This is a genomic window from Hyphomicrobium sp. (assembly GCF_003987855.1).
Classification (GTDB): Bacteria; Pseudomonadota; Alphaproteobacteria; order Rhizobiales; family Hyphomicrobiaceae; genus Hyphomicrobium_B.
In genome coordinates, this window is record NZ_RXIZ01000001.1 from 148,604 (window position 1) to 203,529 (window position 54,926).

61 protein-coding genes and 1 riboswitch (2 of these 62 running past the window's edge) are annotated in these 54,926 nt (G+C 60.5%); of the genes, 27 read left to right on the forward strand and 34 right to left on the reverse strand.

All coding sequences use genetic code 11. From position 1 onward, the window contains the following. The 7 genes from tgt to EKK30_RS00705 all read right to left on the reverse strand — a co-directional run. On the reverse strand, window positions 1–737 hold the 5' portion of the coding sequence (tgt, locus tag EKK30_RS00675; RefSeq protein WP_290978706.1) for a tRNA guanosine(34) transglycosylase Tgt. 454 nt of this gene lie to the left of the window's left edge; only the first 737 of its 1,191 coding nucleotides appear in the window; its start codon is at window positions 735–737; the stop codon falls past the left edge of the window. 8 nt (window positions 738–745) lie between these two features. Continuing rightward, on the reverse strand, window positions 746–1,918 hold the full coding sequence (locus tag EKK30_RS00680) for an alpha/beta hydrolase (RefSeq protein ID WP_290978708.1): 1,173 nt from the start codon (window positions 1,916–1,918) through the stop codon (window positions 746–748). Window positions 1,919–2,006: 88 nt separating this feature from the next. Further along, window positions 2,007–3,113 (reverse strand): tRNA preQ1(34) S-adenosylmethionine ribosyltransferase-isomerase QueA, encoded by a 1,107-nt coding sequence (queA, locus tag EKK30_RS00685; protein WP_290978711.1) that lies wholly within the window; start codon window positions 3,111–3,113, stop codon window positions 2,007–2,009. 119 nt (window positions 3,114–3,232) lie between these two features. Continuing rightward, window positions 3,233–3,637: a DUF423 domain-containing protein gene (locus tag EKK30_RS00690; protein ID WP_290978714.1), complete on the reverse strand. Its 405-nt coding sequence runs from the start codon at window positions 3,635–3,637 to the stop codon at window positions 3,233–3,235. After that, window positions 3,637–4,113, reverse strand: a complete 477-nt coding sequence (locus EKK30_RS00695; protein ID WP_290978717.1) for a peptidylprolyl isomerase — start codon at window positions 4,111–4,113, stop codon at window positions 3,637–3,639. Before EKK30_RS00695 ends, EKK30_RS00690 begins: the two co-directional genes overlap by 1 nt. A gap of 143 nt (window positions 4,114–4,256) precedes the next feature. Beyond that, on the reverse strand, window positions 4,257–4,796 hold the full coding sequence (locus EKK30_RS00700; RefSeq protein ID WP_290978720.1) for a peptidylprolyl isomerase: 540 nt from the start codon (window positions 4,794–4,796) through the stop codon (window positions 4,257–4,259). 158 nt (window positions 4,797–4,954) lie between these two features. Continuing rightward, window positions 4,955–6,769, reverse strand: a complete 1,815-nt coding sequence (locus EKK30_RS00705; protein WP_290978723.1) for a hypothetical protein — start codon at window positions 6,767–6,769, stop codon at window positions 4,955–4,957. Between the two features lie 233 nt (window positions 6,770–7,002). Between EKK30_RS00705 and EKK30_RS00710 the strand changes: the two genes are divergently transcribed. Continuing rightward, window positions 7,003–7,473, forward strand: a complete 471-nt coding sequence (locus EKK30_RS00710; protein WP_290978727.1) for a hypothetical protein — start codon at window positions 7,003–7,005, stop codon at window positions 7,471–7,473. Between the two features lie 49 nt (window positions 7,474–7,522). Here the strand turns inward: EKK30_RS00710 and coaD are convergent, their stop codons facing one another. Continuing rightward, window positions 7,523–8,026 carry a pantetheine-phosphate adenylyltransferase gene (coaD, locus tag EKK30_RS00715; RefSeq protein WP_290978730.1) on the reverse strand — a complete coding sequence of 168 codons (504 nt, stop codon included), beginning with the start codon at window positions 8,024–8,026 and terminating at the stop codon, window positions 7,523–7,525. Window positions 8,027–8,163: 137 nt separating this feature from the next. Next, window positions 8,164–8,538, reverse strand: coding sequence for a c-type cytochrome (locus EKK30_RS00720; RefSeq protein WP_290978733.1), 375 nt, complete (start codon window positions 8,536–8,538; stop codon window positions 8,164–8,166). 424 nt (window positions 8,539–8,962) lie between these two features. Between EKK30_RS00720 and gyrA the strand changes: the two genes are divergently transcribed. Both gyrA and EKK30_RS00730 read left to right on the forward strand, forming a co-directional pair. Further along, the gene (gene gyrA / locus EKK30_RS00725; RefSeq protein WP_290978736.1) at window positions 8,963–11,713 is read left to right on the forward strand and encodes a DNA gyrase subunit A; all 2,751 of its coding nucleotides are present in this window, start codon (window positions 8,963–8,965) and stop codon (window positions 11,711–11,713) included. Window positions 11,714–11,918: 205 nt separating this feature from the next. Next, window positions 11,919–12,233, forward strand: coding sequence for a GIY-YIG nuclease family protein (locus tag EKK30_RS00730; protein ID WP_290978739.1), 315 nt, complete (start codon window positions 11,919–11,921; stop codon window positions 12,231–12,233). Window positions 12,234–12,299: 66 nt separating this feature from the next. On the opposite strand, the gene EKK30_RS00735 is transcribed toward EKK30_RS00730, so the two are convergent. Beyond that, window positions 12,300–13,055 carry a Crp/Fnr family transcriptional regulator gene (locus EKK30_RS00735; RefSeq protein ID WP_290978742.1) on the reverse strand — a complete coding sequence of 252 codons (756 nt, stop codon included), beginning with the start codon at window positions 13,053–13,055 and terminating at the stop codon, window positions 12,300–12,302. 262 nt (window positions 13,056–13,317) lie between these two features. On the opposite strand from EKK30_RS00735, the gene EKK30_RS00740 reads away from it, so the two are divergent. Then, on the forward strand, window positions 13,318–14,004 hold the full coding sequence (locus EKK30_RS00740; protein WP_290978745.1) for an OmpW family outer membrane protein: 687 nt from the start codon (window positions 13,318–13,320) through the stop codon (window positions 14,002–14,004). Here EKK30_RS00740 and EKK30_RS00745 read toward each other — a convergent pair. Next, window positions 13,957–14,967 carry a phosphatase PAP2 family protein gene (locus EKK30_RS00745; protein WP_290978748.1) on the reverse strand — a complete coding sequence of 337 codons (1,011 nt, stop codon included), beginning with the start codon at window positions 14,965–14,967 and terminating at the stop codon, window positions 13,957–13,959. The two genes, EKK30_RS00740 and EKK30_RS00745, sit on opposite strands and share 48 nt — an antisense overlap. Before the next feature lie 206 nt (window positions 14,968–15,173). Between EKK30_RS00745 and EKK30_RS00750 the strand changes: the two genes are divergently transcribed. After that, window positions 15,174–16,148 carry a cation diffusion facilitator family transporter gene (locus EKK30_RS00750; protein ID WP_290978750.1) on the forward strand — a complete coding sequence of 325 codons (975 nt, stop codon included), beginning with the start codon at window positions 15,174–15,176 and terminating at the stop codon, window positions 16,146–16,148. A 74-nt stretch (window positions 16,149–16,222) separates the two neighbouring features. Here the strand turns inward: EKK30_RS00750 and EKK30_RS00755 are convergent, their stop codons facing one another. Beyond that, window positions 16,223–16,735: a single-stranded DNA-binding protein gene (locus EKK30_RS00755; protein WP_290978753.1), complete on the reverse strand. Its 513-nt coding sequence runs from the start codon at window positions 16,733–16,735 to the stop codon at window positions 16,223–16,225. Window positions 16,736–17,099: 364 nt separating this feature from the next. On the opposite strand from EKK30_RS00755, the gene EKK30_RS00760 reads away from it, so the two are divergent. The 3 genes from EKK30_RS00760 to EKK30_RS00770 all read left to right on the forward strand — a co-directional run bounded on the left by EKK30_RS00760 (window position 17,100) and on the right by EKK30_RS00770 (window position 19,526). Beyond that, window positions 17,100–17,468, forward strand: a complete 369-nt coding sequence (locus tag EKK30_RS00760) for a YkgJ family cysteine cluster protein (RefSeq protein ID WP_290978756.1) — start codon at window positions 17,100–17,102, stop codon at window positions 17,466–17,468. Window positions 17,469–17,597: 129 nt separating this feature from the next. Further along, window positions 17,598–18,479 carry a hypothetical protein gene (locus tag EKK30_RS00765; protein ID WP_290978759.1) on the forward strand — a complete coding sequence of 294 codons (882 nt, stop codon included), beginning with the start codon at window positions 17,598–17,600 and terminating at the stop codon, window positions 18,477–18,479. A gap of 654 nt (window positions 18,480–19,133) precedes the next feature. Continuing rightward, on the forward strand, window positions 19,134–19,526 hold the full coding sequence (locus EKK30_RS00770; protein WP_290978762.1) for a GFA family protein: 393 nt from the start codon (window positions 19,134–19,136) through the stop codon (window positions 19,524–19,526). A 75-nt stretch (window positions 19,527–19,601) separates the two neighbouring features. On the opposite strand, the gene EKK30_RS00775 is transcribed toward EKK30_RS00770, so the two are convergent. Beyond that, window positions 19,602–20,216, reverse strand: a complete 615-nt coding sequence (locus EKK30_RS00775) for a hypothetical protein (RefSeq protein ID WP_290978763.1) — start codon at window positions 20,214–20,216, stop codon at window positions 19,602–19,604. A gap of 178 nt (window positions 20,217–20,394) precedes the next feature. After that, window positions 20,395–22,218, reverse strand: coding sequence for an ice-binding family protein (locus EKK30_RS00780; protein WP_290978765.1), 1,824 nt, complete (start codon window positions 22,216–22,218; stop codon window positions 20,395–20,397). Between the two features lie 546 nt (window positions 22,219–22,764). Here EKK30_RS00780 and ybaL point away from each other — a divergent pair. The 4 genes from ybaL to EKK30_RS00800 all read left to right on the forward strand — a co-directional run bounded on the left by ybaL (window position 22,765) and on the right by EKK30_RS00800 (window position 28,296). After that, window positions 22,765–24,492 (forward strand): YbaL family putative K(+) efflux transporter, encoded by a 1,728-nt coding sequence (ybaL, locus tag EKK30_RS00785; protein WP_290978768.1) that lies wholly within the window; start codon window positions 22,765–22,767, stop codon window positions 24,490–24,492. Between the two features lie 115 nt (window positions 24,493–24,607). Then, window positions 24,608–27,571: an excinuclease ABC subunit UvrA gene (uvrA, locus tag EKK30_RS00790; protein ID WP_290978771.1), complete on the forward strand. Its 2,964-nt coding sequence runs from the start codon at window positions 24,608–24,610 to the stop codon at window positions 27,569–27,571. Window positions 27,572–27,737: 166 nt separating this feature from the next. After that, the gene (locus EKK30_RS00795) at window positions 27,738–28,118 is read left to right on the forward strand and encodes a hypothetical protein (protein WP_290978774.1); all 381 of its coding nucleotides are present in this window, start codon (window positions 27,738–27,740) and stop codon (window positions 28,116–28,118) included. A gap of 13 nt (window positions 28,119–28,131) precedes the next feature. Continuing rightward, window positions 28,132–28,296: a hypothetical protein gene (locus EKK30_RS00800; protein ID WP_290978777.1), complete on the forward strand. Its 165-nt coding sequence runs from the start codon at window positions 28,132–28,134 to the stop codon at window positions 28,294–28,296. A 12-nt stretch (window positions 28,297–28,308) separates the two neighbouring features. Here the strand turns inward: EKK30_RS00800 and EKK30_RS00805 are convergent, their stop codons facing one another. Continuing rightward, the gene (locus tag EKK30_RS00805) at window positions 28,309–30,189 is read right to left on the reverse strand and encodes a hypothetical protein (protein WP_290978780.1); all 1,881 of its coding nucleotides are present in this window, start codon (window positions 30,187–30,189) and stop codon (window positions 28,309–28,311) included. Window positions 30,190–30,642: 453 nt separating this feature from the next. On the opposite strand from EKK30_RS00805, the gene EKK30_RS00810 reads away from it, so the two are divergent. The 3 genes from EKK30_RS00810 to EKK30_RS00820 all read left to right on the forward strand — a co-directional run bounded on the left by EKK30_RS00810 (window position 30,643) and on the right by EKK30_RS00820 (window position 32,352). Then, the gene (locus EKK30_RS00810) at window positions 30,643–30,939 is read left to right on the forward strand and encodes a hypothetical protein (protein WP_290978783.1); all 297 of its coding nucleotides are present in this window, start codon (window positions 30,643–30,645) and stop codon (window positions 30,937–30,939) included. Window positions 30,940–31,272: 333 nt separating this feature from the next. Continuing rightward, window positions 31,273–31,845 carry a hypothetical protein gene (locus EKK30_RS00815; RefSeq protein ID WP_290978786.1) on the forward strand — a complete coding sequence of 191 codons (573 nt, stop codon included), beginning with the start codon at window positions 31,273–31,275 and terminating at the stop codon, window positions 31,843–31,845. A 21-nt stretch (window positions 31,846–31,866) separates the two neighbouring features. Next, window positions 31,867–32,352: a cupin domain-containing protein gene (locus EKK30_RS00820; protein WP_290978789.1), complete on the forward strand. Its 486-nt coding sequence runs from the start codon at window positions 31,867–31,869 to the stop codon at window positions 32,350–32,352. A gap of 21 nt (window positions 32,353–32,373) precedes the next feature. On the opposite strand, the gene EKK30_RS00825 is transcribed toward EKK30_RS00820, so the two are convergent. The 8 genes from EKK30_RS00825 to EKK30_RS00860 all read right to left on the reverse strand — a co-directional run bounded on the left by EKK30_RS00825 (window position 32,374) and on the right by EKK30_RS00860 (window position 37,078). Continuing rightward, window positions 32,374–32,661: a hypothetical protein gene (locus EKK30_RS00825; RefSeq protein ID WP_290978792.1), complete on the reverse strand. Its 288-nt coding sequence runs from the start codon at window positions 32,659–32,661 to the stop codon at window positions 32,374–32,376. 85 nt (window positions 32,662–32,746) lie between these two features. Further along, window positions 32,747–33,466, reverse strand: a complete 720-nt coding sequence (gene arsH, locus EKK30_RS00830) for an arsenical resistance protein ArsH (RefSeq protein WP_290978795.1) — start codon at window positions 33,464–33,466, stop codon at window positions 32,747–32,749. After that, on the reverse strand, window positions 33,466–33,879 hold the full coding sequence (arsC, locus tag EKK30_RS00835) for an arsenate reductase (glutaredoxin) (RefSeq protein WP_290978798.1): 414 nt from the start codon (window positions 33,877–33,879) through the stop codon (window positions 33,466–33,468). Before arsC ends, arsH begins: the two co-directional genes overlap by 1 nt. Window positions 33,880–33,881: 2 nt before the next feature. Beyond that, on the reverse strand, window positions 33,882–34,580 hold the full coding sequence (locus EKK30_RS00840; RefSeq protein ID WP_290978801.1) for an aquaporin: 699 nt from the start codon (window positions 34,578–34,580) through the stop codon (window positions 33,882–33,884). Further along, a complete protein-coding gene (locus tag EKK30_RS00845; protein WP_290978804.1) occupies window positions 34,580–35,098 on the reverse strand; it encodes an arsenate reductase ArsC in 519 nt (172 codons plus the stop codon). Before EKK30_RS00845 ends, EKK30_RS00840 begins: the two co-directional genes overlap by 1 nt. After that, entirely contained in the window at window positions 35,095–35,442 is a 348-nt protein-coding gene (locus tag EKK30_RS00850) for a metalloregulator ArsR/SmtB family transcription factor (protein ID WP_290978807.1), read from the reverse strand. Before EKK30_RS00850 ends, EKK30_RS00845 begins: the two co-directional genes overlap by 4 nt. Window positions 35,443–35,606: 164 nt before the next feature. Then, window positions 35,607–35,921 carry a hypothetical protein gene (locus EKK30_RS00855; protein ID WP_290978810.1) on the reverse strand — a complete coding sequence of 105 codons (315 nt, stop codon included), beginning with the start codon at window positions 35,919–35,921 and terminating at the stop codon, window positions 35,607–35,609. Between the two features lie 713 nt (window positions 35,922–36,634). Beyond that, a complete protein-coding gene (locus EKK30_RS00860) occupies window positions 36,635–37,078 on the reverse strand; it encodes an SRPBCC family protein (protein WP_290979065.1) in 444 nt (147 codons plus the stop codon). Window positions 37,079–37,307: 229 nt separating this feature from the next. Between EKK30_RS00860 and EKK30_RS00865 the strand changes: the two genes are divergently transcribed. Next, window positions 37,308–37,937, forward strand: coding sequence for an HAD hydrolase-like protein (locus EKK30_RS00865; protein WP_290978813.1), 630 nt, complete (start codon window positions 37,308–37,310; stop codon window positions 37,935–37,937). A gap of 84 nt (window positions 37,938–38,021) precedes the next feature. Here the strand turns inward: EKK30_RS00865 and EKK30_RS00870 are convergent, their stop codons facing one another. Continuing rightward, a complete protein-coding gene (locus EKK30_RS00870) occupies window positions 38,022–38,327 on the reverse strand; it encodes a hypothetical protein (RefSeq protein WP_290978816.1) in 306 nt (101 codons plus the stop codon). Between the two features lie 362 nt (window positions 38,328–38,689). Next, a complete protein-coding gene (locus EKK30_RS00875; RefSeq protein WP_290978819.1) occupies window positions 38,690–40,579 on the reverse strand; it encodes a PAS domain-containing methyl-accepting chemotaxis protein in 1,890 nt (629 codons plus the stop codon). A gap of 342 nt (window positions 40,580–40,921) precedes the next feature. On the opposite strand from EKK30_RS00875, the gene EKK30_RS00880 reads away from it, so the two are divergent. Continuing rightward, window positions 40,922–41,341: a hypothetical protein gene (locus tag EKK30_RS00880; protein WP_290978822.1), complete on the forward strand. Its 420-nt coding sequence runs from the start codon at window positions 40,922–40,924 to the stop codon at window positions 41,339–41,341. Window positions 41,342–41,406: 65 nt separating this feature from the next. Here EKK30_RS00880 and EKK30_RS00885 read toward each other — a convergent pair whose 3' ends face one another. Then, complete coding sequence (locus tag EKK30_RS00885) at window positions 41,407–41,697, reverse strand: hypothetical protein (protein WP_290978825.1); 291 nt, start codon at window positions 41,695–41,697, stop codon at window positions 41,407–41,409. A 261-nt stretch (window positions 41,698–41,958) separates the two neighbouring features. Between EKK30_RS00885 and EKK30_RS00890 the strand changes: the two genes are divergently transcribed. Beyond that, window positions 41,959–43,125 (forward strand): serine hydrolase, encoded by a 1,167-nt coding sequence (locus EKK30_RS00890; RefSeq protein WP_290978828.1) that lies wholly within the window; start codon window positions 41,959–41,961, stop codon window positions 43,123–43,125. Between the two features lie 18 nt (window positions 43,126–43,143). On the opposite strand, the gene crcB is transcribed toward EKK30_RS00890, so the two are convergent. Then, window positions 43,144–43,575 (reverse strand): fluoride efflux transporter CrcB, encoded by a 432-nt coding sequence (gene crcB, locus EKK30_RS00895; RefSeq protein WP_290978831.1) that lies wholly within the window; start codon window positions 43,573–43,575, stop codon window positions 43,144–43,146. Between the two features lie 189 nt (window positions 43,576–43,764). After that, window positions 43,765–43,827: riboswitch (Fluoride riboswitch) on the reverse strand. Window positions 43,828–43,924: 97 nt separating this feature from the next. On the opposite strand from crcB, the gene EKK30_RS00900 reads away from it, so the two are divergent. Further along, complete coding sequence (locus EKK30_RS00900; RefSeq protein WP_290978834.1) at window positions 43,925–44,122, forward strand: hypothetical protein; 198 nt, start codon at window positions 43,925–43,927, stop codon at window positions 44,120–44,122. Window positions 44,123–44,128: 6 nt separating this feature from the next. Here the strand turns inward: EKK30_RS00900 and EKK30_RS00905 are convergent, their stop codons facing one another. Continuing rightward, complete coding sequence (locus EKK30_RS00905; protein WP_290978837.1) at window positions 44,129–44,416, reverse strand: hypothetical protein; 288 nt, start codon at window positions 44,414–44,416, stop codon at window positions 44,129–44,131. 254 nt (window positions 44,417–44,670) lie between these two features. Here EKK30_RS00905 and EKK30_RS00910 point away from each other — a divergent pair, with 254 nt between their 5' ends. Beyond that, the gene (locus EKK30_RS00910; RefSeq protein WP_290978841.1) at window positions 44,671–45,027 is read left to right on the forward strand and encodes a polymer-forming cytoskeletal protein; all 357 of its coding nucleotides are present in this window, start codon (window positions 44,671–44,673) and stop codon (window positions 45,025–45,027) included. Between the two features lie 240 nt (window positions 45,028–45,267). Beyond that, window positions 45,268–46,113 carry an SDR family oxidoreductase gene (locus EKK30_RS00915; protein ID WP_290978843.1) on the forward strand — a complete coding sequence of 282 codons (846 nt, stop codon included), beginning with the start codon at window positions 45,268–45,270 and terminating at the stop codon, window positions 46,111–46,113. Between the two features lie 80 nt (window positions 46,114–46,193). Here the strand turns inward: EKK30_RS00915 and EKK30_RS00920 are convergent, their stop codons facing one another. Further along, window positions 46,194–46,457, reverse strand: coding sequence for a hypothetical protein (locus tag EKK30_RS00920; RefSeq protein WP_290978846.1), 264 nt, complete (start codon window positions 46,455–46,457; stop codon window positions 46,194–46,196). Between the two features lie 212 nt (window positions 46,458–46,669). Then, window positions 46,670–47,917, reverse strand: coding sequence for a diguanylate cyclase (locus tag EKK30_RS00925; RefSeq protein ID WP_290978849.1), 1,248 nt, complete (start codon window positions 47,915–47,917; stop codon window positions 46,670–46,672). 421 nt (window positions 47,918–48,338) lie between these two features. On the opposite strand from EKK30_RS00925, the gene EKK30_RS00930 reads away from it, so the two are divergent. Beyond that, a complete protein-coding gene (locus EKK30_RS00930) occupies window positions 48,339–48,470 on the forward strand; it encodes a hypothetical protein (RefSeq protein WP_290978852.1) in 132 nt (43 codons plus the stop codon). Between the two features lie 365 nt (window positions 48,471–48,835). Here the strand turns inward: EKK30_RS00930 and EKK30_RS00935 are convergent, their stop codons facing one another. Continuing rightward, window positions 48,836–49,897 (reverse strand): energy transducer TonB, encoded by a 1,062-nt coding sequence (locus EKK30_RS00935; RefSeq protein ID WP_290978855.1) that lies wholly within the window; start codon window positions 49,895–49,897, stop codon window positions 48,836–48,838. A 209-nt stretch (window positions 49,898–50,106) separates the two neighbouring features. Here EKK30_RS00935 and EKK30_RS00940 point away from each other — a divergent pair, with 209 nt between their 5' ends. Continuing rightward, window positions 50,107–50,928, forward strand: a complete 822-nt coding sequence (locus EKK30_RS00940; protein WP_290978858.1) for a DUF72 domain-containing protein — start codon at window positions 50,107–50,109, stop codon at window positions 50,926–50,928. Window positions 50,929–50,940: 12 nt separating this feature from the next. Here the strand turns inward: EKK30_RS00940 and EKK30_RS00945 are convergent, their stop codons facing one another. After that, window positions 50,941–51,183, reverse strand: a complete 243-nt coding sequence (locus tag EKK30_RS00945; RefSeq protein ID WP_290978861.1) for a hypothetical protein — start codon at window positions 51,181–51,183, stop codon at window positions 50,941–50,943. Window positions 51,184–51,456: 273 nt separating this feature from the next. On the opposite strand from EKK30_RS00945, the gene EKK30_RS00950 reads away from it, so the two are divergent. Further along, window positions 51,457–51,744, forward strand: coding sequence for a hypothetical protein (locus tag EKK30_RS00950; RefSeq protein WP_290978864.1), 288 nt, complete (start codon window positions 51,457–51,459; stop codon window positions 51,742–51,744). A gap of 76 nt (window positions 51,745–51,820) precedes the next feature. Here EKK30_RS00950 and EKK30_RS00955 read toward each other — a convergent pair whose 3' ends face one another. After that, window positions 51,821–52,240, reverse strand: a complete 420-nt coding sequence (locus EKK30_RS00955; RefSeq protein ID WP_290978867.1) for a hypothetical protein — start codon at window positions 52,238–52,240, stop codon at window positions 51,821–51,823. A 285-nt stretch (window positions 52,241–52,525) separates the two neighbouring features. Between EKK30_RS00955 and EKK30_RS00960 the strand changes: the two genes are divergently transcribed. After that, window positions 52,526–52,963 (forward strand): hypothetical protein, encoded by a 438-nt coding sequence (locus tag EKK30_RS00960; protein ID WP_290978870.1) that lies wholly within the window; start codon window positions 52,526–52,528, stop codon window positions 52,961–52,963. Here the strand turns inward: EKK30_RS00960 and EKK30_RS00965 are convergent. Beyond that, complete coding sequence (locus EKK30_RS00965) at window positions 52,925–53,269, reverse strand: hypothetical protein (protein WP_290978873.1); 345 nt, start codon at window positions 53,267–53,269, stop codon at window positions 52,925–52,927. The genes EKK30_RS00960 and EKK30_RS00965 overlap by 39 nt on opposite strands. Window positions 53,270–53,452: 183 nt before the next feature. Between EKK30_RS00965 and EKK30_RS00970 the strand changes: the two genes are divergently transcribed. Next, a complete protein-coding gene (locus EKK30_RS00970; RefSeq protein ID WP_290978876.1) occupies window positions 53,453–53,863 on the forward strand; it encodes a thioesterase family protein in 411 nt (136 codons plus the stop codon). A 77-nt stretch (window positions 53,864–53,940) separates the two neighbouring features. Then, on the forward strand, window positions 53,941–54,926 hold the 5' portion of the coding sequence (locus EKK30_RS00975; RefSeq protein ID WP_290978879.1) for a DUF1134 domain-containing protein. 175 nt of this gene lie beyond the right edge of the window; 986 of the gene's 1,161 nt are visible here — the first part of the coding sequence; the start codon lies at window positions 53,941–53,943; its stop codon lies beyond the right edge, outside the window.

A 54,926-nucleotide genomic window follows, 5' to 3' on the forward strand; every position in this document is an offset into this window, starting at 1 on the left:
GCCTCGTGACCTTCGCCGACCGCAAGACCGCCGACCGCGTACCCCGGAAAATCCATCGCCACGAGCCTGTCCGCCGACCGATGCCGAAGCTCGATATCCGTACCGCCCTGCACGATCGCAAACAGCGCCTGTCCCGGACCCGCGCCGCCTGACGAAAGTTGCATCTCGAAGGCGCGCTTGGAACGCTCGGCCCAGCGCAACGACAGTTCCATCGCCCGCTCGACTTCCTTGCGCTCGGCCGGCAATTCGATGCACTCGTCGAACTGCATCTGGATGTCGGAACCGAGCAGGCATTGAATTTCGATCGAGCGCTCGGGCGACAGCATGTGCCGCGACCCATCGAGATGCGATTGAAACGCGACGCCCTCTTCCGTGATCTTGCGGATCTTGCCGAGACTCATCACCTGGAAGCCGCCCGAGTCCGTCAGGATCGGCTTCTCCCATCGCATGAACGTGTGCAGACCGCCGAGTTTCGCGACGCGCTCCGCGCCGGGACGCAGCATCAGGTGATAGGTATTGCCGAGCAGGATATCCGCGCCAGCATCGCGGACCTGCTCAGGGTAGAGCGCTTTCACCGTCGCGACCGTGCCGACCGGCATGAAGGCCGGCGTCCGGATCACGCCGCGCGGTGTCGCGATCTCGCCGAGCCGTGCTTTGCCATCCTGACCATGGAGGCGAAAGGCGAACGCGTCGGCCGCCGAATGCGACGGCGAAGTTGCGAGTGTCTCAGCGCTCATGATGCGTTCTATTTTCCGATCTTCTCGACGACGGCTTTGCCCGACTCGACGATCAGGCGCGTGACGTTGGGGGCCGCATCGCTATAGACGAGATCAGCTGTCGGCGCGCCCGTGGTGATGAAGGAATGAATATCCTTCGCCACCGTCTCCGCTGCCGACCATTGAATGTTATGGCCGATGTCACTCTCCTGCGCGCCGGACTGGGGCAGCGGCCGCTTGCCGTATTCCTTCCAGTAGAACGTCAGGCCCGACTTCGCCGCAGCATCCTTCAGGGAGTTTTTGATCTCTTCCTGATCCTTGGCGAGATAGATGCTGTCCTGCGTCGCCCACATCACCAGCGCCGGCACGGCGAGAGACTTGAGCCGTTCCGTGTTGTCCTGAGCCAGCAAGCCTTTCGTCGCGCCGATCCACGTGCCGAGGCGAACCTTCGCCGTCTCCGGCGTATAGGGCGCCAGGAATGAAGGTTGCGCGGCGGGATCGAGCGTCCAGTTCGCGGCGATCCACTCCATCGCTTTCGGATCGGCATCGAGCGGCGTTAGTTCATACACACCGGCGGGGTAGGAATAATGCTTGGCTTCGAGCGCAGGTTTCCACGCCCCCTCAATCGTCTGTTTCAGCACGAAGTCTCCGAGCGCCGCGTTGCCGACGCTCTTCGCGCCGGTCGCATCGAGAACGGCGTGCCCGACCATCTCAGGATGCGTGAGCGCGATCTCCTGCACCACGAACGAACCCATCGAGTGACCGGCCAAATCCGCTTTGCCGATGCCTTTCGCCTTCATGAAGGCAATCACATCGCTGGCATGATCGGAAATCCGATAGCAAGTCTCGGGAGCCGCCGCACACGTCTTGGCGTCAGGCATGCTGCTCTGGCCGTGGCCGCGCAAATCGACGGCGATGATGTGCAGGCTCGGATCGATCTTGTGGAGCGCGTCCATCGTCAGCGACCAGGAACGCACGCTGTCGGTCAAACCATGGATCAGCAGCACCGGCTTGCCATCCGCCGGTCCGACTTCGATGTAGGCCATTTCGATGCCGGTCGAGAGCTTCTCTTTGCATCGCGGTCCATCCACAGACGTGCAGGCCGTTCCCGCCCTGGAGGCCGTACCCGATGTCAGCAAGGCAATTGCTGTTGCAATGCCCACGCAGAACTGCCGGACGGTAGACGCGATACGAGATGTCATGAAAGCCTCACACGGCTAAGAGGAAACGGCTGAGCGCCACCGCCGACCATAGCAAGCGTGCCGAGTATTGAGAAGTTGCGGCTTGTCGTCATTCGGACTGGTCTGCCCGCGCAAGGAGACTTGCATCTCCGTAAGAGTAGAACCGGTATCCGTTACGGATCGCATGCCCGTAAGCCGCGCGCATGGTGCCCAGTCCGGAGAACGCAGCGACCAGCATGAAAAGCGTCGAGCGCGGAAGATGGAAGTTCGTCATCAGCAGATCGATCGCCTTGAAGCGATAACCGGGCGTTATGAAGATCGCCGTTTCTCCCGACCACGGCACGAGGGTGCCGTCTTCCCGCGCTGCACTTTCGAGCAAGCGCAGCGACGTCGTGCCGACCGCCACGATCCGCCCGCCTCGCGCCCGGACCGCATTCAGCGCGTCCGCCGTTTCGCGCGAAACCGCGCCCCACTCCGAATGCATTTTATGCGCGTCGGTATCCTCCGCCTTCACCGGCAGAAAGGTACCCGCGCCGACATGCAGCGTCACGAAATGCCGAGAGATGCCGCGCGCATCGAGCGCCGCGAACAGCTCGGGCGTAAAATGCAGCCCGGCGGTCGGCGCCGCCACCGCGCCCTCCTTCTCGGCATAGATGGTTTGATAGCTATCGCGATCGCGTGCATCGGGCTCGCGCTTGAGCGCGATATAGGGCGGCAGCGGCATTGCGCCGACTGCCGATATCGCTTCATCGAGAGCCGCACCGGACAAATCGAACGCCAGCTCGACTTCTCCGGCTTCACCCTTTGCGGCCACCGTCGCATCGAGCGCGCCCTGCAGGCACACGTCTTCGGAATGTCCGAAGTGCACGCGATCTCCGGCTTCGAGGCGTTTCGCCGGACGTGCGAAAGCGCGCCACGTATTGTCCGAAACTCGCTTCGTCAGATTGAAGTCGACGTGCGCCCGAGTCTCTCCTCGCATGCGAACGCCGGACAGTGCTGCCGGTATGACCTTCGTGTCGTTGAAAACCAGCGCATCTCCCGGACGCAGGAGATCCGGTAAATCTCGAACCTGCTTGTCGTCCAGATCGGCATCGTCACGCGCGCAGCCGCCTTTTACCGGATGCACGACGAGGAGGCGCGCGGTATCGCGCGGCTCGGCGGGGTAAAGCGCAATCGCGCTGTCGGGTAAGACGAAATCGAAAAGATCGGTACGCATTTGCGTCGGCTTAGACGATCATCACCCGTATAGGAAGGCGGCGAATGCCCCACCCTTAACGCCGCGATCCGCGGCGCTCGCATCCCGGCACAAACCCGAGAGGATTGCTCCTCGAAGCGTCAATTCCCGCCACGGCTCACGAACCCGGCCACCGCGACCAGCAACCAGCTCAAGATCATGCCCGATCCGCCGATCGGCGCGAGAAATTGCAGCGAGGCGATATCGGTGAAGGTGTGAAACGCGATCTCTCCCGAAAAGAGCGTCGCAGAAAACAGCATCAGCAGCCCGACAGCGCTCCAAAGCCCAGACCGCGCGCTTCGCAGCGCCAGCGAATAGATCGCGACCGCAGCCACGGCGTGAATCGTCAGGATCGTCGCCGCCGTCGCAAGTGCAGGACTGTCCACTTTGTGAGCGGCAACGGCCGATAACGCCACGCCCGCGGCTCCGGCCAACCCGGCCCAAACGGGAATGAGAAAAGGCGCACCCGAAAGCGCGCCTCCCTTTTCGTCGCGCGGCGCTGGCATCAGGCCGCGTCCGCCGCGACCTGGACCTTGATCATCTTGTCCGGGCTCTTTGGCGGCTCGCCCTTGTTGATCTTGTCGACGTTCTCCATGCCTTCGATGACCTTGCCCCAGACGGTATATTGCTTGTCGAGGAAGCGCGCGTCGTCGAAGCAAATGAAGAACTGGCTGTTGGCCGAATTCGGACTGGACGCCCGCGCCATCGAGCAGACGCCGCGAACGTGCGGCTCGGCATTGAACTCCGCCGGCAGGTTGCCGTGCGAGGAACCGCCCGTGCCCCGACCGTCAGGGCAGCCCGTCTGCGCCATGAAACCGTCGATCACGCGATGAAAGACGATGCCGTCGTAGAAGCCTTCGCGGGCCAGTTGCTTGATGCGCTCCACATGCTTTGGCGCAAGATCCGGACGCAATTCGATGACGACGGGCCCCTTGCTCGTCTCGATGAGCAGCGTGTTCTCGGGATCTTTGTAGTCGGCCATATCGGAAATTTCCTTTCTTGTTGCTCCCTCTCCCCTTCGGGAGAGGGCTAGGGCGAGGGGTCGCTTTTCTTCTTTCGACCGCCCCGTTACCGGCGCTTGCAGCGCCCGCCTCTCCCCCCGGGGGAGAGGCGCGATCAGTTAGATTATTGCACGTAGACTTTCTTCATAACGTCGGGATCGGCGACGGTTCCCGAGCCGGGCTCTCCACGCTTGATCATGTCGACGTATTGCATGCCGTCGACCACTTCACCGAAGATCGTGTACTGGTTCTTGAGACCGGCGCAGCCGATGCTGTTGAAGCAGATGAAGAACTGGCTGTTCGCCGAATTGGGATCGGAGGTCCGCGCCATCGCGACGGTGCCGCGCTTGAATTCCTCGTTGGAGAATTCCGCCGGCAGATCGGGCAGCTTCGAGCCGCCTGTGCCCGTGCCGGTCGGATCGCCCGTTTGCGCCATGAAGTCGTCGATCACGCGATGGAACTTGATGCCGTTGTAGAAGCCCTGGTTGGCCAGCGTCTTGATCTGCTCGACCGTCTTCGGCGCAAGGTCCGGACGAAGCTGAATGACGACCTTGCCGTTTTTCAGCTCGATCACGAGCTTGTCGCCGTCTGCCCGCGCAGGCAGGCTTGCAAACACGCTCACGGCCAACAGGGACGCGAAAACAAACGATAGAAGTCGAACCATGGCGCTCCTCGCGAATTGACGATCTTTATCGGCCGTGCCGGGCTTATCCCGGCCGCCTGACGGTGCGGCGGGCAGTGTTGCCGCCCTTATGGCGATTTGACGGCCCGACCGCAAGGTTCGAGCCACGACGTGCCGCGCCCGGGCGCCCCATCGCGTGGCTACGGGCCGGTTCTGGCGTCCGGCTCGAAAATTCCCGACTTATGGACGCCATCCATCAGCCGGCCGACTTCATCGTCGTTGATGTTCCAGAGCCGCCACCAGTCCGCAAAGCTTTGCAGGGTCGCGCCGGGATAAAGCCTCTGCATTCGGCGCCACGCGTCGGCGGCGTCCGGCTTCATGCCAAGCTGACCATAGATCGGAATGATCTCGAGATAGACATAGAACATGTCTTGGATGCCCTGCTTCGCGATCTCAAGGGCCCGCCGGTAGTTGCCAGCGAGATAGAGCGCCGTATAGACCGTTGAATTGTACCATCCGATCGAAGCGTCGGGATTTATCCTGTTGGCTTTTTCGGCAAGCGCTACTCCGCGATCGTGATCTCCGGCCGCGGAGATCATGCATCCCAGCGTGGACATGATCTCGGCATCGTATGGCGCAAGATCGAGGGCCTGTGCGGCCTCCGCTCCGAAACGGTCGAGTTGCTTCGTGAAGAAGTAAGCTGACGCAGCAATCATGCGCGCCCGCGCGTCCGCTGGATCAAGTTCCACGGCCTTGGCCGCCTGTCGGGCGATCTCATCTGCCGGCACAGGCTTTTCATCGAGACGAAAGACCCAGCCCATTACGGCGATCCATGCGAGTTCGCGCCGCGCCCGTGAATTCTCGGGGTCGAGCGCGACCGCCTTATTCAGGAAATTACGCGCCGTCTGGAAAATCTCGGGCGTCCAGTTCCATTGCACAATCTCGCGAGCCCGGAGGACAAGGTCATATGATTGAATCTGTTCAGGGCTCTTGCGGAGTGCGGACTTGGCCTCGCTGCTTTCAATTGCGCCGTAGCTGCCGGCAACCTTGCCGACGATCTGGTTGACGACTTCGTCCTGCACGACGAGCAAGTCCGCCATCTCCCGATCATACTTCTCAGCCCAGACGTGCGAGCCCGTTTTGGCATCGATCAGCTGCGTGGTAATGCGCACGTTGTCACCGACGCGCCGCGCGCTTCCCTGCAGCACGTAGCGGACCTTGAGGTCGCGTCCGATCTTCTGCACGTCGACGGGCTGCCCTTTGAATTGAAACGTCGAGTTCCTGGCGATCACGCGCAGATCGCGGGAGCGCGCCAGCTCCGTCTGGATGTCCTCCGTCAAGCCATCGCTGAAGTAGTCTTCCTTCGGATCGCCGCTCAAGTTCGTGAACGGCAGCACCGCCATCGCCGGGACGCTCGCGATATCGGCGGGACCGCCGGCCTCGCCCGCCACAGGCTTCGGCGCAGAGGACCGAACAGCCCACCAGCCAGCTGCAGCAATCAAGAGGAAAAAAACTGCGAACGCGGAAAGCGCGACTGGCGATCTCTTGGCTCGTGCAAACCGACCGGATACTCTCTCGGCATGCGCCTCGGCCCCTGCGGCGTGCGCCTGGCCGTCCGCATTTTGCGGCTCCGCGGCGTTCGGTGGAGCTTCCGTCCGCCGGAATTCAATGGAAGGCGTATACGTGCCTTTCGGCAACTCGACACGTATCGGATCGCCCTGCCCGGCGCCGTCGTAGTATTCGCGCAACCGGTCACGCACCCGTCCGGCCTCGACACGCACGACCGGGTCGATGTTGGCATCGAACGTCCCGGGACGATCGAAAACCTCGCACGCAATGGTGTAGCCCTTCAGGCGGTCGCCGCGCCCGGCGAGGGTCTCGTCGATGATGTACTCAAGAAACCGTGACCGCCGCCGCGATTGCTGGAACGATGTGCTTCTTAAGATGCGCTCAAGCTGTTCGCGAACAGCGGCCTGCTCGGACTCATTCCAGCAACGAGGCGGAATATCCGTCACGCGAACGCTCCTGAAAGCGCCTGATCGGCCTCACCCCGTTGTCCGGATGGGCCCTCTGACACCGTAACATACTTCCCCGAAACGCGGCGTTTCTGCAGCTTCCGGACCTAGGGCCGCGGTGAGCGCTCCTCACGACATGAAATCAAGAATGACAGTTCCGATTGCCGGACGCGCTTGCCGCGTGGACGGCGCATACTAAGCAATTTTTTCAAATCAAGGATGGAGGATCAAATATGAACGGCGTTCTGATCAACTCGTCTTTTCTCATCTCGTCGGTTCTCATTTCCGCTCTGGCCTCCCACCCCCGTGCCGCTGCAGCCGAGCAGACCGGCGTCATCGTCTGCATGACGGATAAGTGGGACGAGAGGGAAATCTCCAAGGGTCACAAGGTCGCCGAATACGCCGGGCGCTGCATCACAGTTCCGACCGACACCGCTCGCGAAACCATCGTCGCTGACTGCGTCGGCAAGTACGAGTACATGCCCGACGGCAGCTGGAAGGGTGTCGGCACCGGGGTCGACCACTTCAAGAGCGGCGAGACCCGTACCTTCTCTTGGGACGAAGGTTCTGACCTCAAAGAATACCGCTACACCAACACCGGCGGCACCGGAAAATTCCAGAATGCGAAGGGCGGCGGCACATACTTCTACGTGCCAATCACCGAGACCGTTTTCTCGGGCACGTATAAGGAAACATCCGAATAGTTCTGCAGCGGGTCATCCAGCGGCAGTCGGGCCTCAGCCGGCTGCCCGCTCAAGCTTTTTTGCCAGGCTTCGCCTTGAGCCGCTTCAGCACGCCTGCCGATACGAATGGCGAGGGATCGCCGCCCATAGAAGCCACCGCGCGCACGAGGTTTGCAGCGATGTGGCGGACCGCGGGCGATGCCGCCACGTAAACGGTTTGAATCTCCGGCGCCATCTCGCCGTTCATTCCGGCCATTTGCATTTCGTAATCGAAGTCGGTGCCGTCCCGCAGGCCACGCACGATGATCGACGCTTTGTTGGCGCGCGCCGCTTCGACCGCAAGACCCGAGAACGTCACGACGGCAATGTCCGTCTTGGTTTGCGCCGCTATCGGCCCGACTTCGTCTTCGAGCATCGCCACGCGCTCGGCCTCGTCGAACATCGGCGCCTTACCCGGATTGATCCCGATACCGATGACGAGCCTGTCCAGAAGACCAGCCGCGCGACGAATAACGTCCGTGTGCCCGAGCGTCACGGGATCGAACGAGCCGGAATAAAAGCCGATGCGGGTCATGTACGGTCACCATTGAGATCGCCTCTCAATAGCGCCCGCGCCAAGCCTTGCCCATAGGGGGCAGACAAGCTTTCACCAACACGATGAACAAACCGGTCATCCTCGCACTTGCGGCGAGGATGACATCGGAAATCTCATCAATTCGGGTTCGTCTTAAGGAAGTCGATAATCTGCTTGCGGGTGTTCGCATCACCCACCCCGGAAAACGGCTTCATGTTGTTGTTCGGGATAAGGCCGTTCGGGTTGGCTATAAACTTGTCGAGGGACGCCTCGTCCCAGGTGATGCCCGACGATTTCACTGCGCCGGAATAGTTGAAACCTTCCGCCGTGCCAGCCTTCCGGCCGATGATGCCATGCAAATTCGGGCCAAGGCGATTATCGCCCTCTTTCCAGGAATGGCAGGTCCGGCAGTTGTTGTTGAACGCCTCCTGTCCGCCCTCGCCCTCAGCCAAGGCTGCCTGCACGAAAAACGGTGAAGCGGCGATTGCCAGTCCAGCGATGAGCTTGCGCATTTACATCTCCTCCGGGCCGGCTCGATGGCCCATTTTCTCAGTTCAAGTCCTCTGGTTCGAACGTCGGTAAGAGGGGCGATGTTCCTGCTTGAGGGGCAGGGTTCAACCAGGGTTGAGGCGGCGTGAACGCGCTGAACGATGCCCATTTCCGGATACGGCCAAGGCCCTGGCGGCCGTGGTTAAGACTCGCGGCAGATGCGTTTTTGCGATCCCTGTCGAGCGGCGTTCCAGCGAGGTCGAAACTCTACGCCAGCCGAAGCCATAACATCATGAAAAATCACAATATTTATTATTTCTGTGGGGCCGTGGCACGTCGACGCGCACGTGGCATTCGCATTCCGTTTTTGCTAAAGTATAAGCACTGGATTCCTACCGGCCGCCGACGCTTGTCGCCCCGCCGATCTCATCCCGGAAAGAGCAGACTTTGACCGACAACAACGACGAAGAAAATTCGGCCGGCCGCGAACCGAGCGACATCCGCCCGATCTCGATTTCGGACGAGATGCGCCGCTCTTATCTCGATTACGCGATGAGCGTCATCATCAGCCGCGCGCTGCCCGACGTACGCGACGGCCTGAAGCCCGTGCATCGCCGCATTCTCTTCGCCATGAACGAGCTCGGGCTCGACTGGAACAAGAAGTACGTCAAATCGGCGCGCATCGTCGGCGAGGTGATGGGCAAGTATCACCCGCACGGCAACCTCGCGATCTACGACGCCCTCGTTCGCCTCGCGCAGGAATTCTCGATGCGCGTGCCCCTCGTCGATGGCCAGGGCAACTTCGGCTCGATCGACGGCGACCCGCCCGCCGCCGAGCGTTATACCGAATCCCGCCTCGCCAAGGTCGCGAGCTTCCTGCTCGACGATCTCGACAACGACACGGTCGATTATCGCGATAACTACGACGGCACGATCCAAGAGCCTTCCGTGTTGCCGGCGAAGTTCCCGAACCTGCTCGTCAACGGCGCAGGCGGCATTGCAGTCGGCATGGCGACCAACATTCCACCGCACAATCTGGGCGAAGTCATCGACGCCTGCATCGCCGATCTCGACAATCCCGAAATCGGCATCGACGAGCTGACCCAGATCATCCAAGGGCCCGACTTCCCGACGGCCGGCATCATTCTCGGCCGCGGCGGCATCCTCTCCGCCTATCACAAGGGCCGGGGCTCGATCATCATGCGCGCCCGTGTCAAGATCGAGAATATCCGCAAAGACCGCGAAGCGCTGATCGTCACCGAGATCCCCTACCAGGTCAACAAGCGCACGCTGATCGAGAAGATCGCCGACTTGGTTCGCGACAAGAAGATCGAGGGCATCTCCGACCTTTGGGATGAATCGAACCGCGAAGGCATTCGCATCGTCATTGAGTTGAAGCGGGACGCCGTAGCCGACGTCGTCCTCAACAATCTCTACCGCTATTCCGACCTGCAGACGACGTTCGGCGCCAACATGCTGGCGATCAACGGCGGCCGCCCGGAGAGCCTCAATCTCAAGGATTTCATTTCCGCCTTCACGACCTTCCGCCAGGAGGTCGTAACCCGGCGCATCAAGCATCTTCTCAACAAGGCCCGTGATCGCGCCCACGTCCTCGTCGGCCTGGCGATCGCCGTCGCCAACATCGACGAAGTCATCAAGCTCATCCGCTACTCGGCTTCTCCCGCCGAAGCCAAGGAGCAATTGATGGCGCGCGACTGGCCTGCAAAAGACATGACCCCGCTGATCGAGCTCATCGCCGACCCGCGTCACAAGGTTTCTGCGGAAGGCACGTATCGTCTTTCGGAAGAGCAGGCGAAATCGATCCTCGAGCTTCGTCTGGCCCGCCTCACCGCTCTCGGCCGGGATGAAATCTCCGAAGAGTTGAACAAGATCGCGACCGAGATCAAAGAGTATCTCGCCATCCTCGCCTCGCGGGCGCGCGTCGTCGATATCGTCAAGGGCGAACTGCAGGCCATCAAGAACGAGTTCGCGACACCGCGCAAAACCGAGATCGTCGACATCGAAGGCGAGGTTGAGGACGAAGACCTCATCCAGCGCGAAGACTGCGTCGTGACGGTCAGCCACAAGGGCTACATCAAGCGCGTGCCGCTCGCCGCCTATCGTGCCCAGCGCCGCGGCGGCAAGGGCCGGTCCGGCATGTCGACGCGCGACGAGGATTTCGTCACGCAGCTCTTCGTGACCTCCACCCATACGCCGGTGCTGTTCTTCTCTTCGCGCGGCATGTGTTACCGCATGAAGGTTTGGCGCTTGCCGCCCGCCTCTCCGCAGTCGCCCGGCAAGGCTCTCGTCAATCTGTTGCCGCTTGAAGAAGGTGAGGCCATCACCTCGATCCTGCCGCTGCCGGAGGATTCTTCCACCTGGGGCGATCTCGAACTCATCTTCGCGACGCGCTCGGGCAACGTCCGCCGCAACGCGCTTGCCGATTTCGAGAACATCAACCGCAACGGCAAGATCGCGATGAAACTCGACGAGGGCGACCGCATCGTCCAGGTTGCGATCGCGACGCCCAACCAGGACGTCCTGCTCACGAGCGCGGAGGGCCAGTGCATCCGCTTCCTGATCGGCGACGAGATCCGCCTGTTCAAAGGCCGCGACTCCACCGGCGTTCGCGGCATCCGGCTCGACGACAAGGACGAGGTGATCTCGATGGCGATCCTCGACCACTTCGATGCGTCCGCTGAAGAGCGCGCCGCGTACCTCAAGCAGGCGAGCGCCCTGCGACGCTCGGAAGACGCCGAAGAGGCAGAGGTCGCGCCGGTCGAGGCGGAAGGTGAAGAGGTCAGCGCCGATGCAGTGACGCTAACGCCCGAGCGCTTCGGCGAGATGCAGACGGCCGAGCAATTCGTGTTGACGGTCTCGAGCAGGGGCTTCGGCAAGCGCTCATCGTCGTACGAGTTCCGTACGTCGGGTCGCGGCGGCAAAGGCATCGTCGCGATGGTGGCGAATGATAGAAACGGCCGCTTGCTCGCCTCCTTCCCCATCGGCGAGAACGACCAGATCATGCTCGTGACCGACGGCGGCCAGCTCATTCGCTGCCCCGTGCACGACATCCGCATCGCCGGCCGCAACACGCAGGGCGTGCGCATCTTCAAAACCGATGCCGACGAGAAGGTCGTCTCGGTCGAGCGCATCACCGAAGAGGAAGCGGAAGAGTCCTCAGAAACCACCGTCGAGTAAGCCGCCAACAATTGTCATCCTCGGGCTTGTCCCGAGGATCCATCTCCCACCGTCTCCCTGGCCCAATGGATCCTCGGCCTGAAGCCGAGGATGACAGCTTAAATAAGCAGCGTCGCGTCTGCGGAGGCCCCCATCGCTCGGGCGATGTCCACAAAATGGCATCCTCGGGCTTGTCCCGAGGATCCATCCTGCTCATTCTGCGTCGATGGATCGAGGGATCAACCGCAGCTATTGGGTCTACATCTTAGCGAGCAAACCACATGGAACACTCTACGTCGGCGTGACCAACGACATCCTCGGACGAGTCGAAAAGCACCGCCAGAAAAAGGGCTCGGCCTTCACCGCTAAATACAGCGTGGCCCATCTCGTCCATTTCGAAGCATTCGGCGATATCGAACACGCGATCCAACGCGAGAAGACATTGAAGGCCTATCTGCGAGCCTGGAAAATCAATCTTATCGAACGCGAGAACCCGCACTGGATTGATCTCTATTCCGAGATCAGAAAGAAATTCGGCTAGGAAAACAGACTACAGGATTCAATTGATCCTGTGCTGGAACGCCCCGAATAACGTCTCGCTCTTGCCTCAGCGCGAGAGCTGCGGTTTTCCGGCGCCATGGGCCGCAACGATGGCCTCGCTCATCGGACACTTCGCCAGAAGTGCGTGCCAGTCGCGAACAACGATCTGGAAACGGCCCCGGCGCTCGATGATCCGCGCCGTGGCCAGCGCCGAAAACGTCCGCGAGATCGTATCGGCATTGAGCGACAGATAATCGGCGATGCTGTACCGCGACAGTGGCAGCTCGAACGCGATCGATCCGCCGGAAGAAATGCCGGATCGTGCGCCCGTCTCGATCAGAAAGCCCGCAACCTTCTCCTCGGAATTGAGGATCGACATCTCGGCCGCATGCAACTGCATCCGCGCATTCTGATCGTTGAGCCGTCCGAAGATCGCGTGCCACAAGTGCCCATCGCGCGAGGCTTCTTCGCCTAACACGGCCGGCGTCAGCTTCCAGAACTCGCACGGACGCTGCGAGGTGAGCGACACGGACGCAAGCGGCGCTTGCAGCTCCGGCACCAGCACATCGCCGGGATATAGCAGCGAAGTGATCACGCGAACATCCGAGCCCGCCACACCGGTTTCAATCCCGACGACGCCCTTCGCGACGAAGTAAACATAGCCGCCACCGAGCGACGGCAGCGCGCACCGATTGCCGAGTCGCACGAATTGCGCACGCGGCCGAAGCCGTGAGAGCGACGACAGTTCCGCGTTCAACATCGCGCGATCGTCTTCACGCGTGGCGACCGGTCTTCCAGCAGTTTCGAATGAGGTCATGGACATTATCTGCTCGCTGGACGGAAAGTTTCCTTCGCACTTGGCGAGCTGTTATCCGCCCGTCATGCAGCCTAGCATTTGACGTGAGTCAAAAAGTTGCGTGTCGCCTCGGTCACATGAGAAACGATCAGCGCGCGGATCTGACCGGAGTCAGAAGGAAGCGATCAAGCGCTCTGGCGCTCTGCAGCACTAAGCATCGATATCTCCATTGGGAAATTGCCGAGTCGAAACGGCTCGGCAGGAAAGTCCATACAGGGGAATGAATGTCATGCGGCGGCTAGCTCTAAGCGCACTTCTTGTACTTTCGTTGGTTGCACCGGCGAGTGCTGGCGATTACAGCGGCGACACGTTGGTGCGCGTGCAGGGCACGTACGTCGCGCCCGATTCGAGCGCGAAGGTCTATTCCGGCGGGACCTTGGTGCCGAGTTATAACTCGGAAGTCAGCGACGCCTGGATCCCGACGCTGACGCTGACGCACTTCTTCACCAAGAACATCGCGGCCGAACTCTTCTGCTGCTTCGCCCATCTGAACGCCCAGGGCACGTCGGGCGCGATCAACGGCGCGGATCTCGGCGGCTTCTGGGCCTTCCCGCCGATCCTCACGCTCCAGTACCACTTTGATCCGATCAGCGGCCTCAAGCCCTATGTGGGCGCCGGCGTGCAATACATTCACTACTTTGGCGGCGGCCACAGCGACCTGGGCGGAGCCAAAATCAAACTGGATGACTCATGGGGCTTTGCCCTGCAGGGCGGCGTCGATGTCGAAATCGGCCGCGGTTGGTATCTCAACGCCGACATCAAGAAGGTCTGGGAAGATACCGACGCGTCCTGGAGCGGCACGCCTGTAACAGCCAAGGTCACGGTCGACCCGCTTATCGTCTCGGTCGGCCTCGGCTACCGGTTCAATCTAGCCGACCTTCTCGGCGGCCGTTCCGAACCCGCGCCGCTGAAGTAACTCATCAGCGCTGCTGAACGCATGCGAGCCCGCCGCGATGCGGCTCGCGAGCCAGAGAGCCAGCACGGCAACCGCCGTGCCGGCTACCACGTCGACGATATAATGCCCGCCGATGGGCACGGATGACACGAGCATCACGGCATTGAGGGCGACCAGGGGCCAGCGCAAGAGCGTCGTCCAGAACGTCCAAGCGAGTATGATTGATGCTGCAGCATGGAAGCTCGGCATGGCCACGATCCCCTCGAGCGCTTTGTAGCCAAGGGTGTCGAGAGACCCATCCTTCAATGACCTGAGCACTTCCGGGTAATGCCACGCAGAGGCGACCCAAACGTCGGGCACAGACGTACGCGGTATCTCAAAGTGGACGTAACCTCCGACAGCCGGAGAAAACGGAAACACGCTGATGCAGATCGCGAGCGCGATCGCCGTTGCGGTAAGCGCCTGCCAGAAGCGCTGGCTTTGTCCAACCAAAAACAGATAGCCGACCATCAACACCGGCTGCCAATTCAGCGAGACATAGGCGTAGCTCAGCATGTGTCCAATCAGCGGGTTGCTCGTCATCGCCGGAGCATCGGTGTTCCAGTTGAACCCGAAAAGCGCTTTGTCGGCGGCGGCAAAAGAACCATCAAAATAATTTCGACTGATAACGGCGAGAACCGCGCTCGCGAAAATCGCGCAGACGGAAAGCAAGAGGTAGCAGGCGGCGCCTTTCACCGCCTCACCCAGACGCGAGACACCGAGAAACTGAAGGTATAACCCCAAGGCCCAAAGGGTCAGGATACTCGCTGCGATCGCGTTCATCTCTTCGGCGCGATAGCGCAGCAGCCCGCACGCAACGCCCGTCGCGACAACGCCCCCGAAACCTGCGCAAATATAGAGGGTCGGCAGAGACGCCGGTTCGATGACATCCCCGCGAAAGGAATATCGTGAACGAAGGATTGATGTCAGTTTCGCGCCGGCCATGCCGCATGCCTACCAAAGTAGGTTTAAAGCCGCGTAAAACGCGCGTTTTGCGACGCCGTTAACAGCGATAATCCCGAACTTCGTTCCTCTTCGAAGCCCGACACCGGCGCGCTCCCAGCGCCAGCCTTGCAGATCACCGCCAGCGCGGTGGACGGGCTCCCCGCAATTCGGTTACGGAATGGTGGGCGACATGAGGGAGCAAGACCTTGGAGACCGGCGGTTCAAAGGCCGTAATTTTTGTGGCGTTCGCGTGCAATCTCGGCATCGCGGTGGCCAAGTTCGTGGCGGCGGCCTGGACGCAATCCTCAGCCATGCTGTCGGAGGCGATCCATTCGCTCGTCGATACCTCCAACCAGCTCCTCCTTCTCTTCGGCATCAATCGCGCCGCCCGGCCAGCGGATGCCCAGCACCCGTTCGGCTACGGCAAGGAGATCTACTTCTGGAGTTTCATCGTCGCCATGGTGCTCTTCGCGCTCGGCGCGGGCGTGGCGATCTACGAAGGTGTCGAGAAGATCCTCAATCCGCATCCGCTCAGGGACGTGTTCTGGGTCTACGCGGTTCTCCTCGTCGCCATCGCGCTGGAAGGCTATTCGATGCTCAAGGCGGTGCGTGAATTCAACGTGCGCCGAAAGCCATCCGGCCTCGGCTTCGTCGCCGCCCTGCGCGCGTCCAAAGACCCGTCGCTGTTCGCCATCGTCCTGGAGGACGCGGCCGCCTTGGCGGGCCTCGCCATCGCTCTGATCGGCACGCTATTCGCTGACCTTGGCGGCTACGACAGCGCCGACGGCATGGCCTCGATCCTCATCGGCTGCGTGCTGGGATACGTCGCGTTCTTCATGTCACGCGAAATCCGCTCGTTGATCGTCGGCGAAGCAGCTTCCGGCACCGTCCAGCGCGGCCTCCGTGAAATCGTCGAGCAGGAGTTGGGCCCGGATAAGCCTATTCGGACGATCAACGAAATCCGCACGATGCACCTCGGCCCGCAGGACGTACTCGTCACCGCCAGCGTCGACTTCGAAGATTGGGTGAGCGCGCGCACCGTGGAAGACGTAACCGCGCGGCTGCAGGCGGCGATAAAGTCCCGCTATCCCGAAGTGCAGCACCTCTTCATCGAGGTGCAGTCCGAGCAAGCGTTTCAAGCCAACAAAAGCCGGCCCGTTGCCGCCGCGTCCGCGCATTAGTCAGGAGGATGCCGCGCCGACGCTGGAATGATCCGCTCCCGTCGCTCCGGCCGGCCCCCTACCGGAAAAGACGATCAGAAGGGAATTTCGTCGTCGATGGCCTTGTCGAAGCCGCCCTTCGACCCGCCGCTCTTGGCGACGCGCCGCGTTTCGCCCGCGCTCGAGCCGAACCCGCCATCGGATGCATAATCGGGTGCGCTTTCCTGCATGCCCATCGACGCGCCGCGACCCCCGCCGGCACCGTCAAGCATTGTCAGCGTGCCGTTGTAGCCCTGAATGACGACCTCGGTAGAATACTTCTCGGCGCCGCTCTGGTCCGTCCACTTCCGTGTCTGCAGCGCGCCCTCGATGTAAAGCTTCGCGCCCTTCTTCACATACTGCTCGATGATCTTGCAGAGAGGCTCGCTGAAGACGACGACGCGATGCCATTCCGTCTTCTCCTTGCGCTCGCCCGTCTGCTTGTCGCGCCACGTATCGCTCGTCGCGATGCTCAGGTTGGCGATCGGGCGGCCATCCTGCGTGCGGCGGATCTCGGGATCCTTGCCGACATTGCCAACCAGAATGACCTTGTTGACCGACCCTGCCATTTCACTCGTCTCCTTGACTGGACACCGGAACGTTCTGGCGTCCCAGGTAAAAGCCGTGGCGCTGAACCATCCGGCTCATTTTGTTGCATCAGCACCCCGTCTTATGTGCCGACTCTCGAATGGACATTAAAGGCTCGATGTCCCGGCTTCTCGATCCAATCGCCGTTGTCCACACCATCGAAAAGCTTTCGTTCGCTAATTGTTCCATATTAGTCACCGCCGCGCGCGATGCAAGCGGATAACCCTACCCACGGGTCCAGCAACGAGTGGGATCTACAGCAAATGCGTCTTGACTGACGCAGCGCATGATTTATGGCCGTTGCGGGAGTGGATGCGTGCGCACGCGGGAGCACCAAAGCCTCAGATGGCTCAATACAATTGTCTGAACTGCCCAGGATACTGCTGTTCGTATCCGGTCATTGCGCTGAACAAACGCGACGTCGAGCGCCTCGCCCGATATTTCAAGCTGCCTTACGAGACCGCGAAACGCCGTTTCACGCGCGCAGCGCACGGGCACAAGTACATCATGCGGCGCAAGAACGATAAGCACTTCGGCCGTATCTGCCAGTTCTTCGATACCAAGCTTCGCCGCTGCACGATTTACAAGGCCCGGCCTTTCGCCTGCCGCGACTACCCGGGGTCAGGCCGTTGCGGCTATTACGATTTTCTGTTGCACGAGCGCCGCTGCCAGACGGACGATACCTTCGTCGCCGTCACCAACCACAAAGATTAGCCGCCTCATTACTCCAGCTAAGGAGCAAGCCGAGCATATTCGGCTCACGGTGCAGCGCGCCGCGGGCTCGCGCTTTCCCCAGGCCGATTGGCAAAAGAGCTAGACCCTTCGCCATAGTCCAACTAGCATATGCTTGGACTTTTGGGGGAGGACGGCCGCGTGATCTACGACTGCTTCACCTTTTACAACGAGCTCGATCTGCTGGAAGTCAGACTTCACGAGCTCTACGACGTCGTTGATCGCTTCGTACTCGTGGAAGCGAAGCAGACGTTTCAAGGCAAGCCGAAGCCTCTTCATTTCAACGACAATAAAGCCGCCTTCGCGCGCTACGCCGACAAGATCACCCATATCGTCGTCGATTTCCCGGAGGGCGATCTGGCCGCCGGCCTCACGACGCGCCCGCAGAACGACAAGTGGGCTCGCCAGCATTATCAGAGAGACCAGATCTCGCGCGGCTTGACGGATGCGGCCCCCGACGACCTGATCATCGTCTCCGACGTCGATGAGATCATCTCCGCCCAGAAGCTTCGCGAAGCGATCCGCACCAGGCGTCCCCACGATCTGACGATCTTCGAGATGCCGATCTACACCGGCCTCGTCAACCGCCGCGTGAAGAATACGATGTGGGAGAAGGGCCCGCGGATGATCGAGTTCTCCGACTTCCCCGGAGCTGAACACCTGCGCCTGACGAAGATGTGCGCCTCCATGCGTCTCGGCAACAATCCGCTGAGCCGGTTCTACACGCGTTACCAGAACTACATGCTGCAGCACGTTCCAAATCGCATCCGCATCATTCCCAATAGCGGCTGGCACATGACATCGATCGGCGGCTGGGATCGCTTTCGCGAGAAGATGGGAGCGATCTCAGGCAACGATCGCGCGAACTGCGAAGAATTCCGATCGCAGCAGGCTTTCGAAAAGAGCCTGGCGGAATCGACAACCGTCGTTCACGCGAGCGAGCTGCCGAAGTTCATTCAGAGCAACCCCGAGCGCTTCGGCGTGTTCGCCTGATCGCGACCGCCGTCGCTGGCGGCCGGCTCTCCGAAGGAGTGTCGCCGGCGACCATCAAAGATCAGTGTCGCCCGCAATAAATCAAAAACGAAACCCCGCCGAATCCTCGGATTCGCGCGGGGCCGTTTGTATTACCATTGATGGTCCGCCCAGACTAAAACCGGGCCTTTGAATGCGAGGCTCTGGCGACCGCACGGGTTGCCGCCCTCGTGTGAGATATCCAAATTGTAGCGAGTACAGCTGAACAGGCCGTGGCCACGATCTCGAGTATGCCCATCAAGCTGTCGACCCCGTGAACGAGTCTCGAGGTCCTGTCTGATAACCCGGTGGAGTCATCTCCTCTCCTCGATCTGTTTCAACGTCACGCCTACCGCGGTTCCGGCACGGCTCACGGGACGAATACGCACCACGTGAAACCGATACGGCCCGCGTCGCCATTCCGCAGCTCATCAGCCCCTCGGCCGAGACGCAATTACCGGAACAGCTAGCGAGAGCGGCACCGTCACAAGAGGAAATGTGTGCCTCTAATCTCCGGTCGTCAAGTTGTCATGAGGGAGGATTCGATCACAATTCGTGCGAAAAAGTTTTCACGACGCGTGCGTCGTCTGAGATCGTCGTCAGCAACGAGAAATTTTTAGGAAGGTTGCTTTTGTAATGCCCGTTCACCGCACAGGAAGTTGTCTCTGCCGTTCCGTAAGCTACGAAGTCACAGGTGATCTTGATGCCATCGATGCCTGCCATTGTTCCATGTGCGCAAAGACGAGCGGCAACTACGCCGCCATGGCGCGCTGTGCATCCGCCGATGTGAAAATCCTGAACGACGAGACGCTGCGTTGGTATCGCTCTTCCGATACGAGCGAGCGCGGGTTCTGCGCGCGCTGCGGCGGCAATCTCTTCTGGCGCAACGTCGGCGGCAACGAGACCTATGTCACTGCCGGAACGCTCGATCCGCCCACGGGGCTCAAGATCAAGGCGCACATCTTTGCCACCTCGAAGTCCGACTACTACGACATCACCGATGGACTGCCGCAGAAACACGAGTGGTGAAATCGGCACTAGGGTTCGGCGTCACACGGCGGCCAGCGCCTTCCGGCCGGCTCCCCGGAGGGGAGTCGGAAGGCGCTATTTAATAGGGCACGCCTTATCGCACGGCACGTTTTCGCTCTTCTCCACCGAGCCGCGGAAAATCGAAACCGTTTCGCGCGTGCACTGTCCGCCCGATTGAACGATGCGGATGATGTTATCACCGGACTTCGCCTGGCAGAGCACCGCCGCATCCTGCGCGACTTGGAATGGCGCATCGCTTCGGATGGCCTCCTCCGCCACCGCCTTCGAGATGATGAGATCGAATAGGCCAGCCGTCCTTGAAACAGGTTTCGGCAGCTGATCGAATGCGATCCATTCGTAGTTCACCTGCCCTCCGGGACTGCGTACCCGGATCGAGATATCGCCGGTCTTCGAGCACGACCCGGCTTCGATCACCGCGTTGCCCTGAGTCATCAGCGCGCGATATGCGATCTTGCAGTCGAAATTTTTCTCCAGCAGCGCCGCCTGCGCCAGACGATGGTCGACCTGGTTGAAGGGCACATCGTTCTTCCACGAGAAATAGAGATTGCGTGCGGTTGGAACGGCTGCGGCAACCGACACCGCAAGCACGAGCAGCTTGATCACGGACATGCCGCGATTGATCGGATGCGCTGGATGCGAAAAATTGAGCATAGACGGTGCGTCGCTCATAAGATGTTCCCTCATCGATAGCGATGCGTTGTTCATTCGAGCACGCATAACCTGTCGTCAAGGCTGAATGCCGACGGCTTCCTGACACTCCCGTGAACATGGCGCCTTGAACCACGTTCCGGTCGGACGACGAGACGGAAGTGGCCAAGGCAGGAAATCGCCAAGACCCGATCCGCAATCACCACGAAACCTTGAGGCCGCCATTGCCCGCGTAGCCCTGGGTCCGGTCGGAAAACTCGCCTGAGAAATACCCGAACAGCGCCACGGTCTCGTTCATGTCGAGCTTCACTCCGGTATTGATCCTTGCCGCGTCACTCGCCGCTGGAGCGCCCTCGACGGTAAACTTCGCGGCCGGCGAGAGGGTGAGGAAGGAATCCAGGCTTCGGTCGGGATTGAACTCGTGCTCCCAGGCAACCCGAATAAACGGCGTCAATACCCGACCGTTCGCGATGACGATTTGCGAATCGATCTGAACGCCGGCTGCACTCGTCACCGAGGTCACGGAATTTGAGCTAAACGTCAGCCCGAGAAGTCCCGCGCCGCCGCCGGCACCCACGCTGCTTTCGGAAAAGCCGTCACTAGCCAGATGCAGGACGTTAGCCCCGATAAACGGCGTCACGTTCTTGTTGCCGAAAGCCCGCGTCCAACCGGCTTCGACGCGACCGCCGAACACGTTACTGGAGAAGTTGCCCCGCGCGCGCTCATCGATGACCCAATCAATGGACCGGACCGTTTGGTTATCGAAATGCGCATATTCGGCTTCGCCGGCGAGATAGAACGGGCCGAGGCGCTTTACCCCGTATAAGCCCACGTGCCCGCCATCGGCCGTCCCGCTCGTCAGCTGGTCGGCCACTGAAAATGCCGAATTCGTGTAACCGCCGGCAATGCCGACGAGCGTCGAGTGATCCAGCTGATAGTCGAGACCCGCGGCAAAACCAACGGTGCGCGTGTCGAGGTCGGCAGAACCGTTGCCGACTTGGCCATCCAGCGATGTCGTACCGCCAAAAGCCGTTACCCATACGTTACGGGTGCGGGGCTGATAGCCGTTGGTCCACTGATCCTCCGACATGCTGACTGCACCGCCATCCTTCAGCGAACCCCGTCGGGGGTGGGACGGCTGTTCCTGTCCCTCACGCCACAGCGTAGCCTGGCCGAGCATTGCGGAGCCGAACATGTGGGACGCTCCCAATGTGCTTTCCTGAGTACCGGTCACTCCACCGCCGCCGATGACGGCAATCGGGATGTCATTGCCGCTGCCACCTGAGCCGGTACCTCCGGTGCCCCCGCCGCCTCCCGTAGTCGGCACGCAGAGAGTGATGGTGTTGTTATCGAGGGTCACCGCGCCGTTGCGAGCCAAAGCTCTGCCGCAGGTGATTGAAGCCCCAGTGTTGAGCGTGATGCTCGTCAGCGCGACGATGTTGCCCGCGAACACGGAATTCGTACCAAGTGTCGCCGAACTCCCCACCGCCCAATACACGTTGTTGCCGTTGGCACCGTTGATCAGGAGGACAGCTGAGTTGCTCGCGGTCGTGAGCGAACTTCCAATCTGAAAAACGAATTGAGCGGCCGAGTTGCCCTGGCCATTGAGGGTGAGAACGCCGGTAAGCTGCGCGGAAGCCGCGAAAGCATAGACAGCCGGACCGAGAAACAGGCCGCCGAGGTCTTGGCCGGTCAGGATGACCTGGGCTGGAAGCCCCTTCAAAGTATTGTAGGCGGTCGTGAGATCGACTTGGCCTTGGCTCGCGACAGCGTCGCCAACGTGGATCGTGCCTGGCGGCACGACGACCCCAGGCGGGAATCCGATCAACGAGCTTCCCGGTGAAACGCCAACATCGCCTTGGATGACGCTGGGGCCGGTATTGGTCGTCGTGCTGCCCGCAAGGACGCCGAATTGTTCGGCCGTACCCAGGATTTGCGCGCCAGCCGGCGTAGTCAGCAAATCTGCGGCGAGTCCGGTCACCAAAAGTACTGCAAGCAGTGAGCGGTTTGACGGGGTTGTCATCGCGATTCCTCCAAAAGGCGTGCGCGACGACATGCTACCCAGGGTAGTTAACGAGGTATTAACCATCACCCGTTGGCCGCAAGTGACCGATGTTTAAATATCACAAATTTCATGGAAAAATGACGAAAATTGCGTTGGATCAGACGTGTCATGAATCTCTGCGGATCGCCCGCTGCGCGTTGATTACAATCAAAAATTGTGGTCCGCGCGGCGAGCGGAAAAGGCGACGAGCGACACCTTCCCGAAAAAATCGCTGTGGCCCCTCGAATATGATTTTATTTCCGCGAGGTGCACCGCCATCCCATCCGCGACAACGCGAGAACTCGCAATGTCTCTGTCGTGTAGCTGGCAGAAGCTCGCGCGAGATGCCTGCCTTCGATGGGATGAACTTTCCCGCATTGCGCGTGATCCTCTATCTCGCCGCAAACCCATTTGATGAGCGATCATCGGATCCGCCAACAGCAAGCCGCGACCCTCAGGGGTTGATTGTTTTGCCGCCCTCCGGGCAAAGTGGCCGTTACGGTCACTGGAGGGGCCGCATCGGGAATGGCGCACGACACTCCGCTCATCGCGACGATTGTAGTCGGCCTGTCACTGGCCTTCCTGTTCGGAACCCTCGCTCAGAGATTTCGCATCTCTCCCATCGTCGGCTACCTGCTGGCCGGTGTCGCGGTCGGACCTTTCACGCCCGGTTTCGTCGCCGACCAGGGCCTCGCCAACGAACTCGCCGAGATCGGCATCATCTTGCTGATGTTCGGCGTTGGCCTCCACTTCTCGATGTCGGAGCTCCTGGCCGTGCGCACCATCGCCGTGCCCGGAGCCCTGGTGCAGATCGCTGCTGCGACGGCCATGGGCATTGGCCTCGCGTATCTGTTCGGCTGGTCGCTGGGAGCGGGCCTCGTCTTCGGCCTGGCGCTGTCAGTCGCGAGCACGGTTGTGCTGCTGCGTGCGTTGCAGGACCGCCGTCTCGTCAAATCGGAACAAGGCCGCATCGCGGTCGGCTGGCTGATCGTCGAAGACCTCGTGATGGTCCTGACGCTCGTGATCCTTCCCGCGATCGCACCGCTTCTCGGTGCTGGAGGTCCCGATGCCGCTCAGTCTCCACCGGGTGAACTCGCAATCTCGCTTACCATCACGCTTCTGAAGGTCGCCGCCTTCGTTGCCGTCATGCTGATCGGCGGCCGCAAGCTCATCCCAGCGATCCTCCACCACATCGCGCACACGGGCTCCCGCGAGCTGTTCCGCCTCGGCGTTCTGACCATTGCCTTGGGCGTCGCCTTCGCTTCTGCCAAGCTGTTCGGCGTTTCTCTGGCGCTCGGCGCGTTTTTCGCCGGCATGATCTTGAGCGAATCCGAACTCAGCCAACGCGCCGCCAACGAAACGTTGCCGCTGCGTGATGCCTTCGCCGTCCTGTTCTTCGTTTCGGTGGGGATGCTGTTCTACCCTTACATTATCGTCGAGAATCCGCTGCACGTGATTGCCGTCGTCGCCGTCATCATCCTCGGCAAGTCGCTCGCCGCCTGGCTGATCGTCCTGGCGTTCGGCCATCCGATGCGGACAGCACTCCTGATCGCCGCGAGCCTGGCGCAGATCGGCGAATTCTCTTTCATTCTTGCGGGGCTCGGCGTGTCCCTGAAACTCCTGCCGGTCGAGGGGCGCGAACTCATCCTCGCGGGCGCCCTGCTCTCCATCATGCTCAACCCGCTGCTGTTCGTCTTGCTCGAGCGGTACGGGCCTGCCCTGCCGGCGAAGTCGCCCGCCGACAGATTGCCACCCGGACCGGAAGCTCTTGCACCAAGTCCTCCCAGCGCCGTCACACGAACCGAAACGACCGAAGCAACGTCACAAACCGGTCATACGGTGCTCGTCGGTTATGGCCGGGTCGGCGGCGTCGTCGGCGAACATCTCATCGCCCATGGCGTCTCCCTATACGTCATCGACGACCGCGACGAGACGGCCGAGAAGCTCAAAGCGCAAGGCATCGAAGCCCTGGCCGCCAACGGCGTTACCTCGCTTGCCGCCGCCAACCTCAAGGCCGCGAAAGTGCTGATCGTCGCCATTCCCGATTGCTTCGAAGCCGGGCAGATTGTTGCCCAGGCCCACGCGCTCAATCCGGGTCTCAAGATCGTGGCGCGCGCCCATTCCGACGCCGAGGAAACCTATTTGAAGCAGTACGGGGCGTCCGACGTGATCCAGGGCTCCCGCGAGACGGCGGGCGCGATGATCGCCGCGGCGGGCGATCCGCCTCCGGAGCCGGCGTCCGGGGCAACCTGACACGGCCATTCCCGTCCGCCTGCGCTGGCTTATCCCCGCCCGCATGCCCATATTCGGCGACCCGCGCCGCCAGGTTGCATTGCCAGTCCGGCGGCCTCTCGGCTAGACGGTTCTCATGGCCAAATCCGCAAAAACCACATCCCTGCCGCCCGCCTCCCTGATGAAGACGATCCACGTCCGTGGGGCGCGCGAACACAACCTGAAAAACGTCGATCTCGAGATCCCGCGCGACGCGCTCGTCGTCTTCACCGGGCTGTCGGGTTCCGGCAAATCCTCCCTCGCTTTCGACACGATCTATGCCGAAGGCCAGCGCCGCTACGTCGAAAGCCTGTCGGCCTACGCGCGCCAGTTCCTCGAGATGATGCAGAAGCCGGACGTCGACCACATCGACGGACTGTCGCCCGCCATCTCCATCGAACAGAAGACGACGTCGAAGAACCCGCGCTCGACCGTCGGCACGGTGACGGAGATCTACGATTATCTCCGCCTGCTCTTCGCCCGCGTCGGCGTCCCCTATTCGCCCGCGACTGGCCTGCCGATCGAAAGCCAGACCGTCTCCCAGATGGTCGATCGCGTCCTGGCGCTGCCCGAAGGCACGCGCCTTCTTCTCGTCGCGCCCGTCGTGCGCGGCCGCAAGGGCGAATACAAAAAGGAAATCGCCGAGTGGCAGAAGAAGGGCTATCAGCGCCTCAAGATCAACGGCACCGTCTACGAGATCGAGGACGCGCCCAAGCTCGACAAGAAATACAAGCACGACATCGACGTCGTCATCGACCGCATCGTCGTGAAGAAGGACATCGGCTCGCGCCTCGCTGATTCATTCGAGCAGGCGCTGAAGCTGTCGGATGGTCTCGCCGCCGCCGAGTTCGTCGATAAGCCGCTGCCGAAATCGGAAACCGAAGGCGCCAACAAGTCGAAGAACGACACGCACGAACGCATCATCTTCTCGTCGCGCTTCGCCTGCCCGGTATCGGGCTTCACGATCGACGAGATCGAGCCGCGCCTCTTCTCCTTCAATGCCCCCGCCGGCGCCTGCCCGGTCTGCGACGGCCTGGGCTCGGAACTGCGCTTCGAGCCCGACCTCGTCGTCCCCGACGGATCGCTCTCGCTCGAAAAAGGCGCGATCTACCCGTGGGCGAAAACCGGCGTCTCGTCTCCCTATTACGAGCAGACGATGGAGAGCCTCGCCAAGCACTACAAGGTGTCGGTGAAAACGCCTTGGGAGCGCCTGCCGAAACACGTGCAGCTCGCGATCCTCTACGGCTCCGGCGAGGAAGACATAACCTTCACCTACTGGGACGGCACGCGCAACTACTCGACCGAAAAGCCGTTCGAAGGCGTCATCGGCAACATCACGCGCCGCTTCAAGGAAACCGATAGCGATTGGGTTCGCGAGGAACTCTCGCGCTTCCAGGCCGCGCATCCGTGCGAAGGCTGCATGGGCTACCGCCTCAAACCGCAGGCGCTCGCGGTGAAGGTCGGCGGCAAGCACATCGGCGAGGTCTGCGATCTTTCGATCAAGGCCGCCAACCAGTGGTTCGCCGACATCCCGAAAACCTTCAACAAGCAGCAGACCGAAATCGCCACCCGCATCCTGAAGGAAATCCGCGACCGCCTGAAGTTCCTGAACGACGTCGGCCTCACGTACCTCACGCTCTCGCGCTCCTCAGGCACGCTGTCCGGCGGCGAATCCCAGCGCATCCGCCTCGCCTCGCAAATCGGCTCTGGCCTCACCGGCGTGCTCTACGTCCTCGACGAGCCGTCCATCGGCCTGCACCAGAAGGACAACGACCGCCTGCTCGACACGCTGAAACACCTGCGCGACATCGGCAACACCGTCATCGTCGTCGAGCACGACGAGGACGCGATCATGACGGCCGACCACGTCGTCGACATCGGCCCCGGCGCGGGCGTCCACGGCGGCAAAGTCATCGCCCAGGGCACGCCGCAGGACATCATGGACAGCCCGCAGAGCATCACGGGCGAATACCTGTCGGGCGTCCGCTACGTGCCGGTGCCGAAGAAACGCCGCGCCCCAGACCCTAAGCGCATGCTCACCGTCACCGGCGCGCGCGAGAACAACCTGAAGAATGTCTCGGCCTCGATCCCCGTCGGCCTCTTCACCTGCATCACCGGCGTCTCCGGCGGCGGAAAATCGACGCTGCTGATCGACACGCTCTTCAAGGCCGTCGCGCGCAAGCTCAACAACGCGAAAGACCACCCCGGCGAGCACGACAAGATCACCGGCATCGAGCACTTCGACAAGATCATCGACATCGACCAGTCGCCGATCGGCCGCACGCCGCGCTCGAACCCCGCGACCTACACGGGCGCCTTCACTCCGATCCGCGAATGGTTCGCCGGGCTCCCCGAAGCCAAAACGCGCGGCTACGAACCGGGGCGCTTTTCCTTCAACGTGAAAGGCGGCCGCTGCGAGGTCTGCCAGGGCGACGGCGTCATCAAGATCGAGATGCACTTCCTGCCCGACGTCTACGTCACGTGCGAGGAATGCAAGGGCAAGCGCTACAATCGCGAGACGCTCGCCGTCACCTTCAAGGAGAAGTCGATCGCCGACGTGCTCGACATGACGGTCGAGGAAGGCGCCGAGTTCTTCAAGGCCGTGCCGTCGATCCGCGACAAGCTCGAAACATTGGCACGCGTGGGGCTCGGCTACATCCACATCGGCCAGCAGGCGACGACGCTCTCGGGCGGCGAGGCGCAGCGCATCAAGCTATCGAAGGAGTTATCGCGCCGCGCGACCGGCCGCACGCTCTACATTCTGGATGAGCCGACGACGGGCCTGCATTTCCACGACGTCGCCAAGCTCTTGGAGGTGCTGCACGAGCTGGCGGACGCGGGCAACACCGTCGTCGTCATCGAGCACAATCTCGAAGTGATCAAGACGGCCGACTGGATCATCGACCTCGGCCCCGAAGGCGGCGACGGCGGCGGGACGATCGTTGCCGCCGGCACGCCCGAGGACGTCGTGAAGGTCAAGGAGAGCTACACGGGGCAGTATCTGAAGCCGGTGCTGGCACGAAAACCTAAGGCCGCGTCAAAGAAGCAGGCGGCGGAATAGTCGCGCCCGGCGGCCGGCTCCCGGAACGGGAGTCGCCGGGCGCAAGCAAAGATGGCAGAGCGACGGATTGGAGTTGGAGTAGCTGTGCGAAAGTCAGCTCGCACCGCGCAACGAAGTAGGCGCAGCCGATAGGCAGACAGCTCAACGAGAAACGGGGAGAACAATCATGACGGGGATCGCCGGGCGCTTCTTCGCAACAGCACTTCTCTACGCCGTGCTCGGCATGGCGCTCGGGCTGGTGATGGGCATCACGCAGGACCACGCGCAGATGCCGACCCACGCGCACACGCTGGTCGTTGGCTGGGTAAGCTTCGCGCTTTACGGATTTTTCTATCACTTGTTTCCGGCTACAGCTTCGACTCGGTTAGCGAGCGCCCATTTCTGGCTCGCCGAACTAAGCATCCTCGTCCTGCTCGCCGGGCTGTTCCAGATCTTTAGCGGACATTCCGCAACCGGCGAACCCTTCGCCGCCATAGGTTCGATCGGGCTTCTCGCATCGACGATCGTGTTCGCATTCATCGCGTGGCCGGTGGTGAGAGGACGTTAGAGCCAGCCGCGTCGTGCCCGGAACGCCCGAGGACGTGGTGAAAGTCAAGGAGAGCTATACGGGGCAGTATTTGAAGCCTGTGCTGGCGAGAAAGCCCGCGCCTTCCGGCCGACTCGCGGAACGCCAGTCAGAAGGCGCCAGCAAAAAAGTGAAGAAGCAGGCGGTGGAATGCAATTAAAATTGCGGTAGCTCATAATTGTGCAAGACGATCTGCCACTAGCTGCCAATCTCGAAACAGCGGGAGGCAGCATAGCCGAAAGATAAACCAGCAAGCATAGATTGAATCGTAGCTATAGCACGCGCCTGCTGAGAGCAGGCCGTGCGCTAGCCGGTGACGGAGTGAAGGGCCACCCTCAAAATCGAATAAGTTCTCAATCTCAAGGGTTATCGCTTCGCCGAATATCCTTTCCAGGGCAGCACGATCCTTGCTAAGCATAACCGAAAGAGTTCGGTTTTCCTGCGTCATATCACTCTGCATCGATGAGGTATCAATAGCAGCGTGCCTGAGAACGTAGCGCAGCGAATTCTCGATCTGCGGCACGAGGATGTGGAGCGCTGAAATGTAATCCCCGCCAAAAAAGCGGCCGAAGCCCATCGCGAATAGATGCTCATACCCCGGCGGCACAAATGGACTCAACTCCGCTAGCGGCAGCAAGTCACGATCTTCAAGCGGATGCTCAGCCATGATCGTTCGCCTCGCGGGCTCGATCATTCCGGAAGTTGCAATCTGCCGCCGAAACTGCTCGCCGCGGGCAATCAGGTGGCGGAGGGCGTATTCATCTTCATCGCCACCGCCAAGACCTGGAGACTTGGCGACCACTTTGCCGTCGTCATCATGGATCGACATGGGGATGATGCTGGAAAGTGGACTTTCTGTGGAAAGTTTGATTGCTTCTTCGCGCAATTTCTCAGAGGCCGGTGATCTCTCAAGATTTGCGAACTCAAACAACGCTTGCGCAAGCGTCAAATGACTGACGACCTTTCGCGCATGATCGACCAGATCTCCAATGTCTATTTGCGTTGATAACGATCCCATTTCGTCGGCAATACTTGCCTGCGCTTCACGCAGCTTGGCTTCAAGCGCAGCCCGCCGTTCTTTCGTTCGAGGAATGCCGCGCAAAGCTTTGATAGCATCCATCAGCCAGCTCGAGGCACTCATGCCCTTAAGCCCCGCCGCCTCTGCCATGCGAACATAACATTCGGCGGCACTGATGAGGCAACGATTGCTGTCGGCTTCCCTTCCGCTCTGCCGATGGGCGCGCGCAGCCAGCTCCCATACGTTGCGCGCTATATATGGATCCAGCTCTGTTGACTGCGCCAGTGTTTCGGCCCGCTCGGCCATCTCCTTTACATCGCCGATCTTGTAGTCGGCATCAAGTTCGCCGATATTCAGAAAACCGCGCGCATCGCGATCGCCAAAGGCGCTCTCGCTCAGTGAGGATACTAGGCTCCTAAGCGTGCTCGCCTCTGGCTCCTTCCAGCGCGTCATGTTGGCAATCTGGCAAGCACGGCGCAGCATTTCAGCGCCGTTATGCGATGTTGCCTTAGCGTCGTCAAAAAACAGTTCCGCCTGACCGCGCGTTACATCCTGAACCGCTTCGCAATAGGAGCCAATTGCGAGCTGCGCCATCGCCACGTGCTTGCGGTTGTTGAGCCATGCGATATCGGCGAGACGTGCACGTAGGCCTGGATTTAGAATGCGAGGCGCTACAGCAGCAAACACCTCTGACTGTGCTCCACGTAGATCGCTTGGTATGAGGCTGCGCCGCCCATTCGCGACAAACATAGGGCCGTATGGCTCGGCCTTATCGTTCGGTTTAAAATGGATTTTTACAACCGATGCCACCAACCCATAAACCCTGGAGGCCCTGACATCGCCGTCGGAGTTCGCACGCCTTGATGCGCTCTCGTACAACTCGCCAAGAGAAAGCACATCGACCTTACGACTGTTCGCTATCGGCGCTTCGCATCCAATAGCAAAATCTTCCGCTGTCACATGCTCGAACACCGAAGATCGCTTTTCTCCTTCGGGTGGTTGATCCGGCTCAGTCTGCTCTTCCGGCTCACTCATCCCAGGTCCTCTCTCTCGATGAGCAGAACATCATGAACGAAACCCTTCGACATTGCTATTTTGCTGCCTGTCCACAACGCCCTCTCTTGAACCTGTAACCAACACCCCGCCGCGGCGAGGGCGACCCGCTGCACCACTCATTCGTCAGCGCGTGGCGGCTCTTTTTCGTCGAGCCGCGCGCCGCTCATTCAAAAACTTATCCCCACCGTCCAAATTTCCGCATAATCCCCTCACCCATCCGGCAAGGGCCCCTCGCCCGCTCGCCCACCCGCGTTGCCCCCGCCCCAATCAGCCACGCAGCCACGCAGCCACGCAGCCACGGCCATCCCATGCGCACTGCGCCCCATAAATCGCACTGCGGAAAATATCTGTGTCAGCAGCGGTCCTTCACTTGGCAACGGCCAAGCACTCGACTAGCGTTCGCGTGGATTTTGTCCGCACCGGGGGGTTGCAATGCAGGTTTTCAAGTCAGGCTTCGTGGCCGCGATGATGATGTGCGCGCTTTCGGCGACGGCTCAGGCGGCCCAATGCGAGAGGGTCGCAGCAATCGGCGATAACTTCACCCACGATTTGGCGGTGCTGTTCTCCCACAACGCATTGAAGAATACGATTGCCGGGAAAGGGCTTATTCCTAAGGGGCCCGTGAAAACCACCTGCAAAGGCGACGGGATGATTGAGTGTTACTCCTCGCAGGTGGCCTGCACGGGCGGAACGCCCGCGGCCTGCTTGGGCCCCTGGCTCTGCTTCTGATTTGATGGCGCCAACGACTCCGCTCCGCGGAGCCGTCCGTTGGCGCATGCCCTATCTTCGTTCATCGCGACGCGCCGGGCAGCCGGCGCGCCCTCTTTTTGATCGCGCATCGCGACTCGCGTTCCGCGAGCCGGCCGCGATGCGCGTCGCCCTCAAGAAAATCCGAAAAACTTATCCCCGCTCTCTGCTTTGATTGCGCATCGCGACTCGCGTTCCGCGAGCCGGCCGGTTGCGCATTATTTTTATAGCATATGACAACAGCCACGAGCAGAATGACGTGTACTGACATTTATGAATGCATTTGTCCGAGTGGATTTGATTGCGAGATCTTCAATGGACCCCAGCTTTTCAATCGAAACGATCATCGATGATTTTGACGATCTGCATCGCGAACTTATGCGCGAGCTTTCCGGTGAAGGCAGCATCAACGTCCCCCAAATCATGGAGCAGCACGGCGAAGAACAGAAGCTGGCGAACATTCGTTTTCGCATCGACGCGCTATTAAGGGCGGTCCGCGACCGTCTTTCGTCCGTCTCGCGCGACATGCCGGCTGAAGGCTCACGGGCGGAAATAAATCCGGCTCTTGAGGGCCAAGTGCGCAAAACTCTCGAGGAACTTTCGCAGCTCGAAGCCTTGGCCGGCCGGTTGAACGACCTGCTCACGATGATCGACCTGAAGACATCGGCCAACGCTTCTCAGAGCATCCGCTCCGCCGTATCCACGGCCATCGCCACCGCCAAGACATGGCTTTCGGTGATTACATCCTGGATCAAGCGAATTTCGGCGCAGCTGTGGAATCTTTTGTGTGGACTCATGACCCCTAAAGAATGGAAGCTGGGCGGCAAGGTTGGCACCGGAATTTTGGGTCTGGCGGATGTCACCTTGGAAATAACCTTCGGTCCTTAGTTCCCATTCGACACATTTCTCATGCCCGATACGCCCGCCAAACCGCCGCTCGCGATCAAGGCGGAAGACGCTCCGCTGCGTACCAAGCCGTCGAACTACCCCGAGCCCTTCTTCAGCCGCATGCTGAACCGCGAGAAGCGACCGCTCGGCGACATGTTCGGGCTCGCGAGCTTCGGCGTGAACCTGACGACGCTTATGCCGGGCGGCGAGTCCGCGCTGCTCCATCGCCACAGCAAGCAGGACGAGTTCGTCTATGTTCTGGAAGGCACACCGACGCTCGTCACCGATGCGGGCGAGGTCGAACTCGCGCCCGGCATGTGTGCGGGCTTTCCCGCGGCGGGCCTCGCCCATCAGCTCGTCAACCGCACGCAGCGCAACGTCGTATACCTGGAGATCGGCGACCGCACGCCGGGCGATGAAGGCAGCTATCCGAACGATGACCTCAAGGCCGCGCTAGGCCCCGACGGCAAATGGCGCTTCACGCGCAAGGATGGCACGCCGTATTAAGCCCGCATCCGCACGCCGGAACTAGAACTCCTGGTAGCGCGCCTCGGCCGTCGGGCCCTTCGTATCGGATGCACCGGGAGCATCGCCGCCCGCGCTCTTGTCCGCAAACTGCAGCTGCGCCAGCTGCGACTTCAGCGCGGCGATGTCGGCGCCGATCTTGCCCGCCGTCTCGTTGCAGGTCGTCCGCGCCTCCTGCATCGACTTGGCGTCGATCTGCTGCTGGAGCGCGGCTTCCTTGCTCTTGCTCGCGACGTCCGCCGGCCGCACGCGCGGCGCCGCACACGATGTACACCCAACCGACGCGATCATCCCGCAACCCCTCGTTGGCTCGCAGCCCTGCCAAGCGCCTACGCCCCTCTTACTTGCGGCGTTACAGGTGTCGGAAAAAAATTTGCTAGATCGAGCGCTGGTTGACCCGCCGCGACAGCGCCTCGGCGCTCTCCTTGCGCTCGCTGTAGCGATCGACGAGGTAATCCGATCGCTCCCGCGTCAGCAGCGTGAACTTCACGAGTTCTTCCATCACGTCGACCACCCGGTCGTAGTAGGACGACGGCTTCATGCGGCCCGCCTCGTCGAATTCCGCGAACGCCTTCGCCACCGACGACTGATTGGGAATGGTGATCATCCGCATCCAGCGGCCGAGCACGCGCATCTGGTTGACGGCGTTGAATGACTGCGAGCCGCCGCTGACCTGCATCACCGCCAGCGTCTTGCCCTGCGTCGGCCGAACGGCGCCGGTGGACAGCGGAATCCAGTCGATCTGCGCCTTCATCACGCCGCTCATCGCGCCGTGCCGCTCGGGCGAACACCACACCTGCCCTTCCGACCAGGCGGCAAGCTCGCGCAGCTCCTGCACCTTGGGATGCGTCTCGGGCGCTCCGTCCGGCAAAGGCAGCCCGTGCGGATCGTAGATCTTCGTCTCGGCGCCCAAGTGCTCCAGCAGCCGCGCCGCCTCCATTGTGAGGAAGCGGCTGTAGGACCGCTCGCGCAGCGACCCATAAAGCAGAAGGATGCGAGGCTTGTGCGTCGCCGAGGCCGCAAGCTTATCGCCTGCCGGGAAATGCACGTGCTCGTGCGCGACGTTCGGCAAGTCGCTGTGCCCGTCCTGAGCCATCACGACTTCCTCCGCGCCGGCACCACGTCCCCATCTTCCTTGGTGAAGGCGCCGATGTCCGCGTTGGGGAGGATGTCGAGCACCGCCTCGGACGGCCGGCAGAGCTTCACGCCCAGCGGCGTCACCACGATGGGGCGGTTGATGAGGATGGGATGCGCCATCATGAAATCGATGAGCTGGTCATCCGTCCACTTGGGATTGCCGAGGTCCAGGTCCGCGTAGGGCGTACCCTTCTGACGGAGAAGCTCGCGCGGACCCATGCCCATGCGCGCCATGAGATCCACCAGCGTTTCGCGCGAGGGCGGCGTTTTCAAATACTCGATGACCTCGGGCTCCTCGCCGCTTTGGCGGATCATCGCCAGCGTGTTGCGCGAGGTGCCGCACGCCGGGTTGTGGTAGATGGTGATGCTCATGCTTACTCCGCCGGAACGGCCGTGGATTGAGGTTGAAGCGCCGCGCGGAACAGCCAGCCCGCCACCAGCATGCCAGCGAGCGCGCCTGCCAGCTGCGCCGCGATGAACGGCGCGACGTCCGCCCCGCGGATCCCCGCGAACGTATCGGAGAACGCACGCGCGATCGTCACCGCCGGATTGGCGAACGACGTCGACGCCGTGAACCAGTACGCAGCGACAATGTAGAGACCGACATTGACGGCCACGGCCTTGGGCCTCGCCTTCAGCGTGCCGAGGATCGTCAGCAGCAGGCCGAACGTTGCCACGGCTTCCGCGAACCACTGCCCGCTGCCAGTCCTCACCTTTGTCGCAAGTTGCATCAACGGCAGATCGAACATCGCATGCGCCGCCACCACGCCGGCGATGCCGCCGCCGACCTGCGCCAGGACATACAGCGCGGCCGCGCCGCCGCCGATTTCCCCTCGCAACCAGAATACCCCGGACACCGCCGGATTGAGATGCGCGCCCGACACCGGCCCGAACACCGTGATCAGCACCACCAGCATCGCCCCGGTCGCGAGCGTATTAGCAAGCAGCGCCAAAGCTTCGTTGCCGCCCGAGAGCTTCGCGCCCATGATGCCGGACCCGATCACCGTCGCGAGCAGCAGCGCGCTGCCCAGAAACTCCGCGCCAACCCGCTGGCTTAGCGAATATGGTCTCACTATGCCCTCTCCGGCGTAACGTCGGTTTTCGTGCGGCCGATATCGTCGAGCCGCTTCTGCAGCGTGAGGCTGTCCAGGGAATCCAGCGGAAGGCTGGTGAAGATGCTGATGCGGTTGTTGAGCATGCGGTAGGTGTCGGCGAAAGCCAGCGCCTTTTGCGCATCATCGCCTTGAGCCTCGGCCGGATCCGGCACGCCCCAATGCGCGCTCATCGGTTGTCCCGGCCAAATCGGGCAGACCTCATTGGCGGCGTTGTCGCAAACCGTGAAAACGAAATCCATCACCGGCGCGCCGGCGGCGGCGAACTCCTCCCAAGACTTCGAGCGCAGCACGGAAGTTTCGTAGTTGAGCTTCTTGAGCAGGTTGATGGTGAGTGGATGAACCAGACCTTTGGGCATACTGCCGGCGCTGAATCCTTTGAACTTGCCCGCGCCGACGCGATTCATAATGGCCTCCGCCATGATGGAGCGGGCGGAATTCCCGGTGCAGAGAAAGAGGACACTAAATGGACGATTCATTTCGTTTCTCCCTTACACAACTTGCGCGCTTTCTTGAGTGTTGGTCCGCACAGCTCCGGATTGCCCTGACAGCAGTCCTCGGTAAGGAACGTCAGCATCTGGCGCACCTTGTCGAAGTGGACGGCGTAACGGATGTAGCGGCCGACCCGCGTGGCATGGATCAGCCCCGCGCGGTCGAGTTCCTTCAGATGGAACGACGCACCGGTCGGCGTCGCATCGACGGCCTCGGCGATTTCCCCGGCCGGCAGCCCCGACGGACCTTGCCTGACCAAGAGGCGAAAGATCGCGAGGCGCTGATCATGCGCCAGTGCTGCCAGACAGGTGACGGCTTCTGTGTTGTCCATATCTAAACATTACAAGAATTCTTGAAATATACAATCGGACGGCTGCCTCGTCCGATGCTTCGCCGCCAAATAAAAAAAAAGCCGGGCGGATTTCTCCGCCCGGCTGAGCTTTCAGTCGCGCCTCCGGCTATGCTCGACCGAGCAAGCTGGAAACCGAATTAGATTTACGGGCAAACCCACACCGGTCCGACGACCACGCAGCCACGCGAGCGCCAGTTGTACGGACGCGAGTGATAGCGGTGCCATCCGCGGTAGCGGTCGCCGCCGCGCCATCCACGGTCACCGCGCCAATGTCCGCGACGGTAATCGCGATGACCCCGGTAGTGCCGGTTGCCGCGCTTGTAATCGGCGAGCTGAATGCCGCTATGGTCATTGCTCAGACCGCCCAGCGCCGTCGATGCGGGAGCCGCATTCGCCGAAGCCGCTGCGCCGAAGGCCGTGCCCAAGGCTAGAAAACCAACGAGTACGAGACGTTTCATCCCTAGGTCTCTCCTTTTGTCGGGATTGCAGTTCATACAGTCCGGCCACCAACCAGACTGCGGACGACGCGCGGCAGTTGAGATCCGCCGCGGCATAAGGAGATAACGCTCTCATGCCACCAACCCGACGCACTGAATGTGAGAAAAATCGCAGTTAAGTGCCCATTTCGCTTAGTTTTTCTCAAAAAAATTTCATTCGACGTAGGGAACTAATTTGCTCCGCACGTGTGAGTAGCCCGGCTCCGCGCGTCGCTCGGATCGCGTGCGAGAGATCGCGGAGGCGGCCGCGATGCGCGGCCCTCAAAAAAAATCCAAAAAACTTATCCCCGCTCTTTCAACCTGCACGATAATCCCCTCACCCATCCGGCAAGGGCATCATGCGAGGCGTCGCGTGACGCTCGGGTGGGGCAGCCCGACCCGCTCGCGGCACGCGCGCGATGCGGACAAGGCGGAAGGCAGGTCCGCACGGGGTGAGAAACCCGTGTGCGGAGCACCCCGCTTCATTAAGTGACCTGTCCAGAACCCTGTTCTCGGTCTCGTCACGAAGCGGACCGGTTCCGAGACTGCTTATTGCGAAGACACGACGCCGCGGAACCCGTCCGCTTCGTGCTTTATTGCTTGGCCACGGCGACTCCCCTTCGGGGAGCCGCCGCTATGTGCGCATGCCGTTTCGCCGGCCGTTGGGGCCTGCGTGTGCGCGCACAATCAAACAGTCACCCCGGAATATTGGGCTCGACCAGAAGGGCGAACTGCGCCAGCGATTGCTGCCAGCCGAGATAGCACTGCTCGACCGGGATAGCGGCAGGAATGCCTACCTGCTCGATCTCTACGTCGGTTCCGCAGGACACGGCCTTGAGCTTGATCGTGACGTTCATCTCGCCGGGCAGGTTCGGATCGTCGAACACATCGTTGTACCGAATGAGCTCGTGCGGTTTCAGCTCAAGATACGTGCCGCCGAAGGAATGCCCGTTCCCCGACGTGAAGTTCGTGAACGTCATCCGGAACGTGCCGCCGACCTTGGCGTCGAGATGCGCGACGTGGCACGTGAATCCGTGCGGCGGCAGCCACTTCGATAACGCGTCGGCCGTGAGAAAGGCGCGATAGACTTTCTCTGGGCTGGTGGCAAACACGCGGTGCAGCCGGACGGTGCCCGTCACACCCTTCGATGCAGCGGCCGGGTTGGATGTCGTCTTCTCGGACATTCGAAACTCCTTTTCTTGGGCGTCCGCGGTTGTCGCCATGCGCCTGCCTTATCAAGACGTCCGAGAGCTGCCCATTCCGACAGGGCGCTTTACGCCAAACATCGCCGTGACGTGCACCCATGTCCGATTGACTCAACCCCTTTCGCAAGGTGAGGGTCGGATCGAGGGGGCGTTTATTTTTCGCATGCGTTACACACTTGTCATTTTCGATCTCGACGGCACGCTCGCCGACAGCTTTCCCTGGTTCATCGGCAGCCTCAACACTGTTGCCGACGCCTTTAGGCTGCGCCGTGTCGGCGAGGACGAGATCGAGCCGTTGCGCCGCGCCGACGTGCCCGAGATATTGAAGCATCTCGGCGTGCCGCGCTGGAAGCTGCCCATGATCGCCCGCTACATGCGCAAGCTGAAATCCACCGAGCTGCACACTATCTCGCTGTTTCCCGGCGTCGAGGACATGCTGCGCACCTTGAAGGCCGGGGGCGTCACGCTGACGCTTGTCAGCTCCGACAACGAGGAGAATGCCAAGGTCGTCCTTGGCCCCGACAACGCCGCGCTCTTCTCGCAGTATAACTGCAGCGCCGCTCTATTCGGCAAGGCAGGCAAGTTTCGTCGCGTCATGCGCCGCGCGGGCGTCGAACCGCACCGGGTCTTGGCAATCGGCGATGAAGCCCGCGATCTCAACGCTGCCCGCGCCGCGGGCATTGATTTCGCTGCCGTGACCTGGGGCTATACGGCGCCCGAAAAGCTCCGCACCTTCAATCCTGACATTGTCTTCGAGCGCATCGAAGACATCGGGGCCAAACTCCTGCCTTGAAGTGCGCCGGGCGGCACCCGAAAGTTTCGAGAAAGCGCACGGCAGCCAGCGCGTGAAACGCGTGTCGCCGTGCGCCAGGAAAACCTACTTCTTGGGGCACCACGACTCGTTCGAGGCCTTGCACGAGACCGAGTAGTTTTTGGTCATCTTCTCCGCCTTCGCCCATTCCCCGTCGTCGATGCTGTTGTTGTCGTCGGCATCGATCGCGGAGAACTGCGGTGCCGGATCCAGCTTCAGCTTCGAGAGGTTGGCATCGAACTCGGTCCGGCTGACGGTGCCGCTGCCGTCCGTGTCGAGCGTCTTGAAGCTCGATGCCCAATCGCCCGCCATGGCATAGGTCGCCGATGCGGCAATGAAAGCCGCAGCGAGTGGCAGCAAGTTCTTCTTCATGCGTCGTCTCCCTTCGGGAATTTATAGATTTTTGCGACCGCCTCTCGCGAGCCCGGGAGCCCGTTTCGGACGGCCCGCAAGCAACACGCGCCAGAAGCGCGCACGCAATGGCACGACTGGCAAATCCGAACGGGAGAGTTTGCAAGAGCGCGAAGGGTGCACCGCACTGCGCGTTGGGGCTCGCGGTTTCGGCCCCTTGCGCACCGAAACCGGACGCGAAACAAAAAAGGCGCCCGCCGTGGTGCGCCACTAAGCCGTGAACGAAAAGAAGTTATCCCCGCTCACAGCGTGGACCACATAATAGATGGGAGGCGGCGGCTAATGCCCCCGCCCCCCCGGAGGAGCTGTAGGAGAGTGCGATCCTAGAACTCTTCCCAATCGGCGTCCGCGCCGTTGGCAACAGCGGCCTTACGAGGTGCTGCGCGCGATACGTGGCTGCTCGGAGCGGCTGCTTGCGGCCGGCGGGCCGGCGGAGGCGTCGGCTTGCGGAATGCGTGGGGCGCTGCGCGCTCGAGTTCGCGGCGGATCGGATCGGCGCCGCTCGCTCCGAGATCGAACTTGCCGACGAGCCCCGCCATGGAGTCCGCCTCTTTGGAGAGGGCATGCACGGCCGCGGTGCTTTCTTCCACCATCGCCGCGTTCTGCTGCGTTCCCTGGTCCATCTGACCGATTGCGGCGTTGATCTGTCCCAGGCCAACGGCCTGCTGTTCAGCACCCGACGCGATCTTTGCCACGAGATCGCCGATCTCGTTGACGCGCGTCACGATGCGATCGAGGGCATCGCCGGTCTCGCCGACGAGCTTGGCGCCCGCTCCCACCTGCTGCGTACTCGTCGAAATCAGCGACTTGATTTCTTTCGCCGCCTCGGCGGATCTCTGCGCCAGTGCTCGAACTTCGCTTGCGACAACCGCGAAGCCGCGGCCCGCATCGCCCGCTCGAGCCGCCTCGACGCCCGCGTTGAGCGCAAGGAGGTTCGTCTGGAACGCGATCTCGTCGATGACGCCGATGATCTGCGAGACCTTCTGCGCCGAAGACTCGATCTGCTGCATCGCGCCGATCGCCTGACGAACGATATCGCCGCCATGCTCGGCCTCGCTGCGGGCCGTCGTCATGGTGTCGCTGGCCTTCTTCGATCCGTCGGCAGTCCGCTTGACCGTCGACGTGATCTCGTTGAGCGCAGCCGTCGTTTCCTCGAGCGAAGCAGCCTGCTGCTCCGTCCGTCGCGACAGTTCATCGGAAGCCGCCGCCATATCGGCAGCGCCAGCGCGGACAGACTCCGCGTTTTCCGCAATACCCGAGAGAACCTCCCGCAGGGTTTGCACCGCTGCGTTGAAATTGGTGCGCAGCTGCTCGTATTCCGCTCCAAACGCTTCGTTCAAGCGGTAGGTGAGATTGCCGTCCGCAAGCTCCCGCAACCCTGATCCGAGTGAAGAGACGACGCGGTGCTGTTCGGCCGATTTGCGTTCGCGCTCTTCGTCCGCGATCCGCCGCTGCTCTTCCAGAGCCGTAACATCGGTCGCGAACTTGACGACCTTGAACGGCTTGCCGTTGGCGTCGAGAAGCGGGTTGTAGGAGGCTTGAATCCAAACCTCTTTGCCACCCTTGGCCATGCGACGGAACTTGTCCGCAATAAATTCGCCGCGATTGAGCCGATCCCAGAACACGCGATATTCGGCCGATTTTGCATAAACGGGATCGACAAAGAGGCTGTGCGACTTACCGACAACCTCGGCAAGGCTGTAATTGATGACCGCGAGAAAATTCGCGTTGGCCGTGATAACGGTACCGTCGAGATTGAACTCGATCACGCCTTCCGACCGGCTGATCGCAGCCATCTTGGCTTCGAGTTCTAGCGTCTTCGTCTCAACCGCGGTGATGTCGGTCGCGAATTTGATGACCTTGTACGGCTTGCCGTTGGCGTCGAGAAGCGGGTTGTAGGATGCTTCGATCCAGACCTCTCGTCCGCCCTTGGCGATGCGGCGGAACTTGGAAGCTACGAACTCGCCCCGGTTGAGTTTCTCCCAGAACGCCCTGTAGTCGCTGCTGCTCGCATAGCTCGGATCAACGAACGTGCTGTGATGCTTGCCCTCGATCTCAGGCAGGCTGTAGCCGATGACCGAAAGGAAGTTGTCGTTCGCTGTGATCACTTTGCCGTCGAGAGTGAATTCAATGATGCCCATCGAACGGCCGATGGCTGCGATCTTTGCCTCTGATTCATTTGGCGCACGGTTAGCCTTACCGAGTGAGAACACGATCGTCTCCGTTTTATATTTTTGGCCGGGAACAGCGCGTCACTGGACCAATCTGCGCGCCTTCAGATTCGTCCGTATCCTGCGTTTTGCCGCTTAACGAAAGAATAATGCCGGCTGTTGGACATGGTTCAAACGGACCAAAAGCAGCCGTCTTGGACCAAAGAACTAGGAGAGCATTGGCAGCTCTCGATCGCGTTCTGACGTCCGTCAAATTGCCAACGCGAGCGTGATCGTCGAGCAAATTGAAATGTATTCCGCCGCGATTCGTAGTTTGCGCTCCGTCAATCTCACGCTCCGATGGAAGCGTCACACTTACACATTCGAATCTATACGGGGGTGATCATGGCCAACTTCGTCTTCGCCGAAGCAGCAAGTGCAAGGGCACTCAAGACGCTTTGCTTCTCGATGGCTGTCTCATTTCCCCTGCAGATCGCCATCGCCGGCCCCAACGATATCGACGCGCCGCCGTCGATCAAGGAGGAACCGGGCAAACCGGAATCGAAGCTACCTGACATCGAGAACGGCAAGAACGTCGCCCGCAAGCTTTGCACCACGTGCCATTTGATTGGAGAACCTGCCAGCGCTCCGATGCCAACCGACGTGCCGACATTTGCCAGCATCGCGCAGCGGCCTGGCCAAACGGCCGACCATATCTCCACTTGGCTAACCCGGCCTCATCCGCCGATGCCGAACCTCAATCTCACGCGATTGGAGATCCGGGATTTGACTGGCTATATCCTTTCCCTTCGGACACAGAAGTGATGCCAGTGGCAAAAAAAGCAGCGGATCTTGCGATCCGCTGCTTTTCCCTGTCCGTCTTGCCGAACTTAGTAGCCTGACACTCCGACGCCGCCCGGCCCAACGTAAACGCTGACGCCAGGGCCATCGTCATAGTAGTCGTAGTCCCGATAGCCGTAGTCGCGATATCGACCGCGCCAATAGTCGTCATTGCCGCCGTACCGGCGCAGATTTTCGCGATCGCTTCGGTTCAGATAACGTCCTTGCCGCTCCTTCGCGCGCGCACCTTCCACGCCACTGATGGAATCTGCTTGCACCGTCGGAACCGCAAAGGTGACCAGCATTGCAGCACCGATCGCTGCCGCCAAACTTCTTTTCATTGCGGTACTCTCCATAATTCTGCGCTCCCGCCAACCATCGTTTTGAGCGCTGCCTGCAGATCCAACGTATTCGAACGATTGCTGTTCCCAGCATCACCTGGGGTGGCGGAACGCCACATGTTGCATCGCCTGGCTATTTAAAAAGAAACGCTGTTTGAGCTCGCCGCTTGCCGACGAAGACCGGTAACCGCAGATTGCGCCGGTGATACGAGGAGTTCCCCTGAAACGTCACGCCCGCCGCGACAAAAAATGGATAACCCCATGCGCGCATTTGTTTGGTGTCTCGCCTTCCTCAGTTCGTTCGCCGCATCCGGCACGGCTCGGTCGCAAGACTCGATCGATCAAGTTCTGTCAGAGATACGAGAGAAATATGCGCTACCGGCCCTCGCGGCGGCCGTCGTCAGGAACGGCAACCTCGTTGCCGAAGGTGCCGTCGGCACGCGCTTGGCAGGAGCGGACATTCCGGTAACGGTCGACGATCGCTTCCATCTCGGATCCGACACTAAGGCGATGACCGCAACCCTCGCTGCCATGCTGATTGAGGAAGGAAAGCTCCGCTGGGATTCCACCATCGGTGAAGTCCTCGGTCATGACCTCCCGGGCTTGAAGCCAGGGTTCGCCAAGATCACGCTCGAGCAACTGCTTTCGCACACCAGCGGCATTCCCTCCGATAACGAGGAGATCTTGAAGCTCTACTTCAGTGCCGACGCCTACGACCACGGGCTGACGGAATGGCGCCTGCACCTGGTGAAGGAATGGGGATCAAAGCACGAGCCGAAGTTCCCCTCCTCCAGCAAGTTCCAATACGCCAATCTTGGCTACATCACTGTTGGCGCCATGATCGAGAAGGCTTCGGGTCAGCCCTGGGAACGGCTTATGTATGAGCGCATCTTCTTGCCTCTTGGCCTGAAGACCGCGGGCCTCGGCCCACAAGCGACATTCGGTCTGTATGACGCTCCCGTCGGCCATCGCCGGGATGATAAAGGCAAGCTGACTGCATTTCCCTGGGGCGAGCCTGCTGATCTTCCAGCCGCCTTGGGACCAGCGGGCCTCGCGCATATGAGCATCAAGGACTTCGCCACCTGGGCTGCTTGGAATGCAGGCGAAGGAAAGCGTGGTCCCCAACTCATCAAGGCAGAAACGCTGAAGCGCCTTCATACACCAGCTGTTGAGATGCAGATCAAGGATCCGAAGCCAGGCACACCTAAGTCCGGCTCTTATGCGTTCGGCTGGGGGCTCTCGAAACTGGATTGGACCGACAAACCGATCCTGACGCACAACGGATCGAACGGAATGAATTTTGCCTCTGTCTACATCGACGTGGATCACGATCTCGCAATCGTTGTCGCCACCAATATCGCCGGTTCTGACGCCGACAAAGCGGCGCTCGACGTGATGAAGGCGCTTTACACCAAGTACGTGAAGTAGCGCGGCACGACCGCCGCATCACGCTTCTTCTTCGATCGCAGCTTGGGCGATCTTTTGCGCGCCGCCATTGAAGTAGGCCGCCATGGCATGTCCTGCCGCGACCGCCAGGATACAAACGACGACCGAACCAGCGATGTTTAGGCAAGCGCGTCCCAACGCCCCGGCGCGCAACAGGTCCAGCGTCTGAAGGCTGAACGACGAGAAGGTTGTGTAGCCACCGCAGAAGCCGATCATCACGAAGAGACGCAAATTTTCCGAAACCGGGTAGCGCCCGGACGCCAATGTCAGCGTTCCGAAGAGGCCAATCAGAAACGATCCCGTGACGTTGATGACGATCGTGCCCCACGGAAGCTCTTTGCTTACAGGAAGCATCAGCACGGAAACGACGTAGCGAGCCAGGGTGCCAAGCGCACCTCCAGCCATGACGATGAGACAGGTCGAGAACGACATGACGGCCCTCAGAACAACCACGTCCCGGCATGAGACGCCGGAAGACCCAAGTGAACCAAGATTCGGACGAGCTTAGCTGGACATCATTGCGCTTCCTCCATCACTCGGGTCGCCGATTGATGAAAGAGCAACTCTTCCGCGACCGGATTGAAATGCCCTGCCACTGGCTGCTCGTGGGCGAGCAGTCACCAATCAGCAGGAATCATCAGCCGTCGGGGCGGTTATGCGGGAGATCCCATTCCCTTAAGATAAAGGCTAACGCGCTTACCCATCATGTCAACGAGATATTTTCTTGCTATAATCAGATGCGCTTAGGATACCCGGCGCCGCCTCTTAACCGGTCCCCCGCATGTCCCTTTTTCTTCCCTTTTGGCAACGGCTGCTTGTTACGGTCCTCGCGATGCTCGCCTCGAGCTGGATTGCCGGGCTCATCTGGCACGCGATCTTCAACTTCCCACTACCAAGCTATGTCGGGGGCGTGGTCGGCGGTCTCGCGGCGCTCCCGCTTTGGGATCTGTTGAAGCGTATCCGGCCCGGCACCGTCTGAGTAACGTCAGATCGGGAGGACGGAGCGGATCTGATCCTCGTACTGCCGCACCGCCTCGATCGCGCGGCTCTTCATCGCCGGATCGACCTCATTTTCGGTCGCGAAAGCTTCGATCGCTTCCCGGGCATTGTTGACGATCTGCGTCGTGGCGTTCTGCGGGCTCATTTCGCGGCTTACGATCTTTTGCAGGAGCTGTGTCAGGATCACGCCGGTCGCCAGCGACAAACCCGATAGCTCAATCACCTGGCGCTTCAGATCTGCAATTTCCGCATTGGTATCTGCCGTATCCGCCATGGCCGAATCTCCGTTCGTGCGCCGATTTACGGCCGCTTGCTAATACCGCACACGAGAGAGCGCAAGGCGTGTTATGGCATCGACGGCCGGCTAGCATTGCCGCGCTTCCCGCGTGCAGCATGTTTGCTGGCGCCTGCTTGCCCCGTCATTAACGTTCACCGGCGGTGACGCTTCTAAGGCCCGAAATTCGCCGAAAACAATCGCGATGGTCCTCCCGGCGGGAATAGGGTCAGCTAGTACAGGTTCTTAGATCCATGCATGAGCTTAAGCCGGCGGCGAGCATCGGACGCACGCTTTCCATCCCGCGCACCGCGACGATAGAAGGTGGCATCGACTATCCCGGACCTCTCGTCGTGGAAGGAACGGTACTGGGCGATGTCAATTGTCTCTCGCTGGTTGTCGCAGAACGCGGCATCGTCGAAGGCACCATCAAATCTGAAACCGTGACGGTGGCCGGGGAGGTCTCCGGCGAAATCTTCGCGAACGAGCTGATCTTGAAGGCCGCCTGTTCGGTCAATGCGGAGATCGTTCACAAGAAGCTGCTCCTTGAATCCGGAGCGTTCTTCGAAGGCAAATCCCGGCGTCATGCGAGCCCGCTTCAGCTTGTCTGAACGCGAGCGGCAGCTGCGCAAAGTAGCGCCGCATCGTGGAGTCGGCCGCAACGCGCCGCGCCCGTGAGCCGGCGGGGACACGGATTAGGCGTTTCGCGACCGACACCGCGAGGCGGCGATTTCAGCGACCCTCATTTACCTTGCTGCTCCTCTCGGCACTGTTCCCTAGGGAACAGCTCGATCCGCCTTCGCCGGTCGCGTAGAACACGGTAGCGACTGTTAGCGGAGCCATTCGACCTCATGCCCAGGGTCTTGATTACAGGTACTTCGTCCGGATTCGGCCTATCTATCGCCGTCGAGCTCGCCAGGGCCGGCTGGACGGTGCTTGCGACCATGCGTGACACATCCAAGCGAAACGAACTCGATCGCGCGGTACAGGCCGCGGGCGTTACGCGCAATGTCTCTGTATCCCAGCTGGACGTGACCGATCCGCTGTCGATCGATCGCGCTCTTGCCGAGCTTGATATCACGGCGGGTGGTCTCGATGCCGTCGTTCATAATGCAGGCGTCGCGGTAGGCGGCGCATTCGAGGACCTCGACGAAACCAGCATTCGGCGCATCATGGACGTGAACTACTTTGGCGTCCTTGCGCTCACGAAGCGCCTTCTGCCGGTATTTCGGGCTCAGCGGCGCGGGCGCATCGTGATCATTTCGAGCGAATCTGCGTTCGCCGGCCAGCCTGGCAACTCTCCGTATTGCGCTTCGAAATGGGCCGTCGAAGGCTGGGCTGAATCGCTTGCCTACGAAGTCGAGCACTTTGGGATCGAGATCATCCTGGTCGAGCCTGGCCCTTACCGGACCAGCATATGGAAGAACTCCCAGAGAGTGTTGCCGAACGACAGCGCCTACCGCCCTCTGCTGAAGCATCTGGAAGTGACAGTCGAGGCCTACGTGGCAAAGGCCGCAGGCGATCCGGTCGACGTGGGAAAGGCGGTTGCGAGAGTATTGTCAGCCCGACGTCCGCATTTTCGGAACCCCGTCGGACCGACCGCCAAATTCCAGCACTTCGCCCGAGGCAAGCTCCCAACCCGGGTATTGCGGAAAATACTCGGAGGCTTCCTCGGACTTCAAAAAGTGCGGTGGTAAGAACCTATCTGCGGACAAGAAAAAACCCATCGCTGCGCCTGGCAGCGATGGGCGTCGTCTGTTACCAGCGGCGACGATGACTATTTGCCGTGCTCGCGGTGATACTGGTCGATATCTGCCTGGGTAACTTCGCTCGACTTTCCGAGCGCCTGGATGCAGCTTTCCGTAAGCGTCTTGCGATGCTCACGCATGCATTCCCTGGCGCCCGTCGTGCCGACCTTATGCTGGCTGCAGTACTGCGCGAAGTCGGCGCTGCAAGCGTCCTTCACGGCCTGACTGACCGCGAAAGCGCACCCCGACGAAAGAGCCAGCGCACCTGCTGCTAAAATCGCGACCCTCTTCATGTCCCTGATCCTTCTGAGTAAAGCCCCGTCGATCAACGCAGATGCAGCGCCGTGGTTCCAAGGTCAAGAGCACTTAGCAGAGTCGCCACACGACAAGGACGTTCTGACACTGCTTCGTAATCTGGCCGCATTCGTGTTGGTCGACCGGTTTGGTGAGTGATCAAACCGGATTCCATCCGGCGGCGGGTGGCCTCTGCTCGCATCAGGCGAGCCTATGAGCCGAACCGCATCCTGCGGTCGGCGACCTCGATGATCCCTCCTACCGGAATCCGCGGCGCGACCTGGTTACGACCGTTTCTTTTTGCCGAGTAGAGCGCCGAGTCGGCAGAGGAAATCACGAGACCGACACGCACTTCCCGATTGAGGACCGCCGAGGCCACACCCAAACTGACCGTCACGACCTCTCCTGGAGCAAGGGCCGGATGAGGAATTGCCGCATCCTGCACCGCCCGCCGAATGCGCTCCGCGATCCGAACCGCAGTCGGCATGCTTAGCCCGCGCAGGACGACGATGAACTCTTCACCTCCGAACCGGAAGACATCATCCGAGTAGTCACGCAATTCGCCTTGGACGATGCCAGCGACCCGCTTTAGGCAAACATCGCCTGCCTGATGGCCCGCGGTGTCATTGAAGGGCTTGAAGTGGTCGATGTCTATCAGGATGACAGCAAGTTCCTCGATGCCTGATCCGGCGTGATCACATGCTTCGATTGCCTCGTCGAGCGAGCGGCGATTGCGAAGTCCCGTCAGGGGGTCGCGCCGGCTCTTAAGGTCGAGATCGCGGCGTTGGAATCGTCCGCGGAGCGACAGCAAGTAGTTCATCCTCGTCTCGCGCTCGAGCACGTATGAGGCGAAGAGTGTGAGGATGATTGCACAGCCGAAGACGCTGTTGGTGGAGATTTGAAACTCGACTGAATGAGATGGAATGCTGGCCAAACCGAACGCGTGTATGGCGAAGCACGCCAAACACGCCGCTATCGCCCACCAGAAGCGGACTCGCTGAACCATCACGATAAACAGAACGATCAGCAGGATCGACTGATGCTGCGCACTATGTTGACCATCATCACTGATGAGCATGAGATAAAGAATGCTGCCTGCACCGAGAACGACTCCACCCACCACGACCAAGGATTCCCGTATGGCGGTCGGCGGATTGAAGTGGACGGAGACAATGAGCAAGAGCGCGAGCGGCGTGACGATCCCGAGTCGGACCCAAACCGCAGTCGCGAACGTCTCCGGCGAAATCAGCCAATCGGAAAGCAAGAAGAGGTCGTAAAGGAGCACTCCGAAGAGGCCCGTGAATATCAACTGCCGACATCTATCGTATGCGCCTTCTTGTTCGAAGGCGGTTTCTATCTGCTCTGGAAAATTCAGCAGCGGAAAACCTGTCGAGATGACATCTTCGACGGCAGAAGGCTCTATTCCGGCTGGTATTGTTTCGTCTGTCACTTGTCCCATCGTGCACATTCCCCCGCTCATCATGAGCGCCAGGGGCGAAACTACCGACGGATGGCTTAATACGAGGTACACAGAACAGCTGAACGAAGATCATTTTCGGCGATGAACGAAAACCGAGATCTTCGGGACGCAACCATGAATTTCTTTTTTTTTCATAGCATTACATAGCAACCCGAGCCCGCATTTCTCGCAAAAGCACCACGTTGGCAAAAATAAGTTGCAGCGATCATATTATATCTGCCGGACTGCGGAGATTTCGGAACGATATGACCGCTTGGCCGCGCGACTGTTGCGGCCGGCACACGCCGCGAATTCGAACGGGAGGTAGGCTGTCGCCTTAAGGAACAGCTTTCAGCATTCCCACGTTAGTCGTCGCACAGGTTGAAGTTCTGCGACACAATCCTCACGGTGGGAGATGAAAATGAAATACGCTGCACTCGGAATCTGCATTGCTGCGCTCGCACTCGGCGCCTGCCGTCGCGAAACACCGGAGTATACTCCGATGAAGCTCGGCGGTACCTCGGCGACATCTTCGACGGGCGATCAGCACTAAGGAAGTGACCAGCTGCAGCAACGCCGCCACGCGTTCCGACTAACGGCGTCGCTGCTTCAATTTGACGGTTGTGGGTCGGTCTGAGTCGCCCGTACGCTCCAGGAAAGATCATAAGAAACGTCGGGATCGCGCCCAGGATAATCGATCGGCAGATTGGCTGCCGCATCGTCGTTTATCTGGAGCGATCATGGCCGAAAAGACCGACGTGACCTTTCTCCTCGCCCTCCTGATTTTGACGCTCGTTGGACTAGTCGTTTCTTCGGCAACCCACGCCAGCGAGATCGTCGCCGGTATATAGCCCATCAACTAGCAAAATTTGATGCGGATCGCGCGCCACGTGCGCTGCGGTCAGAGTGGCCTGAGCATCAATCGTAGATGTAGGTCACCATGAATGTGCGGTCAGCTAAATTCGAGCCCGCGGGTGGGATCGGATAGCTGGTTTGCTTAGCTGCAAAAACGACGTCCTGATTTAGCGACGAATCTTTGGATCCGGCGAGCAGCTTTACGTCGACGACATTCCCGCTTTCCGAAAGCAGTATCCTGACCGTCACGCGCCCAAGTGTGTTTGTGAGCTGCGGCATGGTCTGTTGCAGTGCTCGGATCACCGCCCGTGCGAACGCATCATTCAATCCCGAGCGCGTAATCCCTGGTGGCCGCTGAAAAGCCGCGGCTCCGCCACCGCCGCTAAAGCTTGGAGCGAGCGCCTGGGTAGAGAAATCGAGCGCGGCGACTTTCTTTTGCGCCTTGGCCGAAGATTTGTTCGCCTGCTTGGTGGTGCTCGGCTTTTTCGGTTCGTGCTTTGGCTCAGGCTTCGGTTGAGGCTTTGGCTTGGGCTCGTTCGCGCTCTGCATCTTGGTCGGATCATCATTTTGCAGAGAGAATAGATCCGGAGGCTGGCTATCAGGTGCCGTATCGTCCGGTTTGGCCACGTCTTTTGGCTCAGGCTTCGCCGGATCGACATCCTGAGGCAAATCGGGCTGCGCAGTCTCCTGTTGCTGCGGCGTTTCTTGCGGTGGCGGCTGCTCCGGCTGAGGTGGCTGCGGCTCCTGCTTTGCCTGCTCGGGCTGCGGCGGCGTTGGCGGTTTTTGCTCTTGAGGCTGTTGCTGCGGCTTGGCTTTCTCTTCCTGCTGCGTGGGTGCGACTGGACCCGGCGGGGGAGACACCTGGTCGGCGAACGTGACCTTGCTATTGAGATCCTGCTCCGTCACCAACGAGACGCTGATAGCATCGTCTGCGCCGTTTTCACTGCCGAGACGCTTGGCGCTGCTGCCATTCTGGGCCGCACTGATGAAGAAAGACGCGTGCAGCAAGGCAGCCACCGCAAGCGCTATGTAGAAGTTGCGCTCGCGCTTGGTCGTCCCAGCGCTCCAATGTGCGAAGCCCGCGATCGAAAGACCGGCCGTTTGCCCCACGTTCTCGGCAGTCATGTACTTAAGCTTGTTCCCAACCGTCTAAGTGTCCGGCGCTTGCCCCTAGCGCCACCAACAACGATAAATGATCGGCGAAAAAACGCCGAGATGTCGTGCTCACGAATATCTGTGTATGCGCCTGGTAGTCGCGGGAAAAAACGTGAGCATCCTCAGAATTATGGCGAATCGCTGGATAACCTCACACCGGCCGCACCCAGGATGCAACCATGGCGCGTAAGAGTAAGACGGTCGGAAGCGGTGCGATTCGCGCCGGTATCGGCGGCTGGACGTTCGAACCCTGGCGCGGCGTGTTTTATCCGCAGAGTTTGCCGCATTCGAAAGAACTGCATTACGCCAGCCACCATCTTGCCACGATTGAGATCAACGGGACCTATTATCGAACGCAGAAACCTTCCACGTTCGCAAACTGGGCGAATGAAGCGCCCCCTGGCTTCATCTTCACGGTCAAAGGTCCGCGTTACGCCACAAACAGGAGGGTCCTCGCGGAAGCGGGAGAGTCGATCGAGCGTTTCGTCGCTTCAGGTGTCACCGAACTCGCTGAAAAACTAGGCCCCCTGCTCTGGCAGTTCGCACCGACCAAGAAGTTTGATGCAGCCGATTTTGGCGCCTTCCTCGACTTGCTTCCGCAAAAATCGGCGGGCGTCGTATTGAAGCACGCGGTCGAGGTCCGTCACCCCTCGTTCTGCACTCCCGAGTTCGTTGGACTGGCCCGCAAGAAATCGATCGGTATCGTCTTTGCCGACCATGCCACCTATCCGGCGATCTCGGATGTGACGAGCGACTTCATTTACGCGCGCCTTCAAACTGGAGAGGATACGATTCCGACGGCATATAAGCCGAAGGCATTGGACAAATGGGCGGAGCGCGCCAAGGTTTGGGCAAGCGGCGGGGCGCCTGACGACCTGCCGATCATCGACCCGGCGCATGAACCCGCGCGTCAGCCACGCGACGTGTTCGTCTATTTCATCCACGAAGGTAAAGTACGCGCGCCAGCGGCGGCGACGGCATTTCAACAGCGCGTTTCCTAGGGACGCGACCGGTCAGCGATCGTACCGCCAAGGACGCCTAAGATCGATCCGGCGCGGAGGCGGAGGACCATACTGCCGATAATAGCCGCTCGGCCGTCCGTAGCGGCGCAGGAGTTCGAAGTCTGAAGAGCTTGCGATCCCAGCCCGATAGTTTGCCCGCGCGTGTTCTACGTCGAAAATCGTCTGCGCCGACGCGGGTAGCCCGCCAAGGCCAAGCGCCGCCAGGGTCAGGAACAGTATTGCAGCTACTTTCATAATTGAACTTTCAAACATCGGGCGGACAGGCACTGCGAAGACACCCCACCACGCATAACCCAAATCGCGCCGGAGAGCCGTTCCTGACTTGCGATATGGTGAGCGAGTTCTTGCGAAACAGAGCGGAAAAGCTCGTCCCGCCTATAACAACGCATCGTTCGCCTATGCCTCTCCCATGCCACGTTCAGGGCGCGAATCTGGTAGAAAGGGAGAATAAATCCGGGGCTCCGAAGCGATCGCCGGCCCCTCGCTTAAGCAACAATGGAGCGAACCATGTCGTCGGACCGGACTCAACTCGCTATTGGCCGCAACTCGATATCGGTACCCCGACTGACCAAGCGGTTTGTAGAAGCCGTCATCGCCACAGGACTGACCTCGATCGTGGCCTTCGTAATCCTCGTTTTGAACAACGTGCTGACCAATCGAGGCGGATGGATCGAAGGCTTCAACGTTTGGCAGTCCTTCATGCGCCAGCCCGCCATTTTGGGCACAATGCTGCTGACGTCCTTGGTGACCGTGCTGTTTCTCTCGTGGCAGCGGGATCGGGAAATGAAGCGCTGAGCTTGACCTCCGGGTATTAAAAAAACGGCGAGATGCAGATCTCGCCGTTTGATCTTTGATAGACCTTGCCGCGCGCTTATTTCTTTAACGCGGCGTTGCACTGGCTGTAGTAGCCACCGCCCTTCTGGATCCATTTGAGGCCGCCGTTGCCGCCATTTCCTTTGTTGGCCTTATATTGATCAAGGCACGTGTGCATCCGGGCTTTGCCAGCAGTTTCTTTCGAGTACTTCGGATCGATTGCTTTCGGAAAAACCGCGGCTGTTGCGGCCGGCGTGGGTTCGGTCTTGGCAGCAGCCTTCTCCTCAGGCGCCGCATCCGCCCCAGAGCATTCTTTCTTTCTGAAGTCGTTCCACGTCTGACCGTTCAGCGTACCGGCAGATTTCGCCGCCTGATACTTCACGCTGCACTCCTTGGACGTTAGAGCAAAGCTCGGGCCACTGCCCGCAAAGCTGATAGCCGCGAGCGCAGCCGCAAATGCCAAACTACGTGGGATCATGTGAGGTCTCTCCTAGGACGGCGCTTGAGCAAGCGACCCATAGCGAAAATGTACCGCCACTCGCAGGCCGGCTGAAAGGTGCAAGTTGCACTCGGGCGAAAATTAGCTCGGATAGGGTATATGAGGTCGGCTGATTTGCGGGAATGCAAATCGATTGTACTTACGAAAAAGTATAAGCCCAGCACGTGCTTGCAGCTTCAGCAAGTGGACAAGTTACGCGGGTGCGACTGCCCTTGGTGGCTCACGAATTGCCGTTACAATCATCATGTAGAAGGAGTGTTGCGCGTGCCAAGGATAGGCTATTGGGCCACATGCTGCGCCATCGGCGGGTCGGTGCTGTTTGGCCAAGCAGCCTTTGCGACCGAACCTGCAAAGGACGTTCTGACCACGACGAGGGCGGCGATCGCCGCAACGAACTTGACGCCTTACGACATCGGGTCTCGCTACGGCCAGGCTTTGGGCGCCTCAGAAACCTGCCCCGGCGCGAAATTGACGGAGAAGGCCAACGTTTTGCCGTCGGTATACACGGATGCCAAACTCGCCGAATTCAGTTCGCAGGAAAAGAAGATCTACGAAGCCTGGACCCGAGTGAAACATTGCGTGCAGGACGACGCTTCCGGTCAGTGTAAAGTCGTTGCCGACGAAAGCTGCGCCGCCGCATTATCCGAAATCGGCCCGTCAGGATCAGCGGTCCCCGGCTTGATCGAAATCTCCCGCCCCTAAGTTCCCCGATGAGCGCATGCGTCCCCACCACGAGGACGCACCGATGATTGCCTCGCCGCTGGCCCACAACACCAGCACCACGAGCAAGATGCTGTAAGAAACCCAGCCAAGACTTGCCGTCGTCAACAGGCCGGATACGGCAGGTGAAAGGTCCGCGCCGAAACCTGTGCAACGCTCCACAGTGACGTCGTTGATCTCACAGCCGAGAAACCAGGCTAGGGCCGTCGCAGCGATAATTCCCGAAAACGGCGCGAGGGCCATCACGGTCGAAAAGGCTACCAAGAACCAGCGAACGCGACGTAACACGGCCCCTCCGACTACTCGCGACGCCACTGACCTTACCAAATGCAAAAATGAGCTAATCAAGGATGGCAGACTTGTACACGTCCGGTCATCTTGTGGTTAACGGCGCCTAGCGCGACCAGCGAAGCTATTGCTCAGACCGTGAGTAGCCCTTATGGGCCGTTTCAGGTTGCAGGGAGCACGCTGATGGCTGACTTTTCAAAACTGGTCGTGGGGTTGAAAGGCACGGCGCGCTTTCCAGTTACCGAGAATCGCCTCGCTACCCACGTCGGCAGTGGAGATGTACCCGTGTTTGCCAGTCCGATGATGGTTGCCGCTATGGAAGCAGCCGCCGTAGATTGTTTACGGAACTGTTTGCCGGCAGACCATCAAAGCCTCGGCGTTCATCTCGATGTCAAGCACATCGCGCCCACCCCGATTGGAGCGACGGTCACGGCCACGGCTGTCATTACAGCGATCGATGGCCGCAAAGTGAGCTTCGACGTCTCCGCAAATGACGGTATCGAAACCATTGGTTCTGGCGTTCACACACGCATCATTGTTGATGTGCCACGCTTTATGGCGCGCCTCGCCGCCAAATCGAAATCCCTGCCCTGAGGCAGTCGGCAATCGTTTGCTCTCGTTCATCTCGACTCATCTATGGGGCGTGAGCAAACCACTGGAGCAGCAATGCCATGCGATCGTCGCTTAAAATGTTCGCTTTCGCTCTAGCGAGTTTCGCGAACGTTCAGATAGCAGAGGCGGCAACCTGCACGTCGAAAGAGTTTGCAGATGCAGTGGACCAATCGGGTGCCAGCCTGCGAGCCCTGACGCTGGAGGCTCAGCCGAAGCTGCAGGAGCGTTTGAAGCGGTACAAGGAAGCGCTCAAACTGAGCGATTCCGATTATGAGAATTCTGCCCTGGACGCGATCCAGGATTCCAAGCTCGAAGACTTCGACAAGAAGAGCAGCGAACTGCTGCTGCGTGTTGACTCGCTCGGACGAGTACCTGAGGGAACTCAGCCCGATTGCGCCAAGCTCGACGAAGTGAAAGCGGCTGCCGCTGAGCTCAACACGATCGTCAAAGCCAAATCAGACTACATGCTGAAGCGGCTGGACGAGAAAATTGCCCAGGCTGAGCAGAACAATCCGTCATCCCGTCAGGCCGCTGCTCCAACGCCGTCGCCTACGGTCGCACCACCCGTCACCCCTGCTCCGCCACCAGCGCCAAAGAAGCCCGCGGCGGTAGCCCAGCCGAAAGCGCCTTCCAAACCCAACGAGGGTTGGGCAACCCACACCAAGCCCGATGAGTCACCGCCTCCTCCAGTGGCGATGAGAGAACCGATGCCTCAGCTTCCGCCGCCCGAGGAAGAGGGTTACACGATCGACGAAATCCGCGACGCGACGCGAGGGTTTTTCGGCGCCGTTTCGACCAACCTCGCAGCGGTTATTGAACATGCCTTCAAGCAGTCAGGACGACCTACCGCTTACGTACTCGGGTATGAGGGCGGCGGGGCGTTCCTCGCTGGGCTGCGATTTGGCCAAGGTACGCTTTATATGCGTTCGATGTCGGGCACGCGGCCGGTCTATTGGCACGGCCCTTCTTTAGGCACCGATCTCGGCGCGTCGGGCTCACGCACATTGTTTCTCATCTATCGCATGGATACGCCCGATGGGATATT

Coding starts and splice junctions, on each gene's coding strand:
- EKK30_RS00820 (WP_290978789.1), top strand. CDS start 31,867: ATGCCCGATACGCCCGCCAAACCGCCGCTCGCGATCAAGGCGGAAGAC.
- EKK30_RS00775 (WP_290978763.1), bottom strand. CDS start 20,216: ATGAGCGACGCACCGTCTATGCTCAATTTTTCGCATCCAGCGCATCCG.
- EKK30_RS00910 (WP_290978841.1), top strand. CDS start 44,671: ATGCATGAGCTTAAGCCGGCGGCGAGCATCGGACGCACGCTTTCCATC.
- EKK30_RS00720 (WP_290978733.1), bottom strand. CDS start 8,538: ATGCGCAAGCTCATCGCTGGACTGGCAATCGCCGCTTCACCGTTTTTC.
- EKK30_RS00780 (WP_290978765.1), bottom strand. CDS start 22,218: ATGACAACCCCGTCAAACCGCTCACTGCTTGCAGTACTTTTGGTGACC.
- EKK30_RS00710 (WP_290978727.1), top strand. CDS start 7,003: ATGAACGGCGTTCTGATCAACTCGTCTTTTCTCATCTCGTCGGTTCTC.
- EKK30_RS00760 (WP_290978756.1), top strand. CDS start 17,100: ATGGCTCAATACAATTGTCTGAACTGCCCAGGATACTGCTGTTCGTAT.
- EKK30_RS00735 (WP_290978742.1), bottom strand. CDS start 13,055: ATGTCCATGACCTCATTCGAAACTGCTGGAAGACCGGTCGCCACGCGT.
- EKK30_RS00695 (WP_290978717.1), bottom strand. CDS start 4,113: ATGGCCGACTACAAAGATCCCGAGAACACGCTGCTCATCGAGACGAGC.
- EKK30_RS00770 (WP_290978762.1), top strand. CDS start 19,134: ATGCCCGTTCACCGCACAGGAAGTTGTCTCTGCCGTTCCGTAAGCTAC.
- EKK30_RS00690 (WP_290978714.1), bottom strand. CDS start 3,637: ATGCCAGCGCCGCGCGACGAAAAGGGAGGCGCGCTTTCGGGTGCGCCT.
- EKK30_RS00795 (WP_290978774.1), top strand. CDS start 27,738: ATGACGGGGATCGCCGGGCGCTTCTTCGCAACAGCACTTCTCTACGCC.
- EKK30_RS00880 (WP_290978822.1), top strand. CDS start 40,922: ATGGCCAACTTCGTCTTCGCCGAAGCAGCAAGTGCAAGGGCACTCAAG.
- EKK30_RS00845 (WP_290978804.1), bottom strand. CDS start 35,098: ATGAATCGTCCATTTAGTGTCCTCTTTCTCTGCACCGGGAATTCCGCC.
- EKK30_RS00855 (WP_290978810.1), bottom strand. CDS start 35,921: ATGAAACGTCTCGTACTCGTTGGTTTTCTAGCCTTGGGCACGGCCTTC.
- uvrA (WP_290978771.1), top strand. CDS start 24,608: ATGGCCAAATCCGCAAAAACCACATCCCTGCCGCCCGCCTCCCTGATG.
- crcB (WP_290978831.1), bottom strand. CDS start 43,575: ATGTCGTTCTCGACCTGTCTCATCGTCATGGCTGGAGGTGCGCTTGGC.
- EKK30_RS00900 (WP_290978834.1), top strand. CDS start 43,925: ATGTCCCTTTTTCTTCCCTTTTGGCAACGGCTGCTTGTTACGGTCCTC.
- EKK30_RS00885 (WP_290978825.1), bottom strand. CDS start 41,697: ATGAAAAGAAGTTTGGCGGCAGCGATCGGTGCTGCAATGCTGGTCACC.
- EKK30_RS00730 (WP_290978739.1), top strand. CDS start 11,919: ATGGATCGAGGGATCAACCGCAGCTATTGGGTCTACATCTTAGCGAGC.
- EKK30_RS00755 (WP_290978753.1), bottom strand. CDS start 16,735: ATGGCAGGGTCGGTCAACAAGGTCATTCTGGTTGGCAATGTCGGCAAG.
- EKK30_RS00815 (WP_290978786.1), top strand. CDS start 31,273: ATGGACCCCAGCTTTTCAATCGAAACGATCATCGATGATTTTGACGAT.
- ybaL (WP_290978768.1), top strand. CDS start 22,765: ATGGCGCACGACACTCCGCTCATCGCGACGATTGTAGTCGGCCTGTCA.
- EKK30_RS00925 (WP_290978849.1), bottom strand. CDS start 47,917: ATGGGACAAGTGACAGACGAAACAATACCAGCCGGAATAGAGCCTTCT.
- EKK30_RS00905 (WP_290978837.1), bottom strand. CDS start 44,416: ATGGCGGATACGGCAGATACCAATGCGGAAATTGCAGATCTGAAGCGC.
- arsC (WP_290978798.1), bottom strand. CDS start 33,879: ATGAGCATCACCATCTACCACAACCCGGCGTGCGGCACCTCGCGCAAC.
- EKK30_RS00955 (WP_290978867.1), bottom strand. CDS start 52,240: ATGATCCCACGTAGTTTGGCATTTGCGGCTGCGCTCGCGGCTATCAGC.
- EKK30_RS00945 (WP_290978861.1), bottom strand. CDS start 51,183: ATGAAAGTAGCTGCAATACTGTTCCTGACCCTGGCGGCGCTTGGCCTT.
- EKK30_RS00930 (WP_290978852.1), top strand. CDS start 48,339: ATGAAATACGCTGCACTCGGAATCTGCATTGCTGCGCTCGCACTCGGC.
- EKK30_RS00940 (WP_290978858.1), top strand. CDS start 50,107: ATGGCGCGTAAGAGTAAGACGGTCGGAAGCGGTGCGATTCGCGCCGGT.
- coaD (WP_290978730.1), bottom strand. CDS start 8,026: ATGACCCGCATCGGCTTTTATTCCGGCTCGTTCGATCCCGTGACGCTC.
- EKK30_RS00935 (WP_290978855.1), bottom strand. CDS start 49,897: ATGACTGCCGAGAACGTGGGGCAAACGGCCGGTCTTTCGATCGCGGGC.
- EKK30_RS00825 (WP_290978792.1), bottom strand. CDS start 32,661: ATGATCGCGTCGGTTGGGTGTACATCGTGTGCGGCGCCGCGCGTGCGG.
- queA (WP_290978711.1), bottom strand. CDS start 3,113: ATGCGTACCGATCTTTTCGATTTCGTCTTACCCGACAGCGCGATTGCG.
- EKK30_RS00805 (WP_290978780.1), bottom strand. CDS start 30,189: ATGAGTGAGCCGGAAGAGCAGACTGAGCCGGATCAACCACCCGAAGGA.
- EKK30_RS00920 (WP_290978846.1), bottom strand. CDS start 46,457: ATGAAGAGGGTCGCGATTTTAGCAGCAGGTGCGCTGGCTCTTTCGTCG.
- EKK30_RS00740 (WP_290978745.1), top strand. CDS start 13,318: ATGCGGCGGCTAGCTCTAAGCGCACTTCTTGTACTTTCGTTGGTTGCA.
- EKK30_RS00950 (WP_290978864.1), top strand. CDS start 51,457: ATGTCGTCGGACCGGACTCAACTCGCTATTGGCCGCAACTCGATATCG.
- EKK30_RS00745 (WP_290978748.1), bottom strand. CDS start 14,967: ATGGCCGGCGCGAAACTGACATCAATCCTTCGTTCACGATATTCCTTT.
- EKK30_RS00810 (WP_290978783.1), top strand. CDS start 30,643: ATGCAGGTTTTCAAGTCAGGCTTCGTGGCCGCGATGATGATGTGCGCG.
- EKK30_RS00915 (WP_290978843.1), top strand. CDS start 45,268: ATGCCCAGGGTCTTGATTACAGGTACTTCGTCCGGATTCGGCCTATCT.
- EKK30_RS00890 (WP_290978828.1), top strand. CDS start 41,959: ATGCGCGCATTTGTTTGGTGTCTCGCCTTCCTCAGTTCGTTCGCCGCA.
- EKK30_RS00700 (WP_290978720.1), bottom strand. CDS start 4,796: ATGGTTCGACTTCTATCGTTTGTTTTCGCGTCCCTGTTGGCCGTGAGC.
- EKK30_RS00865 (WP_290978813.1), top strand. CDS start 37,308: ATGCGTTACACACTTGTCATTTTCGATCTCGACGGCACGCTCGCCGAC.
- EKK30_RS00765 (WP_290978759.1), top strand. CDS start 17,598: ATGCTTGGACTTTTGGGGGAGGACGGCCGCGTGATCTACGACTGCTTC.
- arsH (WP_290978795.1), bottom strand. CDS start 33,466: ATGGCTCAGGACGGGCACAGCGACTTGCCGAACGTCGCGCACGAGCAC.
- EKK30_RS00850 (WP_290978807.1), bottom strand. CDS start 35,442: ATGGACAACACAGAAGCCGTCACCTGTCTGGCAGCACTGGCGCATGAT.
- EKK30_RS00680 (WP_290978708.1), bottom strand. CDS start 1,918: ATGACATCTCGTATCGCGTCTACCGTCCGGCAGTTCTGCGTGGGCATT.
- EKK30_RS00870 (WP_290978816.1), bottom strand. CDS start 38,327: ATGAAGAAGAACTTGCTGCCACTCGCTGCGGCTTTCATTGCCGCATCG.
- EKK30_RS00970 (WP_290978876.1), top strand. CDS start 53,453: ATGGCTGACTTTTCAAAACTGGTCGTGGGGTTGAAAGGCACGGCGCGC.